Genomic DNA, 40,766 nt, shown 5'->3' with positions numbered 1-40,766 from the left:
ATCACGAAGCATCTGAACCGCCTGATCGAGGTGGTGAAAGTGGTCGACCTTACCGAGGGCGCCCACATCGAGCGCGAGCTGATGCTGATCAAGGTAAGGGCGGTCGGCAAGGAACGTGAGGAGATGAAGCGGATGGCGGATATTTTCCGCGGCCGTATCATCGACGTCACCGAAAAAACCTACACGATCGAACTGACGGGTGCGAGCGACAAGCTCGACGCGTTCATCGAGGCGCTCGACGCGACCGCGATTCTCGAAACCGTCCGTACGGGCGGCTCGGGCATCGGGCGCGGAGAGCGCATTCTGAAGGTGTGACCCCCGGCCCGTCATTTCAGGTCGTCGATTGATCACCGAACCCTGGCCGGATGCGGCGCGCAGCACACGCCCCGTGACGCATCCGGTGCAGCAAGGCTAATAGCAGTACCGAATTTCACCAGACTCTCGCCAAGGAACCAACATGAAAGTTTTCTACGACAAGGACGCCGATCTCTCCCTCATCAAGGGCAAGCAGGTCACGATCATCGGTTACGGCTCGCAAGGCCACGCCCACGCGCTGAACCTCAAGGACAGCGGCGTGAACGTGACGGTCGGCCTGCGCAAGGGTGGTGCTTCGTGGAGCAAGGCTGAGAACGCCGGCCTCGCGGTCAAGGAAGTGGCCGAAGCGGTGAAGAACGCCGACGTCGTCATGATGCTCCTGCCCGACGAGCAGATCGCCGATGTCTACGCGAAGGAAGTGCACGCGAACATCAAGAACGGCGCAGCGCTCGCGTTCGCGCACGGCTTCAACGTCCACTACGGTCAGGTGATCCCGCGTGCCGATCTGGACGTCATCATGATCGCGCCGAAGGCCCCGGGCCACACGGTTCGCGGCACGTACTCGCAAGGCGGCGGCGTTCCGCACCTGATCGCCGTGCACCAGGACAAGTCGGGCGCAGCGCGTGACATCGCCCTGTCGTACGCAGCAGCGAACGGCGGCGGCCGTGCCGGCATCATCGAAACGAACTTCCGCGAAGAAACCGAAACCGACCTGTTCGGCGAGCAGGCCGTGCTGTGCGGCGGTACCGTCGACCTGATCAAGGCTGGTTTCGAAACGCTGGTCGAAGCGGGCTACGCGCCGGAAATGGCGTACTTCGAGTGCCTGCACGAGCTGAAGCTGATCGTCGACCTGATCTACGAAGGCGGCATCGCGAACATGAACTACTCGATCTCGAACAACGCCGAGTACGGCGAGTACGTGACGGGTCCGCGCATCATCACCGAAGAAACGAAGAAGGTGATGAAGGACGTCCTGAAGGACATCCAGACCGGCGAGTACGCGAAGAGCTTCATCCTCGAGAACAAGGCCGGCGCGCCGACGCTGCAATCGCGTCGCCGTCTGGGCGCCGAGCACCAGATCGAAGTGGTCGGTGGCAAGCTGCGCGCGATGATGCCGTGGATCGCGAAGAACAAGCTCGTCGACCAGTCGAAGAACTAATCTGACGTTGTCCTGCTGATTGCGCATGCGGCTTCGCGCTGCCGCGCTTCAGTCGGGTCCGGGTCGGACCTGAGTCAGACCCGAAAAAGCCGCCCAGGTGGGATGAACCCTGGGCGGCTTTTGTTATGCTACGGTTTTCAAAATAACAGCGAAGCCACCATGAATTACCCCCATCCGATCATCGCGCGCGAAGGCTGGCCGTTCATCGCCATTGCGGCTGTCGTGGCGCTCTTGATCCATGCGGTCGCAGGCTTCGGACTCGCGTGGCCGTTCTGGCTGATCCTGATCTTCGTCGTCCAGTTCTTCCGCGACCCGCCGCGCCCGATCCCCACCCAGGCCAACGCCGTGCTGTGCCCCGCCGATGGCCGCATCGTCGCCGTGGAAACCGCGCACGACCCGTATGCGAATCGCGAAGCGCTCAAGATCAGCGTGTTCATGAACGTGTTCAATGTGCACTCGCAACGCTCGCCGGTGGACGGCGCCGTCGCCAAGGTCGAGTATTTCCCGGGCGCGTACCTGAACGCCGCCATCGAGAAGGCTTCGACCGAAAACGAGCGCAACGCCGTGGTGCTGACGATGGCCGACGGCACGACCGTGACCTCGGTGCAGATCGCGGGGCTCATCGCGCGCCGCATTCTGTGCTACGTGCGTGCGGGCGAGCCGCTTTCGCGCGGCCAGCGATACGGCTTCATCCGCTTCGGCTCGCGTGTCGACGTGTACCTGCCGGTGGGCAGCCGCCCGCGCGTGTCGATCGGCGAAAAGGTGTCCGCCTCGTCGACGATCCTCGCCGAATTGCCGACGCAATCGGCATAAAGGAGGGTTGCGATGGCCGGATTCAAACCGCGTCGACCCCGTAACCCGGCCGGCGCGCCGCTGCCGCGGCCGTTTCGCCGTAACAAGTCCGTGCAGGAGCCGGTGGGCGTCGCCGCGAACCGGCGCGCGGCGCGCCAGGAGTTCCTCAAGAAGCGCGGTATCTACCTGCTGCCCAACGCGTTCACGACCGCGGCGCTCTTTTGCGGCTTTTTCGCGGTCGTGCAGGCCATGAACGTGCGCTTCGAGGTGGCGGCCATCGCCATTTTCGTGGCGATGGTGCTCGACGGGATGGACGGCCGCGTTGCGCGCATGACGCACTCGCAAAGTGCGTTCGGCGAGCAGTTCGACAGCCTCTCGGACATGGTGTCGTTTGGCGTGGCGCCCGCGCTCGTGATGTACGAATGGGTGCTCAAGGATCTCGGGCGCTGGGGCTGGCTCGCGGCCTTCGTCTATTGTTCGGGCGCCGCGCTGCGTCTCGCGCGCTTCAACACGAACATCGGCGTGGTGGACAAGCGCTTCTTCCAGGGGCTGCCAAGCCCCGCTGCGGCCGCGCTGATCGCCGGCTTCGTCTGGCTCGCCACCGACAACCGCGTACCGGTGAAGCTCGCGTGGCTGCCGTGGGTGGCCTTCGTGCTGACGATTTACGCGGGCGTGACGATGGTATCGAACGCGCCGTTCTACAGCGGCAAGGCGCTCGACGTGCGCCACCGCGTGCCGTTCGCGGCCACGCTGCTCGTGGTGGTGGCGTTCGTGCTCGTTTCGTCCGATCCGCCGCTCATGCTGTTCGGGCTGTTCGTGCTGTATGGCCTTTCGGGCTACGTATTCTGGGCCTGGCAGGCCGCGCGCGGACGCTCGAATCCGGCGCGCTCGCTGCCGCGAGAGCGCTAGGGCGCTGGTGCTGGGATCAATGAGAAGAGGGCTGTGCGTGAGCACGGCCCTTTTTGCATGGGCCCGTATGCGAGGTGCGCCGCTGTCAGACCATTGCGCGCAGGCCGTCCTCCGCCGGCTGTCCGCGCAGGTCTCCTCCAATTGCGCTATCGGCGGATTCCGGCTATAGTCGGCGGGATGGACACCATCCAGCTCCCCCTCTTTTCTCTTCAAGCCGGCGCGCTACCAGGCACGCTAGCGCTAGCGCGCCTGCCGCGCTGATCCCGCTCGCCCTCCGTCTGCTTCGTTCATTGTCAGCGTCGCCAACGGTGGCGCGAACACCCAAAATCCGTTTTTCGACACTGAACAAGTCCCTCCTGGAGACCCGAAATGGCAGCAGACAAGCTCATCATCTTCGATACGACGTTGCGTGACGGCGAGCAGTCGCCTGGCGCGTCGATGACGAAGGAAGAGAAAATCCGCATCGCGAAGCAGCTCGAGCGCATGAAGGTCGACGTCATCGAGGCGGGCTTCGCGGCCAGCTCGAACGGCGACTTCGACGCGATCCACACGATCGCAGGCCTCGTGAAGGACAGCACGATCTGCTCGCTCGCGCGCGCGAACGACAAGGACATCCAGCGCGCTGCCGACGCGCTCCAGCCCGCCGACCACTTCCGCATCCACACGTTCATCGCCACTTCGGCGCTGCACATGGAGAAGAAGCTGCGCATGTCGCCCGAGCAGGTGCTCGAGCAGGCGAAGCTGGCCGTGCGCTTCGCGCGCAAGTTCACGAACGACGTGGAGTTCTCACCGGAAGACGGCAGCCGCTCGGACATGGACTTCCTGTGCCGTGTGCTCGAAGCGGTCATCAACGAAGGCGCGACGACGATCAACATCGCCGATACGGTTGGCTACGGCGTTCCCGAGCTGTACGGCAATCTCGTCAAGACGCTGCGCGAGCGCATCCCGAACTCGGACAAGGCCGTGTTCTCGGTGCACTGCCACAACGACCTCGGCATGGCCGTGGCGAACTCGCTGGCCGGCGTGCAGATCGGCGGCGCGCGCCAGGTGGAATGCACGATCAACGGTCTTGGCGAACGCGCGGGCAACACCTCGCTCGAAGAGATCGTGATGGCCGTGAAGACGCGCAAGGACTACTTCGGCCTCGATCTCGGCATCGACACCACGCAGATCGTGCCGGCCTCGAAGCTCGTTTCGCAGATCACGGGTTTCGTCGTGCAGCCAAACAAGGCCGTGGTGGGCGCGAACGCCTTTGCTCACGCTTCGGGCATCCACCAGGATGGCGTGCTCAAGGCGCGCGACACCTACGAGATCATGCGCGCGGAAGACGTGGGCTGGAGCGCGAACAAGATCGTGCTCGGCAAGCTCTCGGGCCGCAACGCGTTCAAGCAGCGTCTGCAGGAGCTCGGCATCCAGCTCGACAGCGAAGCCGAACTCAACAATGCGTTCGCGCGCTTCAAGGAACTCGCCGACCGCAAGTCCGAAATCTTCGACGAAGACATCATCGCGATCGTCACCGAAGAGTCGGCCGAGGCGCAGGAGAAGGAGCACTTCAAGTTCATCTCGCTCGCGCAGCACTCGGAAACGGGCGAGCGGCCGCACGCGCGCGTCGTGTTCTCCGCCGACGGCAAGGAAGTGACGGGCGAAGCGGCGGGCAACGGCCCCGTGGACGCCACGCTCAACGCGATCGAAACCGAAGTCGGCAGCGGCTCGGAGCTGTTGCTGTACTCGGTGAACGCGATCACGACCGGTACGCAGGCGCAGGGCGAAGTGACGGTGCGTCTGTCGAAGGCGGGCCGCATCGTCAACGGCGTGGGCACCGATCCCGATATCGTCGCCGCTTCGGCGAAGGCGTATATCTCGGCGCTCAACAAGCTGTACTCGGGCGACAAGCTCAATCCGCAGCGCTCGTAAGCGGTGGCGGGGCGGTTCGCTCCGCTGGTTCGCCCCGTATCTCGCCGCCTCGGCTGGCAAAGTAAAACCCCCGCGCTCGCAAGAGCGCGGGGGTTTCTTCTATCCATACAGCGAAGCGCAGCCGGCGTTGCCCGATCAGAACATGCTGCGCTGGTCCGGGTCGTGCAGCGGGTCGGGCGTCTTTTGCGTGAGCCGCAGAATGCCCTGTTCGTCGAAGTAGAAGCTGTACAGCATGTACCACACGTTGTCTTCCTGATAACGGTAGGTCCACGCTTCCTTTTTCATCAGCGGGAAGTACGCGGTCTCGACCGGGCGGCCGAAGTTCACGAGCACATCGGCGCGGGTCCACTTGCCGATCTCCGCACGATAGAACTCGTTGGGCTGCAGCACCTGGCGCACGTTCACGACCTTGCCGTTGGCGTCGATGTCGGCGGCCGTGGTGGTTTCGCCCATCGGCTGGGTTGGCCACATCAGGCGCTTGCCGCCATCGGGCAGATTGTAGATTTCGGCCGGCGGCCCGAAGCGGGCGAGGACGGCTTGTGCGTCGTCACCCGCATGGAATTGCTGCCACGGCTGCACGCAGCCGGAGAGCGCAAGGGCGAGTGCGCCCGTACCGGCGAGGAGCGCGAGGCGCGCCCGGCGCCTGCCGGAGCGCATACGCATCGCAAGCGAGGTTGAAAAGCGCATGAACATGATGTCCCCCGATGGCAGGTTCCGACGACCGCCGTGAATGTGGATCTCTTATTTTGACATGTCGCGCGGTGCGCGCGGGCCTGGCTTGTCTCGTTGAGCGAGCGCGGCCGGCCTTGCCGTGGCACCGTCTCGCGGCCTATGATCCGCGCTTTCGAATGAATAACCGGTTGGCACAGGAAAAAGGATGAGCGCATGAAGGCACGAATGAGGCTCGCGGCGGCAGTGCTCGCCATGGCAGCGGCGCTGGCGGCCGGGCTCACGGCCGCGGCCGGCGCGCAGGCGGACGACGCGCCGGCGGGCAAGCCGATCCAGCTCGCGTTGATCGAAGGCATGTCCGGCCCGTTCGCGGACGCGGGCGCGGCCGTCGAGCGCAACCTGCGTTTCGGCGTGGAGCGTGTCAATGCGCGCGGCGGCGTCGCGCTGCGCGACGGGCGGCATCCGCTCGAACTCGTCGTGCTCGACAGCAAGGGCAGCGCCGAGGCGGCGCTCGTGCAGTTGCGCGCAGCTCAGGATCGCCACATCGGCTATGTGCTGCAGGGCAACAGCTCGGCGGTGGCGGCCGCGCTGGTGACGGCGATCGACCGGCAGAACACGCGCGAGCCCGAGAACCGCGCGCTCTTCCTCAACTATTCCGCCGACGACCCCGCGCTCACCAATGCGAAGTGCAGTTTCTGGCACTTCCGCTTCGACGCACACGCGGGCATGCGCATGGATGCGCTCGCGGACGTGATCGCCGCGGACAAGTCGGTGAAGAAGGTGTATCTGCTGAACCAGGACTACAGCTTCGGCCACGACGTGAGTGCGCTTGCGCGTGAGACGCTCGCGAAGGATCGCCCCGACATCGCCATCGTCGGCGATGAATTCCACCCGATCGGCCGCGTGAAGGACTTCGCGCCGTACATCGCCAAGATCCGCGCGGCGGGCGCCGACGCCGTCGTCACGGGCAACTGGGGCAACGACCTCACGCTGCTTGTCAAGGCCGCGCGCGAGCAGGGGCTCGACACGAAGTTCTACACGTTCTACGGCAACAGCCTCGGCGCGCCGGCCGCGCTCGGCGAAGCGGGCGTGAAGCGCGTGATCGCCGTGGCCGAGTGGCACCCGAACGCGGGCGGTGCGGCTTCCGACGCTTGGTACGCGGCCTTCCGCGCCCGCTACCCGGCCGCCCAGGACGACTACCCGGTGCTGCGCATGTCGATGATGGTGGAAATGCTCGCGCAGGCCATGACGAAGGCCGGCACGGCCGATCCCGCCGCGGTCGCGACGGCGCTGGAGGGCATGCGTTTGACCAATGGCTTTCACCCGATATGGATGCGCGCCGACGATCATCAGGCGATCCAGCCCCTTTACGTGATGCAGATGGACAAGCAGGGCACACCCGGCGTGCGCTACGACAACGAGGGCTCGGGCTACGGCTTTCGCACGGTGCTGGCGCTGCCCGCGGAGCGCACCGTGCCCGCCACGGTTTGCCGCATGAAGCGGCCATGAACGCCCGCTACAACCCCGGTATAAGCCCACTACACGCCCGGTTCGCGGCAAATGCGGGCTGTGCTACAATACGCCCCTTGTCGTATTTCACGGCAAGGCAGTAGGAACCAAGCCACGGCACGGCCTTTCTTCCGTGACCGCTAGTTTGTTTTAAAGGAAAAGCAAAATGTCCGTAGCAGATATCAAGAAGTCCGAAGTCGTCGCGCAATTCGCGCGCGGCACGAATGACACGGGTTCGCCCGAAGTTCAGGTTGCGCTCCTGACGTCGCGTATCAACGAACTGACCGCGCACTTCAAGTCGCACGCCAAGGATCACCACAGCCGCCGCGGTCTGCTGCGCATGGTGAGCCGCCGCCGCAAGCTGCTCGACTACCTGAAGGGCAAGGACGCTGATCGTTACCGCGCGCTGATCGAAAAGCTGGGTCTGCGCAAGTAACCGGAAGGTCTTTCACAAAGATGCCTGTGTCAGTTCCGCTGATGCAGGCATTTTGTTTTTTGAACGGTGCGCTTCATGCGTTGGGCGCCCTTCGAAAGCACAAGGTAGTAGCAGAAGTTCAAGCAGCAGGGCCGGCCCTCGAGGCAGAGCTTTGTGTCATTCCAGCAGATCGTGCGCGGCGACGTGTCACGGGCGCGACGCAGTCGTGTCGCACCCGCGCGATTCGCTGGAATGGCATAACACTCCTCTACCTGCGCGGTGCCGTAACCTGTCTTGCCGCGTCGCCCGCGTGTGCGGACAACGCATAACAAATGAGTAAGGAGTGAGTGACCATGACCATGTTCAATAAAGTCGTGAAGGAATTCAAATGGGGCCAGCACAACGTGCGCCTCGAAACCGGTGAGATCGCCCGTCAGGCGAGCGGCGCCGTCCTTGTCGACGTCGAAGACACCGTCGTGCTCGCGACCGTCGTCGGCGCGAAGACCGCCAAGCCGGGCCAGGACTTCTTCCCGCTCACCGTCGACTACATCGAAAAGACCTACTCGGCCGGCAAGATCCCGGGTGGCTTCTTCCGTCGCGAAGGCCGTCCGTCGGAAGGCGAGACGCTGATCTCGCGCCTGATCGACCGTCCGCTGCGTCCGCTTTTCCCGGAAGGCTTCTACAACGAAGTGCAGGTCGTGATCCACGTCCTGTCGATCAACCCGGAAGTCCCGGCTGACATTCCCGCGCTCATCGGCGCGTCGGCGGCCCTGGCGGTTTCGGGCCTGCCGTTCAATGGCCCGGTGGGCGCGGCTCGCGTGGCCTACATCAACAACGAGTACGTGCTGAACCCCACTCGCTCGCAAATCAAGGAATCGCGCCTCGACCTCGTCGTGGCCGGTACCGAGCGCGCGGTGCTGATGGTGGAGTCGGAAGCCGACCAGCTGCCGGAAGACGTGATGCTCGGCGCGGTCGTGTTCGGCCACGAGCAGATGCAAACGGCCATCGACGCGATCCACGAACTCGTGCGTGAAGGCGGCAAGCCCGAGTGGGACTGGCAGCCGGCGCCGAAGGACGAAGCGCTCATCGCGCGCGTCACGGACATCGCCTACAACGACCTGCTCGCCGCGTACCAGCTGCGCGACAAGCAGCAGCGTTCGTCCAAGCTGAAGGAAGTCTACTCGGCGACCTCGGCGAAGCTCGAGGCAGAAGCGGCTGCGGCCGGCACGACGGCGGCCGACAAGGCCACGGTCGGCAATATCGTGTTCGACCTCGAAGCGAAGATCGTCCGCTCGCAGATCCTGAACGGCGAGCCGCGCATCGACGGCCGCGACACGCGCACGGTGCGCCCGATCGAGATCCGCACGGGCGTGCTGCCGCGCACCCACGGTTCGGCGCTCTTCACGCGCGGCGAAACGCAGGCGCTGGTTGTGGCGACGCTCGGCACCAAGGGCGACGAGCAGATCATCGACGCGCTCGAAGGCGAGTTCCGTGATCGCTTCATGCTCCACTACAACATGCCCCCGTTCGCGACCGGCGAAACGGGCCGCGTGGGCTCGCCCAAGCGCCGTGAAATTGGCCACGGCCGTCTCGCTAAGCGCGCGCTCGTCGCGTGCCTGCCGAGTGCCGAAGAGTTCGGCTACTCGATCCGCGTGGTCTCGGAAATCACCGAGTCGAACGGTTCGTCGTCGATGGCTTCGGTCTGCGGCGGCTGCCTCGCGCTGATGGACGCCGGCGTGCCGATGAAGGCGCACGTTGCGGGCATCGCCATGGGCCTGATCCTCGAAGGCAACAAGTTCGCCGTCCTGACCGACATCCTCGGCGACGAAGATCACCTCGGCGACATGGACTTCAAGGTCGCGGGCACGGAAGCTGGCGTGACCGCGCTGCAGATGGACATCAAGATCCAGGGCATCACGAAGGAAATCATGCAGGTCGCGCTCGCGCAGGCGAAGGAAGGCCGCATGCACATCCTCGGCAAGATGACCTCGGCGGTTTCGGGCGTGAACACGGAACTGTCGGCGTACGCTCCGCGCATGATCACCATCAAGATCAACCCGGAAAAGATCCGCGACGTGATTGGCAAGGGCGGTTCGGTGATCCGCGCGCTGACCGAAGAAACCGGCACGACCATCGACATCTCCGACGACGGTGTCGTGACCATCGCGAGCACGTCGAGCGAAGGCATGGCCGAAGCGAAGAAGCGCATCGAGAACATCACGGCAGAAGTGGAAGTGGGCCAGGTGTACGAGGGCGCGGTCCTCAAGCTGCTCGATTTCGGCGCGATCGTGAACCTGCTGCCGGGCAAGGACGGCCTGCTGCACATCTCTGAGATCGCCAACGAGCGCATCAAGGACATCAACGACTACCTGAAGGAAGGCCAGATCGTGAAGGTCAAGGTCATCCAGACGGACGAGAAGGGCCGCGTGCGCCTGTCCGCCAAGGCGCTGCTCAATGAGCAGGCGAATGGTGGTAATGCGGGCGGCGCACCGCAGGGCGAACCGCAGCAGTAAAGCGGCAAGCGCGAACGGCCGGCAGCGTGCATAACGCGCCGGCCGTTTTTTATGACAATGAGGGTGGATGGCATTGCGAATGCGCTAGTCCCGGCGCGTGCGCAACGCCATCCAGACGGGGGCTCCAAGCCCTGGGAGAAGCGAGATGAAGGCAGTCGAGATTACCGAATTCGGTGCGCCGGACGTGCTCAAGCTGGCCGAACGGCCGACCCCCGAGCCGAAGGCTGGCGAGGTGCTGATCAAGGTGAGCGCTTCGGGCGTGAACCGTCCCGACGTGTTCCAGCGCAAGGGCTCATATGCGCCGCCGCCCGGCATTACGGACCTGCCGGGCCTCGAAGTGGCGGGCGAGATCGTGGGCGGCTCGATCGACGAGAAGAACAATCCGTTCGGCCTGAAAATCGGTGATCGCGTGTGCGCGCTGATTGCGGGCGGAGGATATGCCGAGTACGCCGTCGCGCCGCTCGGCCAATGCTTGCCGGTGCCGAAGGGCCTCACCGACGTCGAGGCGGCGTCGCTGCCGGAGACCTTCTTTACGGTGTGGAGCAACGTGTTCCAGCGCGCCTACCTCGGCAAGGGCGAGGGCGGCGAGAACGAGACGCTGCTCGTGCAGGGCGGATCGAGCGGCATCGGCGTGACGGCTATCCAGATCGCGCACGCTCTCGGGTTTCGCGTGTTCGCGACCGCCGGCTCCGACGACAAGTGCCGCGCCTGCGAGCAACTTGGCGCCGACCGTGCGATCAACTATCGCACTGCGGATTTCGTCGAGGTCGTGAAGGCGCTCACGAACGATCGCGGTGTGGACGTGATTCTCGACATGGTGGCAGGCGGCTACCTGCCGCGCGAGCTTTCGGCGCTGGCTGACGGTGGACGCGTCGTGCTGATCGCTACGCTCGGCGGCTCGAAGGCCGAGTTGAACGCGCAAGAGATCCTGCGTCGCCGGCTGACGATCACGGGCTCGACCCTGCGCGCGCGCCCGATCGAGTTCAAGGCCCAGATCGCGCAGGAACTGAAAGCGAAGGTCTGGCCGCTCATCGAAGAGGGTCGCATCAAGCCGGTCATATTCCGCGTGTTCCCCGCCGCGCAGGCCGCCGAAGCGCACGCGCTAATGGAAAGCAGCGAGCACATCGGCAAAATCGTGCTCGATTGGGGCGTGGCCGCCTGACGCTCGGGCGGTGCGGGCCGGTTTAAGGCGTTCGCGCCGGCTCGTGCTTGATTTTTCGGGCTTTTTTGCAGGTATTTTTTGCGCGACCCAGGTGGGTGGTTTGACCCGCCTGGATTTCACGCAGTAAAATTACGTGTTTTGCGTCCGCTTTTAACAGCAACCGAAACAATGACGAAACAACGATCGAAGCTCGTAGTCGGTAACTGGAAGATGCATGGCCGCCTCGCGGCCAATGCGGCATTGCTCGAAGGCGTCGCGCGCGGTGCACAAGCGCTGCCGTCGGACGTGCGCGTAGGCGTGTGCGTGCCGTTCCCGTACCTCGCGCAGGCGCAGGCATTACTCGGCGGCAGCCGTGTCCTGTGGGGCGCGCAGGACGTTTCCGCGCATGAACACGGCGCGTACACCGGCGAGGTCGCAGCGGGCATGATCGCCGACTTCGAAGCGGCATTTGCGATCGTCGGTCACTCGGAGCGTCGTGCTTACCACGGCGAAACTTCCGAAGTCGTCGCGGTGAAGGCGCAGCGCGCGCTCGCAGCGGGCCTCACGCCCATCGTCTGTGTGGGCGAGACGCTCGAGGAGCGCGAATCGGGCGCCACCGAACGCGTAGTCGGCGCGCAGCTCGAAGCGGTGCTCGCCGCGCTGTCGGCGCAAGAGGCCACACGCATCGTCGTTGCGTACGAGCCGGTGTGGGCGATCGGCACGGGCAAGAGCGCGAGCTCGGAGCAGGCGCAGCAGGTGCACGCGTTCCTGCGTGCGCGCCTCGCGGCCAAGGGCGCGCAGGTCGCGGACGTGCCGCTGCTCTACGGCGGCAGCGTGAAGCCGGAAAATGCGGCGGAGCTCTTCCGTCAGGCCGATATCGATGGCGGCCTGATCGGCGGTGCGTCGTTGAAAGACGGAGATTTCCTCGCGATCTGTGCGGCCGCTGCGGCGGGTGCGAGCGTCGCGGGCTAAAGGCTTGCGCGCGGGCGAAAATAGCGTCCGTGCGGGCTGCTAATGCGTCTGCTCCAGGGGCGGGCGTTCAACCAGGACTCAGGTGAGTGTGATGCTGTATTTGAAAACGTTGATTATCGTCGTCCAGCTTCTGTCGGCGCTCGGGGTGATCGGCCTCGTGTTGCTGCAGCACGGCAAAGGAGCTGACATGGGCGCCGCGTTCGGCAGCGGCGCGTCGGGCAGCCTGTTCGGTGCAAGTGGTTCCGCGAACTTCCTGTCGCGCACCACTGCGGTGCTTGCAACGGTGTTTTTCGTCTCGACGCTTGCGTTAACTTACTTGGGGTCGTATCATGCGAAGCCTTCGGCGGGCGTGCTGGGCGGTTCCGTTCCAGCCCCGGTCGTAGCCTCGGCTCCCGTTGCTTCGGCACCGGTGGCCTCTGCTCCGGCGGCGGCTTCGCCGGCTGCAGCGGCATCGAACCCGGGCAACGATGTTCCGAAATAATTCTGAAAAACTTGTTTTTGTGCATTGAACAAAGAGCCGAAACAAGTTAGAATTTAAGTCTTGAAGCGATTCGCGGGTTGCAAAGAATTGTTGTCCCGGATTGCATGTAGTGCCGACGTGGTGAAATTGGTAGACACGCTATCTTGAGGGGGTAGTGGCGAAAGCTGTGCGAGTTCGAGTCTCGCCGTCGGCACCAATGTTATCTACAAAATGCCAGCCGCTTGCTTCAGCTTCGGCTGGCATTTTTGCTTCTTACGTCGTGTTCGTTTTCTGTTCGCAGCGCGAAGTACGTGAAGTGATTCCCGCGGAGCGATAGAAGTTCCTGCGGAACCTCGAACCAACCGATATAGAGGATAGCCTTGAACCTCGCTGCCTATTTCCCCGTCCTTCTGTTCCTCCTCGTGGGTATTGGTCTGGGCGTAGCGCTGGTTACAATTGGCAAGATCCTCGGTCCCAACCGGCCAGACAGCGAAAAGAATTCGCCGTACGAGTGCGGCTTCGAAGCGTTCGAAGACGCGCGCATGAAGTTCGACGTACGCTACTACCTGGTGGCCATCCTTTTCATCATCTTCGACCTCGAAACGGCGTTCCTGTTTCCGTGGGGTGTGGCCCTGCGCGACATCGGCTGGCCGGGGTTCCTGGCGATGATGGTGTTTCTGCTCGAATTCCTGCTGGGCTTTGCCTACATCTGGAAGAAAGGTGGTCTCGACTGGGAATAATGGGTTAATCGCCGGATAGCATGGGCGGTCTGCGGGGAGAACTGCGGGCCACCCGTCTGGAGTGGAAAGCACATGAGTATCGAAGGGGTCTTGAAGGAAGGGTTTGTCACCACGACGGCCGACAAACTGATCAACTGGACGCGCACCGGCTCCCTGTGGCCGATGACGTTCGGTCTGGCGTGTTGCGCGGTCGAGATGATGCACGCGGGCGCGGCCCGCTATGACCTCGACCGTTTTGGCGTGGTATTCCGTCCGAGTCCGCGGCAGTCCGACGTCATGATCGTCGCCGGCACGCTGTGCAACAAGATGGCGCCCGCGCTGCGCAAGGTCTACGACCAGATGGCCGAGCCGCGCTGGGTCATCTCGATGGGGTCGTGCGCCAACGGCGGCGGCTACTACCACTATTCGTATTCGGTCGTACGCGGGTGCGACCGCATCGTGCCGGTCGATGTCTACGTGCCGGGTTGCCCGCCGACCGCGGAAGCCCTGGTTTACGGGGTGATCCAGTTGCAGGCGAAGATTCGCCGCACCAGCACCATTGCCCGTCAATAAAGGCCGCGGCCTCCCCACAATATGGCAAGCAAACTCGAGACCCTGAAAGCGAACCTCGAAGCGGCCCTTGGCGCGCGCATCGTCAGCCTCACCGAGGCGCTCGGCGAGCTGACGCTGGTCGTCAAGGCGGGTGAGTACCTCGGCGTGGCCAAGGAGCTGCGCGACAATCCCTCGCTGCGATTCGAGCAACTGATCGACCTGTGCGGCGTCGATTACCAGACCTACGGCGACGGCGCCTGGGAAGGCCCGCGCTTCGCTGCGGTGTCGCAACTGCTCTCCCTCGCAAACAACTGGCGCCTGCGCCTGCGCGCGTTCGCGCCGGACGACGAAGTGCCCATCGTGCCCTCGGTCGTCGAGATCTGGAATTCGGCCAACTGGTACGAGCGCGAGGCATTCGACCTGTTCGGCATCGTCTTCGAAGGTCACCCCGACCTGCGCCGCATCCTGACCGACTATGGCTTCATCGGCCACCCGTTCCGCAAGGACTTCCCGGTTTCCGGCTACGTCGAAATGCGTTACGACCCGGAGCAGAAGCGCGTGGTTTACCAGCCGGTCACGATCGAGCCGCGCGAGATCACGCCGCGCGTGATCCGCGAGGATCACTACGGTGGTCTGAGGAAACACTAAGAGGGTCGCATGTCAGAGATCAAGAACTACACGCTCAACTTCGGCCCGCAGCACCCGGCAGCGCACGGCGTGCTGCGCCTCGTGCTCGAGCTCGACGGCGAAGTGATCCAGCGCGCCGATCCGCACATCGGCCTGCTGCATCGCGCGACGGAAAAGCTTGCCGAGAGCAAAACGTTCATCCAGTCGGTGCCATACATGGACCGTCTCGACTACGTGTCGATGATGGTCAACGAGCACGGCTATGTGCTCGCCATCGAAAAGCTGCTCGGTATCGAGCCGCCGCTGCGCGCGAAGTACATCCGCGTGCTGTTCGACGAAGTCACGCGCGTGCTGAACCACCTGATGTGGATCGGCTCGCACGCGCTCGACGTCGGCGCGATGGCCGTGTTCCTCTACGCGTTCCGTGAGCGCGAAGACCTGATGGACGTCTATGAGGCAGTGTCGGGCGCGCGCATGCACGCGGCCTACTACCGTCCGGGCGGCGTCTACCGCGATCTGCCCGACGCAATGCCGCAATACAAGGCGTCGAAGATCCACAACGAGAAGGCGCTCGCGAGAATGAACGAAGCGCGCCAGGGCTCGGTGCTGGACTTCATCGACGACTTCTTCACGCGCTTCCCGGGCTGCGTCGACGAGTACGAAACGCTCCTCACCGACAACCGCATCTGGAAGCAGCGTCTCGTCGGCATCGGCGTGGTGAGCCCCGAGCGCGCCATGCAGCTCGGCCTGACCGGCGCGATGCTGCGCGGTTCGGGCATCGAGTGGGATCTGCGCAAGAAGCAGCCGTACGAAGTCTACGATCAGATGGACTTCGACATTCCGGTGGGCGTGAACGGCGACTGCTACGACCGCTATCTCGTGCGCGTCGAGGAAATGCGCCAGTCCACCCGTATTGCGAAACAGTGCATTGAGTGGCTGCGCAAGAATCCCGGCCCCGTGATGATCGACAATCACAAGGTTGCGCCGCCGTCGCGCGTGAACATGAAGTCGAACATGGAAGAGCTGATTCACCACTTCAAGCTCTTCACCGAAGGCTTCCACGTGCCCGAAGGCGAAGCGTACGCTGCCGTCGAACATCCGAAGGGTGAATTCGGCATCTACCTGGTGTCAGATGGTGCGAACAAGCCGTATCGTCTGAAGATCCGTGCGCCGGGTTACGCCCACCTGTCCGCGCTCGATGAAATGGCGCGCGGACACATGATCGCCGACGCGGTTACGATCATCGGTACGCAGGACATCGTGTTCGGCGAAATCGACCGCTAAGCAGCAAACTGCCAGCGCGGCCAGGCAGGACTGGCGCGCGGCGAGATACCGGGAACGCCACGTCTGTCGTAGCGAGCAAGAACGCTTTACGCGCGGCAGGATTTTGTCTGGCGGGAATTGCAACGGTAGGAATTGAATGAGTCGTGTCTGAAAAATGATCTCAGCTGAAGGCCTGAAAGAAATCGATCGCGCGTTGACGAAGTACCCCGCCGATCAGAAGCAGTCCGCCGTGATGGCGGCTTTGGCCGTTGCTCAGGAAGAGCATGGCTGGCTGTCGCCTGAACTCATGCAGTTCGTGGCCGACTACCTTGGCATGCCGCCCGTCGCGGTCGAGGAAGTCGCCACCTTCTACACGATGTTCGAGACGAAGCCGGTCGGCAAGCACAAGATCACGCTCTGCACGAACCTGCCGTGCCAGCTCGGCCCGGATGGCGGCTCGGAGAGCGCCGCCGAATACCTGAGGCACAAGCTCGGTATCGACTTCGGCGAAACCACGCCCGACGGCAAGTTCACCTTGAAGGAAGGTGAGTGCATGGGCGCGTGTGGCGATGCACCGGTGCTGCTCGTGAACAACCATCGCATGTGCAGCTTCATGAGCCGCGAGAAGATCGACCAGCTGCTCGAGGAGCTTTCGAAATGACTTCGTTGCACGACCGTCACATCAAGCCGCTGATTCTCGCGGGCCTCAATGGCGAGAACTGGCATCTCGAAGACTACGTCGCGCGCGGCGGCTACAAGCAGCTGCGCCGTATTCTCGAGGAGAAGATTCCGCCCGAGCAGGTGATCGCCGATGTGAAGGCGAGCGGACTGCGCGGCCGCGGCGGTGCGGGCTTCCCGACGGGCCTGAAGTGGAGCTTCATGCCGCGCCAGTTCCCGGGCCAGAAGTATCTCGTCTGCAACTCGGACGAAGGCGAGCCGGGCACGTTCAAGGATCGCGACATCCTGCGCTGGAATCCCCATGCCGTGATCGAAGGCATGGCGATCGGCGCGTACGCGATGGGTATCACCGTGGGCTACAACTACATCCACGGCGAGATCTTCGAGGTATATCGCCGCTTCGAGGCCGCGCTGGAAGAGGCGCGCCAGGCGGGCTTGCTCGGCGACAACATTCTCGGCACGGACTTCTCGTTCCAGCTGCACGCGCACCACGGTTACGGCGCGTACATCTGCGGCGAGGAAACGGCGCTGCTCGAATCGCTCGAAGGCAAGAAGGGCCAGCCGCGCTTCAAGCCGCCGTTCCCGGCGAGCTTCGGCGTGTATGGCAAGCCCACCACGATCAACAACACCGAGACGTTCGCCGCTGTGCCCTTCCTGCTCACTGTCGGCCCACAGGCCTACATGGAGCTCGGCAAGCCGAACAACGGCGGCACGAAGATCTTCTCGATCTCGGGCGACGTGGAGCGTCCCGGTAACTACGAGATCCCGCTCGGCACCCCGTTCGCGAAGCTCATGGAGCTGGCCGGCGGCGTGCGCGGCGGCAAGAAGCTCAAGGCCGTGATTCCGGGCGGCTCGTCGGCGCCGGTCATTCCAGGCGATCTGATGATGCAGACCGACATGGACTATGACTCGATCGCCAAGCAGGGCTCGATGCTCGGCTCTGGCGCGGTCATCGTCATGGACGAAACGCGCTGCATGGTGCGCTCGCTGCTGCGTCTGTCGTACTTCTATTACGAAGAGTCGTGCGGCCAGTGCACGCCGTGCCGCGAAGGCACGGGCTGGCTGTACCGCGTGGTGAACCGCATCGAGCACGGCCAGGGCCGCCAGGAAGACCTGGACCTGCTGAACTCGGTGGCGGGCAACATCATGGGCCGCACGATCTGCGCGCTCGGCGACGCGGCGGCCATGCCGGTGCGGGGCATGCTCAAGCACTACTGGGACGAATTCGAATATCACGTGCACAACAAGCGTTGTCTCGTCGGCGGACATGCCGGCTCGCACGCGGCCTCTGAAACGGTGGCCGCCTGATCGGCGGGCAGGGACGGCGCGTTGTGCGCGAACCGCGTAGCACGACGCAACGTGGAATGCCGCTGTGAACTGGAGCGGTAACAGGTTAGGGACGATTAACCATCATGGTTGAACTTGAAATAGACGGCAAGAAGGTGCAGGTGCCCGAGGGCAGCATGGTGATCCAGGCTGCGCAGCGGGTCGACACGTACATTCCGCACTTCTGCTATCACAAGAAGCTCTCCATCGCGGCCAACTGCCGGATGTGCCTCGTCGATGTCGAGAAGATGCCGAAGGCCGTGCCTGCGTGCGCGACCCCGGTGTCGCAAGGCATGGTCGTGCGCACGATGTCGGACAAGGCCGTGCAGGGTCAGCAAGCCGTGATGGAATTCCTGCTGATCAACCACCCGCTCGACTGCCCGATCTGCGATCAGGGCGGCGAATGCCAGTTGCAGGATCTGGCCGTCGGTTACGGCAAGTCGGCGTCGCGCTACAGCGAAGAAAAGCGCGTCGTGTTCCACAAGAACGTCGGCCCGCTCATCTCGATGGAAGAGATGACGCGCTGCATTCACTGCACGCGCTGCGTGCGCTTCGGCGACGAAATCGCCGGCGTGATGGAACTCGGCATGCTCGGCCGCGGGCAGCATTCGGAGATCAGCACGTTCCTCGGCAAGACGGTCGACTCGGAACTCTCAGGCAACATGATCGACCTGTGCCCGGTCGGTGCGCTCACGAGCAAGCCGTTCCGCTTCTCGGCGCGTACGTGGGAACTCTCGCGCCGCAAGTCGGTGAGCCCGCACGACGGCACGGGTGCGAACCTCGTCGTGCAGGTGAAGAACAACCGTGTGATGCGCGTGCTGCCGTTCGAGAACGAATCCATCAACGAATGCTGGATCTCGGACAAGGACCGCTTCTCGTATGAAGGCCTGAACAGCGAAGACCGTCTCACGCGCCCGATGATCAAGCATGGCGGCGAGTGGGTCGAGACTGACTGGCAGACGGTGCTCGAATACGTCGTGAAGGGCATCAAGGGCATCAGCGATGAACACGGCGAGAACATGCTCGCCGCGCTGGTCAGCCCGCACAGCACGACCGAAGAACTCTACCTCGTGAAGCAGCTCGCGGACGCGATCGGCACGCCGAACGTCGATTTCCGTCTGCGCCAGAGCGACTTCTCGGCGCCGCTGGCAGGCGCGCCGTGGCTCGGCACGAAGATTGCCGACCTCTCGTATGCCGACTCGGCATTCGTGATCGGCTCGTTCCTGCGCCGCGACCACGCGCTCTTCGCCGCGCGTCTGCGCCAGGCTGCGAAGGGCGGCGCGCAGGTGACGTTCCTGCAAGCTACGGCCGACGGGTCGCTGATCCCGAACGCGCAGCGCATCGTCGCAGCGCCTTCGGCGTGGGTCGACGAGCTGGTCTCGGTCGCCGCCGCCGTCGCCGAGGCGAAGGGCGTCGCGCTGCCCGAAGGCTTCGCGGGTGCACAGGCAACCGAAGCCACGAAGCAGGTCGCCGCATCGCTCGCGAGCGGCGAGCGCCGCTTCGTGCTCCTCGGCAACGCCGCGGTCCAGCACCCGGAATTCTCGCATCTGCACGCGGCTGCGCAGTTCATCGCCGAAACGACGGGCGCCACGCTCGGCTTCCTCACGGAAAGCGCCAACACGGTCGGCGCGCACCTCGCGGGTGCGCTGCCGGGCCGCGATGGCCTGAATGCGCGCGAAGCGTTCGAACAGCCGCGCAAGGGCTATCTGCTCTTCAACATCGAGCCGGAATTCGATACGGCGAATCCTGCTGCCGCGCGCGCCGCGCTCGCGCAGGCGGAAATGGTCGCCGTGTTCTCGCCGTACAAGACGGGCCTCGACTACGCCGACGTGCTGTTGCCCATCGCGCCGTTCACGGAAACGTCGGGCACGTTCGTCAACGCCGAAGGCACGATCCAGACGTTCAACGGCGTCGTGCGCGCGCTGGGCGACACGCGTCCGGCCTGGAAGGTCCTGCGCGTGCTCGGCACGTTGCTCGGCGCTCCTGGCTTCGAATACGACACGGCGGAAGAAGTGCGCCGCAAGGCACTCGGCGACGGCAGCATCGAAGGTCGCCTCTCGAACAAGACGGCCGCCACGCCCGCACGCGGCAGCCTCACGAAAGCGGTTGAAGGTCGCTTCGAGCGCATCGCCGACGTGCCGATCTATCACGCGGACCCGATCGTGCGCCGCGGCGAAGCGCTGCAACTCACGACGGCGGCCCGCGTGGCGAACACCATTGGCCTGCCGGCTGCATACTTCGATCAGCTTGGTCTGAAGGAAGGCGACGCGGTTCGTGTGCGCCAGGGCGAGCTCTCGGTGACCGCGCCCGCGACGCGCGATGCGAATCTTGCGCCGACGGTGGTGCGCGTGTCGGCGGCAACGCCGGCCGGTGCGCAACTCGGCAGCCTGTTCGGTGAACTGCTGGTGGAGAAGGCGTAAATGAGCTTGTTCGATACGATCAATGCAGGCGGCAGCCAGCTGCTCGGCGTGGCATGGCCCACGGTGTGGGCGCTGGTGCGAATTCTCGTCGTCGCGGTGGTGATCCTGTTGTGCGTCGCGTACCTGATCCTCTGGGAGCGCAAGCTGATCGGCTGGATGCACGTGCGTCTGGGCCCGAATCGCGTGGGGCCTGCGGGTCTCCTGCAGCCAATCGCCGACGTGCTGAAGCTGCTCCTGAAGGAAGTCATTCAGCCCGCGCAGGCGAGCCGCTGGATCTACATGGTCGCGCCGATCATGGTGGTGGTGCCGGCGTTCGCGGTCTGGGCGGTGATTCCGTTCCAGGCGGGCGCGGTGCTCGGCGACATCAACGCGGGCCTGCTGTACGTGATGGCGATCTCGTCGATTGGCGTCTACGGCGTGATTCTCGCGGGCTGGGCTTCGAACTCGAAGTACGCGTTCCTTGGCGCGATGCGCGCCGCGGCGCAGATGGTGTCGTACGAAATCGCAATGGGCTTCGCGCTCGTCGTCGTGCTGATGGTGTCGGGCAGCCTGAATCTCTCGGACATCGTGGGCGGCCAGATGCGCGGCATATTCGCGAGCTGGGGCATCACGTTCCTCTCGTGGAACTGGCTGCCGCTCCTGCCGATGTTCGTTGTCTACTTCATCTCGGGCATTGCCGAAACGAACCGCCATCCGTTCGACGTGGTGGAAGGCGAGTCGGAAATCGTCGCGGGTCACATGATCGTTTACTCGGGTATGGCGTTCGCGCTGTTCTTCCTCGCCGAGTACATCAACATGATCGTGATCTCCGCGCTCGCCTCGGTGCTGTTCCTTGGCGGCTGGAGCGCGCCGTTCGCTTTCCTCGAGTTCATCCCCGGCGTGTTCTGGCTGGTGCTGAAGGTCTTCTGCCTGCTGTCGATCTTCATCTGGGCCCGCGCAACGTTTCCGCGTTACCGCTATGACCAGATCATGCGTCTCGGCTGGAAGGTGTTCATTCCGGTCTGCGTCGTGTGGCTGATCGTGGTCGGCTTCTGGTACATGTCGCCGTTGAGCATCTGGAAATAAGGGGGCGACGAAATGAACGCTATCCAAAACTTCTTCAAGACGTTCTTCCTGACCGAGTTGCTCAAGGGCCTCGCGCTGACAGGCCGTTATGCCTTCAAGCGCAAGTTCACCGTGCAGTTTCCGGAAGAAAAGACGCCGATTTCCCCGCGTTTTCGCGGTCTGCACGCGCTGCGTCGCTATGAAAATGGCGAAGAGCGCTGCATCGCGTGCAAGCTGTGCGAGGCCGTGTGCCCCGCGCTCGCCATCACGATCGAATCGGAAGTGCGCGAGGACAACACGCGCCGCACGACGCGTTACGACATCGACCTGACCAAGTGCATCTTCTGCGGCTTCTGCGAAGAGAGCTGCCCGGTCGATTCGATCGTCGAAACGCACATTCTCGAGTATCACGGCGAGAAGCGCGGCGATCTGTATTTCACGAAGGAAATGCTGCTGGCCGTCGGCGATCGCTACGAAGCGCAGATCGCAGCGAACAAGGCAGCGGATGCACCGTACCGTTGATCTCAGTTTGACGCTGCATCGGCCCGCGGTTCGGGCCGGCTGCGGGGAACGCGTGTGCTGTAAAAGTACCGCGAAGCCGCAGCCTGACCGCCGCGGCGCGACACTCACAGGTCTGGCCGCCAGTCTGCGTCGCGCAATTCGCTTCACGATGGCCTCAACGATGAACCAGTAATCATGGAATTCACGACCGTTCTGTTCTACATCTTCGCGCTGTTGCTCACGCTATCAGGGCTGAAGGTGATCACCTCGCGCAATCCTGTCTCGTCGGCGCTCTTTCTCGTGCTCGCGTTCTTCAACGCGGCCGCGATCTGGATGCTGCTCGAGGCGGAATTCCTCGCGATCCTGCTGGTTCTCGTCTACGTGGGCGCGGTGATGGTGCTGTTCCTGTTCGTCGTGATGATGCTGGACATCAACATCGACGTGCTGAGCCGCGACTTCAAGCGCTTCATCCCGGTGGCGACCATCGTGGGCGCGATCATCGTGGTCGAAACCGCGCTGATCCTGTGGCACGGCTACGGCGCGACGAGCACGCCGGTGCCCGACACCTCGGCAGCGGCTGCTTCGGCGGTATCGAACACGCACCTGATCGGCAAGATCATCTACACCGACTACATCTTCGCCTTCGAAGTCGCCGGCCTCGTGCTGCTGGTGGCGATCGTCGCGGCCATCGCGCTCACCGTGCGCGAGCCGAAGGACGCCAAACGCCAGAACGTTTCGAGGCAGATCAACGTGCGTCGCCAGGACCGCGTGCGCCTCGTGAAGATGAAACCCGTGAAGGAAGTTCCGGAAGTCGCGCAGGCAACCGATGCCGATGCCGCGGCGGCAACCCCGCCCGCAGCCGGCGCGAAGAGCTAAGCAGAGAGGAGCGAATCATGTTGACCCTGGCCCATTATCTCGTCCTCGGCGCGATCCTCTTTGCGATCTCGATCGTTGGCATTTTTCTCAATCGGCGCAACGTCATCATCATCCTGATGGCGATTGAGCTGATGCTGTTGGCGGTGAACACGAATTTCGTCGCGTTCTCGCATTATCTCGGTGACGTTCACGGACAGATTTTCGTGTTCTTCGTGCTAACTGTTGCGGCAGCGGAAGCCGCGATTGGTCTGGCTATTCTTGTGACCCTGTTCCGCAGCCTCGACACGATCAACGTCGAGGACCTCGATCAGCTCAAAGGCTAAGGCAGGCTGCTATGGCAACAACACTCAACGAAACCTTATTGCTGGCGATCCCGCTAGCGCCACTCGCCGGTTCTCTCATTGCCGGTTTGTTCGGCAAGACGGTGGGGCGCGCGGGCGCGCATACGGTCACCATTCTCGGCGTGGCGATAGCCTTCGTGCTTTCGTGCATCACGCTGCTCGACGTGATGGGCGGCGCGAGCTTCAACGCGACCGTCTACGAATGGATGTCGGTGGGGGGCTTGAAGTTCGAAGTCGGCTTCCTCATCGACTCGTTGACGGCGCTCATGATGGTCATTGTGACCTTTGTGTCGCTGATGGTGCACATCTACACGATCGGCTACATGGCGGACGAAGAGGGCTACCAGCGCTTCTTCTCGTACATCGCGCTCTTCACGTTCTCGATGCTGATGCTCGTCATGAGCAACAACTTCCTGCAGCTGTTCTTCGGCTGGGAAGCGGTGGGTCTCGTCTCGTACCTGCTGATCGGCTTCTACTTCAAGCGTGAGAGCGCCATCTACGCGAACCTGAAGGCGTTCCTCGTGAATCGCGTGGGCGACTTCGGCTTCCTGCTGGGCGTTGGTCTTCTGCTCGCGTACGGCGGCTCGCTGAACTACAACGACGTGTTCGCGAAGGGCCACGAAATCGCCGCGCTGACGTTCCCGGGCACCTCGTGGAATCTGCTCACGGTCGCGTGTATCTGTCTGTTCATCGGTGCAATGGGCAAGTCGGCGCAGTTCCCGCTGCACGTGTGGCTGCCCGACTCGATGGAAGGCCCGACGCCGATCTCCGCGCTGATTCACGCGGCAACCATGGTCACGGCCGGTATCTTCATGGTCGCGCGCATGTCGCCGCTGTTCGAACTCTCGGAGGCCGCGCTCTCGTTCATCGTCGTGATCGGCGCCATCACCGCGCTCTTCATGGGCTTCCTTGGCGTGGTCCAGAACGACATCAAGCGCGTGGTCGCGTACTCGACGCTCTCGCAGCTCGGCTACATGACGGTCGCACTTGGCGTTTCGGCTTACCCGGTCGCGATCTTCCACCTGATGACGCACGCGTTCTTCAAGGCGCTGCTGTTCCTCGGCGCGGGCTCGGTCATCATCGGCATGCACCACGATCAGGACATGCGCAACATGGGCGGCCTGCGCAAGTACATGCCCATCACGTGGATCACGTCGCTCATCGGTTCGCTCGCGCTGATCGGTACGCCGTTCTTCTCGGGCTTCTACTCGAAGGATTCGATCATCGACGCCGTGAAGCTCTCGCACCTGCCGGGTTCGGGCTTCGCGTACTTCGCGGTGGTCGCGAGCGTGTTCGTCACGGCGCTGTACTCGTTCCGTATGTACTTCCTCGTGTTCCACGGTGAAGAGCGCTTCCGCGGTCCGAAGCACCCCGAATCGCCGATGGCGATCGAAGCGGCCCATGCCGCTCACGACGGTCATGGCCACGGCCACGACGATCACCACGTCCACGTGCCGCACGAGTCGCCGTGGGTGATCTGGGTGCCGCTCGTGCTGCTCGCAATTCCTTCGGTGATCGCCGGCGCGTTCGCGATCCAGCCGTTGCTCTATGGCGGTTTCTTCTCGCATGGCGTGGCGTTCCAGGACGTCATCTTCGTTGGGCAGAACCACGAAGCGCTCGCTGAGATGGGTCAGGAATTCCAGGGCTGGGCCGCGATGGGCGCGCATGCGTTCTCGGGTCTGCCGGTGTGGCTCGCGCTCGCGGGTGTGGTGGTGGCGTGGTTCTTCTACATGAAGCGCCCGGATCTGCCGGCTGTCGTGTCGCGCACGTTCTCGCCGGTCTACAAGCTGCTGGAAAACGCGTATTACCTCGACAAGATCAACGAAATCGTCTTCGCTCGCGGAGCGGTCGCTATCGGTCGCGGTCTGTGGAAGGAGGGCGATGTCGTCGTGATCGACGGCGTCGTAAACGGGAGCGCCAAGTTTATCGGCTGGTTTGCAACTGTCATTCGTTTCCTGCAATCCGGCTATATCTATCACTACGCATTCGCCATGATCATTGGCATGCTTGGCCTCCTTACCCTGTTTGTAACGCTCGGCGGCAAATAAGGCGAGGAAACGCATGCACGCAACCCCGATTCTCAGTATTGCGATATGGATGCCGATCATTTTCGGCATCATCGTTCTTGTAGTGGGTTCTCGCAGGAACCCGAGCGCGGACCGCTGGCTCGCGCTCATCGGTTCGGTGCTTAGTTTCCTCGTTACCATTCCGCTCGTTACGGGCTTCGACACGACTACGGCTGCCCTGCAGTTCGAGGAGAAGTCGGTCTGGATCGAGCGGTTCAATATTACGTATCACCTGGGCATCGACGGCATCGCAATGTGGTTCGTCGTGCTCACGGCGCTCATCACCGTGATCGTCGTGATCGCGGGCTGGCAGGTCATCGAGAGGAACGTCGCGCAGTACTACTCGGCGTTCCTCATCCTGTCGGGCCTGATGATCGGCGTGTTCTGCGCCGCCGACGGTCTGCTGTTCTACGTGTTCTTCGAAGCCACGCTCATTCCGATGTACATCATCATCGGCGTGTGGGGCGGACCGAACCGCGTGTACGCAGCGTTCAAGTTCTTTCTCTATACGCTGGCCGGCTCGCTGCTCATGCTGGTCGCGTTGCTGTACCTCTATCGCGAAACAGGAACCTTCGACCTTGCCACCTGGCAGGCCGCGAAGCTTTCGATGACGCCGCAGATCCTGCTATTCATCGCGTTCTTCTTCGCGTTTGCCGTCAAGGTGCCGATGTGGCCGGTCCACACGTGGTTGCCGGACGCGCACGTCGAAGCGCCGACGGGTGGCTCGGTCGTGCTGGCCGCCATCATGCTCAAGCTCGGCGCATACGGTTTCCTGCGTTTCTCGCTGCCGATCACGCCGGATGCGAGTCACTACCTGGCGCCGGTCATCATCACGCTGTCGTTGATCGCTGTGATCTACATCGGCCTCGTGGCGATGGTGCAGGCGGACATGAAGAAGCTGGTCGCGTACTCGTCGATTGCCCACATGGGCTTCGTCACGCTCGGCTTCTTTATGTTCGGCCCGTCGAGCCAGCTTGCGATGGAAGGCGGCATCATCCAGATGATCTCGCACGGCTTCGTCTCGGGCGCCATGTTCCTGTGTATCGGCGTGCTGTACGACCGCATGCACACGCGCGACATCGCCGACTACGGCGGCGTCGTCAACACCATGCCGAAGTTCTCCGCGCTGGTCATGCTGTTCGCGATGGCTAATTGCGGCCTGCCGGGCACTTCGGGATTCGTTGGCGAATTCATGGTGATTCTGGCGGCAGTGCAGTTCAACTTCTGGATCGCTTTCGGGGCGGCGTTCACGCTGATCCTCGGTGCAGCCTATACGTTGTGGATGTACAAGCGCGTGTACTTCGGCGCGGTCACGAACGATCACGTTCGTGAGCTGAAGGACATCAACGGTCGCGAATACTTCATGCTTGCGGTGCTCGCGCTGTTTACGCTTTTCATGGGCATCTACCCGAAGCCCTTTACCGATGTGATGCACGTTTCCGTGGAAAACCTCCTCTCCCACGTCGCAGTGTCGAAACTGCCGCTGTCACAGTAATACCGAGCGGAGGACTCAAAGATCATGCCAAACGCCCCTATGAACGCTCTGCTGCCCGACGCACTGGTTATGACCGGTCTCGTCGTTGCGTGGCTCAACGACACGTTTACCGGTCCCTCGGGCCGGCGCACGACCTATTTCATCGCGCTGCTCACAAGTGTCGTAGCCGGTATCTGGTTTGCGGTCCTCGCGTTCGATCCGCGCGTGAGCTACTTCTTTACGCGAATGTACGTGGTCGACCCGTTCGCGAGCGCGATGAAAGCGGTGGTTACGCTCGGCTATGCCGTGTCGATCGTGTACTCGCGCAAGTACCTCGAAGACCGCGACATGTTCCGGGGCGAGTTCTTCCTGCTTGGCATGTTCTCGCTGCTCGGGCAGATCGTGATGATCTCGGGCAACAACTTCCTCACGCTGTATCTCGGCCTCGAGTTGATGTCGCTTTCGCTCTATGCGGTCATCGCACTGCGTCGTAACGCGACGCAGTCGAACGAAGCGGCCATGAAGTACTACGTGCTGGGTGCGCTCGCATCGGGTTTCCTGCTCTACGGCATCTCGATGCTGTACGGCGCGACCGGCTCGCTCGAGCTGAACGAAGTGTTCAAGGCCGTCGCCTCCGGCCACATCAACGACATCGTCCTGCTGTTCGGCGTGGTGTTCATCGTGGCGGGCGTGGCGTTCAAGATGGGCGCGGTGCCGTTCCACATGTGGGTTCCCGATGTCTATCAGGGCGCGCCCACAGCCATGACGCTGCTCACCGGCGGCGGTCCGAAGGTCGCGGCATTCGCGTGGGCCGTGCGCTTCCTCGTGATGGGCCTGCTGCCGCTCGCCGTCGACTGGCAGCAAATGCTCATCATCCTCGCCGCGCTCTCGATGATCGTCGGCAACATCACGGGTATCGTGCAGCGCAACGTCAAGCGCATGCTCGCGTACTCGGCCATCTCGAATATGGGCTTCGTGCTGCTCGGCCTGCTCGCCGGCATTGTCGACAACAAGGCGACGGGTGCTGCCAGCGCGTACAGTTCGGCAATGTTCTACAGCATCATCTACCTGATCACGACGCTCGGCGCGTTCGGCATTGTCATGCTGCTCGCACGCCGCGACTTCGAGGCGGAAACGCTCGACGACTTCAAGGGCCTGAACCAGCGCAGCCCCGTGTTCGCGTTCGTCATGATGCTCATGATGTTCTCGCTCGCCGGCATTCCGCCGACGGTTGGCTTCTACGCGAAGCTCGCCGTGCTCGAAGCGACGATGAACGCGGGCCTCACGTGGCTCGCCGTGCTCGCGGTGATCACGTCGCTGTTCGGCGCGTTCTACTACCTGCGCATCGTCAAGCTGATGTACTTCGACGCGCCGCAGGACACCGCGCCGATCGAGGGCCATGCGTTCAACCGCGCGCTGCTTACGCTCAACGGCGTGGCCGTGCTCGTGCTCGGCATCATCCCGGGTCCGCTGATGTCGCTCTGTCTGCAGGCCGTTTCGCATACGCTGCCGCTCTAATGTCGGCAGCGGGCTGGTTCATCGTGCTGTTGGCGCTCGCGGGCGCCAACGTGCCGTTTCTCAACCAACGATTGTTCGGCGTGGTGCCGCTTCGCGCACCGAAGAAGAGCGCGTGGATTCGCATCGCTGAAGTGATCGTGCTGTATTTTGTGGTCGGTGCGTTCGGCTTCCTTCTGGAGGCGCGCGCCGGTAACCGCTTCGACCAGGGCTGGCAGTTTTACGCGATCACCTTCAGTCTTTTTGTCGTGTTCGCGTTCCCCGGCTTCGCCTGGCAATATCTCGTCAAACGCCGCCCGGCGTGATGCGCGCTCCGGCTTGCAGCCGGTTCGCGCAGTTCGACCCGCCGTTCGACCTGCATTTGAGAGATCCCAATTCAAGCGGCGCGCCCGCGTTTTTCCCGACTTTTTGAGCATCCCCGAGGCTGAACATGGCTGAACATCATCAACACGACCTGGCGCTCGCCGAGACGTGCGTGGAAAGCACGACGCTGTACGCGGGCAATTTTCTGACCCTCAAGCGCGACGTCGTGGCGCTGCCGGACGGCAAGCACGCGACGCGTGAGTTCGTCCAGCATCCCGGCGCGGTGATGGTGATTCCGCTCTTCGACGACGGGCGTGTGCTGATGGAGCGCCAATACCGCTATCCGCTTGCGCGCGTGATGACCGAGTTCCCGGCCGGCAAGCTCGATCCGCAGGAGGGTGCGCTTGCGTGTGCCATTCGCGAGCTCAAGGAAGAGACGGGCTATACGGCGCGCGAGTACGTCTACCTCACGCAGATCCACCCCGTGATCTCGTACTCGACCGAATTCATCGATATCTATCTCGCTCGCGGCCTGACGGCGGGCACGGCGCAACTCGACGACGGCGAGTTTCTCGAGACCTTCACGGCGACGGTTCCCGAACTGCTCGAATGGGTGCGCACCGGCAGGATCACCGATGTGAAGACGATCATCGGCACGTTCTGGCTCGAAAAGGCGCTCTCGGGTGCGTGGCCGCTGGCGAAGCCGGAGCAGGGCTGAGGCGTTTGACGCGCTTCGCAGTTCGATCGACGGCGGCCCGCATGGCCGCCGTCGTCGTTTCTGCGCTTGTGCGCCGACGAGCCCCGCAGCGAAGCGCCTTCAGCGCGCACGCTCCGGTGGCGCTACAATCGAGACCCCGGGAAAATCCCGGGTGGTTGGCACCAGGATTTTTTTCGAACGATCGTTCACAAATTTACGATTTGCGCTAAACTCACCGCAAGCCTCGATTCCCCATGAAGGTCCTCGATTTACAGTGTCCAGACGGCCATCGGTTTGAAGGCTGGTTTGCATCGGTTGACGACTTCGAGTCGCAACTCTCTCGCAAGCTGGTTGAATGTCCGATGTGCGGCGCCACGAGTGTGAGCCGCTTGCCGTCCGCGCCCCGGCTGAACCTGTCTGGCGCGAGTGAGACGCCGCACGCGTCGCCTCGCGAGCAGGCAACTCAGTGGCAGGCGCACGCGATGCGTGTGATGCGTGAGGTCCTCGAGAAGACGGAGAACGTGGGCGACCGTTTCGCCGAGGAGGCGCGGCGCATTCACTACAACGAAGCGCCGTCGCGCAGCATCCGTGGAGTCGCTTCCGCGGAAGATGCGCAAGCTCTCGTCGAAGAAGGCATCGATGTGATGCCGCTGCCGGTTCCGGCCGCGCTGAAGGGTCCGCTGCAATAAAGCCATGCGGGTCTTCGCCGCGGCGCGGGGTTCACTCCGCACCGGCCGCGGCCAGGAGACACTGCGCATGGATCTGGACTACACCCCCGCCGACGACGCATTTCGCGCCGAAATCCGCGCCTGGCTCGAGGCAAACCTGCCTCAAGCGCTGCGCGACAAGGTTCTCAACCACAAACGCCTCTCCCGCGACGATATCGCCAGCTGGCACAAGCTGCTAGGCCAGCGCGGCTGGTCCGCGCCCGCGTGGCCCGTCGAATGGGGCGGTCCAGGCTGGACGGAAACGCAGCGCCACATCTGGGATGCCGAGTGCGGCCGCATCGGTGCGCCGATGGTCCTGCCGTTCGGCGTTTCGATGGTCGCGCCCGTGCTCATGAAGTACGGCAACGAGGCGCAAAAGCGCCGCTATCTCCCGCGTATCCTCTCCGGCGAAGACTGGTGGTGTCAGGGCTACTCGGAGCCAGGTTCTGGCTCCGATCTCGCCTCGCTGCGCACGCGCGCCGTCCTGGCCCACGGCGCCGAGGGCGATCACTATGTTGTGAACGGCCAGAAGACCTGGACGACGCTGGGCCAGCACGCCGACATGATGTTCTGCCTCGTGCGCACCGACCCCGCCGCGAAGAAGCAGGAGGGCATCTCGTTCCTGCTGATCGACATGAAGACGCCCGGCATCACCGTGCGCCCGATCATCACGCTCGACGAAGATCATGAGGTCAACGAAGTGTTCTTCGAGGACGTGAAGGTGCCGGTGGAAAACCTCGTCGGCGAGGAGAATCGCGGCTGGACCTACGCGAAGTATCTGCTCGGCCATGAGCGCACGGGCATCGCGCGCGTGGGCGCATCGAACCGCGAGCTCGCGTTCCTCAAGGGTGTCGCGCTCAAGCAGAAGAAGAACGGCAAGCCGTTGCTCGAAGATCCCGTGTTCGCGGCGCGTGTGGCGGCCGTCGAAATCGAGCTGATGGCGCTCGAAGTCACCGCCGAGCGCGTGATCGCGAGCGCATCGAACGGACGCGGCCCCGGCCCCGAGGCGTCGATGCTCAAGATCAAGGGAACCGAGATCCAGCAGGCGCTGACCGAACTGATGGTCGATGCGGTCGGCCCGCTTGCGGCGCCGTTCGATCCGGCCTTCCTCGAGGGCGAGCGCGCGCACGCGGCAGGTGGCGACGACGACGCGGCTCCGCTCGCGGCTTACTACTTCAACTATCGCAAGACGTCGATTTACGGCGGGTCGAACGAAATCCAGAAGAACATCATCGCGCAGATGATTCTGGGGATTTGAGGAGCGGCGCAATGAACTTCAATTTCACCGAAGAGCAACAGCAACTCGCCGACGCGCTGCGTCGCTATCTCGACAAGAACTACGGCTTCGAAGCGCGCCAGGCGATCGTGAAGACACCTGCGGGCGTCTCGAGCGAGCACTGGAAGGCTTTCGTCGAGCTCGGCCTCACGGCGCTGCCGGTGCCAGGCGAGCAGGGCGGCTTCGACGGCGCGCCGTTCGACATGCTGGTGGTCATGCAGGAATTGGGTCGCTCGCTCGTGATCGAGCCGTACTGGGCGACTGTGGTGGGCGTCGAGGCGATCAAGCTCGCGGGCTCATCGACGGCCGAAAATGCGGGGCTGCTCGAGCGCGTGGCTTCAGGCGAGGTCAAGCTCGCCGTGGCGTTTCATGAACCCGAGGCGCGTTACGACCTGTTTTCGCTCGAAACGCAGGCGAAGGAAACTGGCGACGGCTTCGCACTCACGGGTGTGAAGTCCGTCGTGCAGCATGGCGCGCAGGCCGACTACTGGATCGTGGCCGCGCGGCTTGCGGGCGAGGTGGCGCTTTTCGTCGTCGCGCGTGATGCGAAGGGCGTCGAGGTGAGCGACTACCGCACGATCGACGGCCAGCGCGCCGCGACGCTCACGTTCAAGGACGCCAGGGCGCGCCGCCTCGGCGACGCCCACACCGGCGCGGCGACGTGGGAGCGGGTTGCGGACTACGCCACGTTCCTGCTGTGCGCGGAAGCGGTGGGCGCGATGGACGCGCTCAATCACGCGAGCGTCGAATACACGAAGACGCGCCAGCAGTTTGGCGTGCCGATCGCGCGCTTCCAGGCGCTGCAGCACCGCATGGCCGAGATGCTGATCCATGCCGAGCAGGCTCGTTCGCTGACGTACCTTGCCGCTGCGCGCTACAGTAGCGAGTCGCCCGACGAGCGGCGTCGAGCAATTTCGGCGGCGAAGGCGCGCGTGGGTCAAGCGGCGCGTTTCATCGGCCAGCAGGCGGTGCAACTGCACGGGGGCATGGGCGTTACTAATGAAGTCGCGGCGGCGCACCTGTTCAAGCGCCTTGCGATCATCGAAACGACGCTCGGCGACGTCGATCATCATCTTGCGCGCTTTGCCTCGCTGCCGGGTTTTGCGCATGCTGCGTGAGGCGCGGCGCAGGCGAGGCAGACAAGCGGAGAGCATGGGATGGGTTTGAGTTACGAAGATCTCGAAGTGGGCAAGCGCTATGGGGTCGGCTCGCACACTTTCGAGCGCGACGAGGTGGTGCACTTCGCGGAGCAGTTCGATCCGCAGCCGTTCCACCTGAGCGAGGCGGGCGGCGAGGCGTCGATGTTCGGCGGCCTCGTGGCCAGCGGTTGGCACACCTGTTCGGTCATGATGGGCATGCTCGTGCGCAACTTCCTGAAGGATTCGACCTCGATGGGCTCGCCCGGTGTCGACGAGATTCGCTGGCTCAAGCCCACGCGCGTCGGCGACACGCTCACGATGACGAACACGATCCTCAGCAAGCGCGTTTCGGCAAGCAAGCCCGATCGCGGCATCGTCGAGACGCAGTGGGAGGGGCACAACCAGCACGGCGAACTGATCGTCACAGTGCGCTCGAAGGCGTTGTTCGGCTTGCGTGATCCGGCAGATTCGCGGGCAAATTCGCTGGAAAACTCGAAGGGGGGCGCATCGTGAGCGAAAGCGACATCATGCAGATCGCCGACGCCGCCGCGCTGCGTGCGCTCATCGGCGCATCGCCGCTCGTGAGCGGCTGGCGCGAGGTGAGCGAAGCCGACGTACACGGCTTTGCCGATGCGACGGGCGACCATCAGTGGATCCATGTCGACGCCGAGCGCGCGCGCCGCGAGTCGCCATTCGGCGGCCCGATCGCGCATGGCTTCCTCACGCTTTCGCTGATTCCCGCACTGCTCGGCGCCACGCTGCAGATGCGCCAGCGCATGGGCGTGAACTACGGCCTGAACCGCGTGCGCTTCACGCAGCCGGTGCCGGTGGGCGCGAAGGTGCGCGCGCGCATCGCGGTAAAGGAAGCGAGCGACTTGGAAGGCGGTGGCGTGCAGGTCGTCTGGGACGTGTGCGTCGAGCGCGAGGGCAGCGAGCGGCCCGCCTGCGTGGCCGAGTTCATCACGCGGCACTATTTCTAGGTCTGCGGGCTCGATAAAAAGGGGCGCTCTGCCGCGAGGCGGGCGCCCCTTGCTCGTTTTGCAGCAGCGAACGGAGCTTCAGTGTTTGGCGTACTGTGTCGCGCCGAACAGCATTTCCTTCGCCTTCTCGTCCATCAGCGGCTTGCGCACGTTCGCGAGCACCTCGACGCCGCGCTTGACCGCCGGCCGCGCCGCGATCGCTTCGTGCCAGCGCTTCACGTTGGGCAGCGCATCGAGGTCGATGCCCTGGTTCTGCCACGAGCGCGTCCACGGGAAGGCGGCGATATCCGCGATGGTGTACTCGTCGCCGGCCAGATATTCGGTCTTCCCGAGCTGCGTCTCCATCACGTTGTAGAGGCGCTTCGCCTCATTCGTATAGCGATTGACGGCGTAGTCGATCTTCTCGGGCGCGTAGATGCGGAAGTGGTGCGCCTGGCCGAGCATGGGGCCGAGGCCGCCCATCTGGAACATCACCCATTGCAGCACGTCGTAGCGCGCGGCGAGGTCTTCGGGCATGAAGCGGCCCGTCTTCGCGGCGAGATAGATCAGGATCGCACCCGACTCGAACAGCGAAAACGGCTTGCCGTCGGCGCGGCGCGGACCTTCGGAATCGGTAATCGCCGGAATCTTGTTGTTCGGGCTGATGGCGAGGAATTCGGGCTTGAACTGGTCGCCCGCGCCGATATCGACCGGATGCACCCGGTACTCGAGGCCGGTTTCCTCGAGCATGATATGGACTTTGTGACCGTTCGGCGTGGCCCAGCTGTAGACATCGATCATCGTGGCTCCTTGGCACCCTATGAAAAGGCGCCGCAAACCCTGCCACGACGCCAGATCTGGCGCAAATTAGCATAGATCGGCGCCACTCGCAGAGGGCGCATGAGCGCCCCTGCTGCGCTTGTGGGCTTACGACCGGGTGACGGGCATTTCCACCCGCGAGGCTGCCCCGGCGTCCAGGTAGCGCGCGAGTTCGAGCTTGGCGATGGCATTGCGATGCACTTCGTCGGGGCCGTCCGCGAAGCGCAGCGTGCGCGCCGAGGCATAGGCATAGGCGAGCGGGAAGTCGCCGCTCACGCCGGCCGCGCCGTGCACCTGCATCGCCCAGTCGATGACCTGGCAGGCCATGTTCGGCGCGACCACCTTGATCATGGCGATCTCGCCGCGCGCGCCCTTGTTGCCCACGGTGTCCATCATGTACGCGGTCTTGAGCGTGAGCAGGCGCGCCTGCTCGATCATGCAGCGCGCCTCGGCAATGCGCTCCTGCGTGACCGTCTGCGAGGCGACCGGCTTGCCGAACGCCACGCGCGAGAGGGCGCGCCTCGCCATGAATTCGAGCGCGCGCTCCGCGAGGCCGATCAGGCGCATACAGTGGTGGATGCGGCCCGGCCCGAGGCGGCCCTGCGCGATCTCGAAGCCGCGGCCCTCGCCGAGCAGAATGTTCGATGCGGGCACGCGCACGTTTTCGAGCGTGATCTCCATGTGCCCGTGCGGTGCGTCGTCGTAGCCGAACACGGTGAGCGGGCGGCGCACGGTGATGCCGGCCGTGTCCGAGGGCACGAGGATCATCGATTGCTGGGCATGGCGCGGCGCGTCGGGCTCGGTCTTGCCCATCAGGATGTAGATCGCGCAACGCGGGTCGCCCGCGCCCGACGACCACCACTTCGTGCCGTTGATCACGTAGTCATCGCCATCGCGCTCGATGCGAGTCTGGATGTTCGTCGCGTCGGAGGACGCGACGTCGGGCTCAGTCATCAGGAAGGCCGAGCGGATCTGGCCTTGCAGCAGCGGCTCGAGCCATTGCTGCTTGTGCGCCTCGGTGCCGTAGCGCTCGATCGTCTCCATGTTGCCGGTATCCGGCGCGCTGCAGTTGAACACTTCGGGTGCGAAGTGCACGCGGCCCATGATCTCGCACAACGGCGCGTATTCGAGATTCGTGAGTCCAGCGCCACGAGTGGAGGCGGGCAGGAAGAGGTTCCACAGCCCCGCCTCGCGTGCCTTCTCTTTCAACTGTTCGACGATCGCCGTGGGCACCCACGCGTTGCCGTTCGCGCGATTGCGCTCGACTTCCTCGTGGAAGATGGCCTCGTTCGGATAGATGTGTTCGTCGAAGAACGCGAGCAGCCTCTCGCGCAGCGCCTGCACTTTCGGGGAGTAATCGAAGTTCATCAGTGACCTCGCAAAGCGATGCAGTGACCAGGAAAAAAGGGAGTCCCGTTAAGGACCGGATACCGACAATTCGTAAGTATGACTAAGGTCAGCGAACCTTCTGCGCGTAGCGCCAGGCGAGCTCGGCCATCGGCCTCGCGCGGCGGCCCGCGTCGAGCGCCTGCGCGCTCGCGGCCGTGCCGTCCACCACGCGCTTCATGATGCCCTGCAGAATCGCCGCGATCCGGAACATGTTGTACGCAAGGTAGAAGTTCCAGTCGCCGCGAATCTCGAGGCCGGTGCGCTCGCAATAACGTTGCACGTAGTGGGCCTCGTCGGGAATGCCGAGCGCCTGCCAGTCCAGCCCTGCAATACCGCGGAACTGTGCGGGATCGACGTGCCACGCCATGCAGTGATACGAAAAGTCGGCGAGCGGATCGCCGAGCGTGGAGAGCTCCCAGTCGAGCACGGCCAGCACGCGCGGCTCGCTCGGGTGGAAGATCAGGTTGTCGAGCCGGTAGTCGCCGTGCACGACCGACACGCGCGAGCCGCCGTTGCCGGACTCATCGGGCAAGTGCTGCGGCAGCCATTCGATGAGGCGATGCATCGCGTCGAGAGGCTCCGTTTCGGAGGCCTGATACTGGCGGCTCCAGCGATCGATCTGGCGTGCGAAATAATTGCCGGGCTTGCCATAGTCGGCAAGGCCCACGGTTTCGGGCTTCACGTTGTGGAGCGCCGCGATCACTCGGTTCATTTCGTCGTAGAGCGCGCCGCGCTCCTCGCGGGTCATGCCGGGCAGCGACTGATCCCACAGCACACGGCCCTCGACGTACTGCATCACGTAGAACGCGCGGCCGATCACCGCTTCGTCATCGCAGAGCGCGAGCATTTTCGCCACCGGCACGTCGGTCGCAGCGAGTGCGTGCATGACGCGATATTCGCGTTCGATCGCATGCGCCGAAGGCAGCAGCTTCGCCTTCGGCCCCGGCTTCGCGCGCATCACGTAGGTGCGGCCGGGCGTGACGAGCTTGAACGTTGGGTTCGACTGGCCGCCGGCGAATTGCTCGACTGTGAGCGGACCCTCGAAGCCTTCCACGTGGGCGGTGAGCCAGGCGGCCAGCGCCTCGGTGTCGAAGCGCTGGCGCTCGGCGACCGGGCGCGTGCCTTCGAAGGCCGAGTAGTCGGTGCGCGTTTGCGCTGCTTTTTGAGTGTCTCCATCCGGGGTGGCTTGCGCCATGTGCGTCTCCCTTCTCTTATGGTGTGTCGCTCGCTATGGGACCGGAGCAAGCGCCCTGCATGGGTCCGGAGTCAATGCCAAAGCACTGACTCCGGCCAACAGCCGAAACGCTAACTCCGGTCGACCTGCGGGCGATAGCGCAGGTATTGCGCGTAAAGCATCTCCATCGTGGTGTTGCGAACGTCGCGGTGCAGCGGCGAGGGCGGCGCGTAGTTGAGCGTGCGCACGACCCAGTCCTCTGGCTTGATCCCGACATCGAGCGCATTGATACAGCCGGTGGCCTGCGCGAGATGTCCGAAGAACGCGCGGCCGCCTGCCGTGATGGCATGCGAGAGAATCGCGCGGTTCACGCCGCCGTGCAGCACGAGCAGCGCCGTGTCCCACGACGGATCCGCGCGCAGCGCAGCCAGCGCCGGGAGCACGCGGTCGAGCAGTTCGCCGATGGTCTCGCCGCCCAGAAAGCGCGTGTGCTCGGGCACGAGGCCGTCGAACACGCGCAGGAACGCGTCTTCGATTTCGGCGGGGGGAATCGCGACGAGGCGGCCGCCGCGAATCTCTTGCCATGCCGGCTGCACTTCGAGCTCGATCGGCTGGCCGGTTGCCGCGAGCACGCGTTGCGCGGTTTCGACCGTGCGACGCAGCCCGCTCACGATCACGCGATCGAAGTGCACGCCCTGTGCGGCGAACGACTCGCCAGCAGCCGTTGCCTGGGCGCAGCCGTGCTCGTTGAGGGGGACGGTGTCCGGGTCGATTGCGCGACCCGTGTCGTCGAAGTAGGTGACGTCTCCGTGCCGCATCAGGTAGAGGCGGCGGCGCTCGGGCAACTGGTATTCGCTCATGGGGTTATGGCTTATCTGTAGACGGGCGCGCGCTTCTCGAGGAACGCCGTGATGCCTTCGAGCCCGTCGCGGTGATGCAGCGAGGCGACGAAGCTTTCACGTTCGGAGGCGAGCTGTGCTTCGAGCGGTTGCGTGTCGGCGACGTTCGTGAGGCCCTTGATGCGCGCCACCGAGTTCGGCGAGATTTTCGCGAGTTCGTCGCCCCAGGCGAGCGCCGTGTCGAGCGCCGATTGCGGCTTCGCGAGCCGGTTCACGACACCGAGTTCCGCGAGGCGCGGCGCGGCGATCGGCTTGCCTTCGACCATCAGCTCGAACGCGAGCGCGCGCGGGAGCACGCGCGAGAGAAACCACGAGCCGCCGCCGTCGGGCGTGAGGCCCACGCGCGAATAGGCCATGACGAACTTCGCGTCTTCGGCGGCGACGAGCAGATCGGCGGCGAGCGCGAGCGAGAAGCCCGCACCCGCGGCCGCCCCTTCGACTGCCGCGATCACGGGCTTGCTCGACTGGCGCATGGCGGTGACCCATGCGGCCAGCATGTCGATGCTGGCGGCTTGCACCGAGGGGTCCTTCGCGCGATTTTCGAGCAGGCGGTTCAGGTTGCCACCCGCGCAGAAGAAGTTGTCCGCGCCCGTGAGGACGATCGCGCGCAGCGACGTGTCGCGCTCGGCGGCGTCGAAGGCCTCGATGGCTGCGGCGTACATGTCGGGGTGCAGCGCGTTGCGGGCGCCGGGGTTCGACAGCGTCAGGACGAGTGTCGATTCATGGCCTTCGGGGCGGGTGCTGCGGAGTTCGGCGCTCATTGCGGTGCCTCGTTCGATGCGTTGACGTCTGCTGCGTCGGGTTGTGTCAGGGAAAGGCCGAGTTGTGCGCGGCGCGCGAGCCACGGTGACGGGCGATAGCGCGGATCGCCGAGCACGGAGTGGATGTTGCGCAGGATCGTGAGGATCGTGCGCGCGCCGAGCGCGTCGCCGAGTGCGAGCGGACCGCGCGGGTAGCCGAGGCCGAGCGTGACCGCGAGGTCGATGTCGCCTGGCGTGGCAATGCCCTTTTGCGCGATGTCGCAGCCGATGTTGACGATCGTCGCAACGATGCGCTGCGCGACGAAACCCGTCGAGTCTCGGATCACCGTGACGGGCACGCCATCGGCGGCGAAGAGCGCGTGACCGGCGTCGCGCGCGGCGCGCGTGGTGGCGGGCGTCGTCATCAGCGTGCGGCGCTTCGCGGTATCGAGCGGGAAAAGCGTGTCGATGGCGACCACTCGGCTCGCGTCGAGTTGCTCGTCGAGCGCGGCGGTCGTGGCGTCGAGGCCGAGTGGCGCGACCACGATCAGCGCGTCGGCGGAGGGCGTGTCGCTTTCGTCGACCGGTACGCTGGCCTTCGCGGCGAGCGCGAGAATGGCGCCGCGCGCGACGGTGTTGCCGCGGCTCACCCAGACGCGCGCCGGCAGCGCAGTGGGCGCGGCCGGTTCGTCGGGCACTTGTTGCTTGCCGTCGACATAACGATAGAAACCTTCGCCCACTTTGCGGCCGACGAGTCCGCCCGCGAGCCGCACGCCCGTGATGGGCGAGGGCGTGAAGCGCGGCTCCTCATAGAACTGGTGATAGATCGACTCCATCACGGGATGCGAGACGTCGAGCGCGGTCAGGTCCAGCAGCTCGAAAGGTCCGAGCCTGAAGCCCGCCTGCTCGCGCATGATGCGATCGATCTCGACGAAGCTCGCCACGCCTTCGCCCGCCACGCGCAGGCCTTCGGTATTCATGCCGCGGCCCGCGTGATTGACGATGAAGCCTGGCATGTCCTTCGCGCGCACCGGCGTGTGGCCCATGCGGCGCGCGAGGCTCATCAGCGCGTCGCCGGCCGCCGGGTCGCTGCGCAGGCCGTCGATCACTTCGACCACCTTCATGAGCGGCACGGGGTTGAAGAAGTGATAGCCCGCGACGCGCGACGGGTCGCTGCACGCGGCGGCGATGGCGGTGATGGACAGCGAGGAGGTATTCGAGACGAGCAGGCAGTTGCCGCTCACGACGGTTTCCAGTTCGCGAAAGAGCGTGCGCTTCGCTTCGAGATTCTCGACGATCGCCTCGATCACGAGATCGCAGCCCGCGAGGTCGTCGAGCGTATGCGCGCCGGCGACGCGTTCGAGTGCGGCCTTCGCGGCGTGCTCGTCGAGCTTGCCTTTTGCCGCGAGTTTCGCGAAGGTGTCGGCGAGATAGTCGCGCGCGGCGGCGGTTGCTTGCGGATTCGTATCGTAGAGGCGCACTGCGAGCCCCGCCTGTGCGGCGATCTGGGCGATGCCCCGGCCCATTGCGCCGGTGCCGACGATGCCGATTGTCTCAATGTTGAAATGATGGGAAGTCATTGGAAGCCTGGCTCCATGATTGGCCTAGAATAGCACGGTCGTACAATTTCATGAAAAAGGTTCGGCGCGGGTCTGCAAATTCGTTGCGGGCTGCGAGCCGCTCTCAAGGAGGTCATACGGATGATCAAGCTCCATGGTTTTGCGCTCTCGAACTACTACAACAAGGTCAAGCTCGTGCTGCTCGAGCACGGCATCCCGTTCGAGGAGGTGACGACGAAGCTGCCCCTTGGCGAGGCGCAACTCGCCCATTCTCCCGCCGGCAAGGTGCCCTATATCGAAACGGAGCAGGGTTTTCTGTGCGAATCGCAAGTGATCGTCGAATATCTGGCTGCGCGCTTCCCGGACAAGCCCATTTTCGCGTCGGATCCGTGGCAGGCGGCGAAGGAGCGTGAGCTCATCACGTTCATCGAGACGCATCTCGAACTCACCACGCGTGAGCTTTATGGCGAGGCGTTCTTCGGCGGGAAGGCGAGTGACGAGGTCAAGGCGACGATGGAAAAGCGTCTGCGCCGCTATGTGGCGAGCTTCAAGCGGCTCGCGAAGTTCGCGCCTTACGTGGCGGGCGATCAGTTTGGCGTGGCCGATGCGGCGGCGTTCGTGAGCCTGCCGCTCGTGGGCCGCGCGACGCAGACGATCTACGGCAGCGATTTCCTCGCCGACGCGGGCATCGACTGGAAGTCGTATATCAAGCGGATCGGCGAGCGCCCGGCGGCGCAGCGCGTGAACGCCGATCGCAAGGCGTACATCGAGGCGAACTCGTAAGCGTGACGGGGCCTTGCGCGCCCCGTTGCCTCGCCTCGCGCGCGATGATCGGGAACGCACTGCCGTTCGCGGATTCATCGCGCGAGAGGGGGCTCAGAGCCGTGCGAGCCGCTCGAGCGCGGTCGCGAGCGTGCTCTCCTGCTTGGCGAAGC

At 64.0% G+C, this 40,766-nt stretch carries 40 protein-coding genes and 1 tRNA gene; 34 read left to right on the top strand and 7 right to left on the bottom strand.

Annotation, left to right across the window (positions count from 1 at the left end; all coding sequences use genetic code 11):
• The 5 genes from ilvN to VMJ11_RS03390 all read left to right on the top strand — a co-directional run.
• A partial coding sequence (gene ilvN / locus VMJ11_RS03410; protein ID WP_325616902.1) for an acetolactate synthase small subunit occupies positions 1 to 315 on the top strand: 315 nt, incomplete at its 5' end.
• Positions 316 to 457: 142 nt separating this feature from the next.
• Complete coding sequence (gene ilvC, locus VMJ11_RS03405) at positions 458 to 1,474, top strand: ketol-acid reductoisomerase (RefSeq protein ID WP_325616900.1); 1,017 nt, start codon at positions 458 to 460, stop codon at positions 1,472 to 1,474.
• Between the two features lie 159 nt (positions 1,475 to 1,633).
• Positions 1,634 to 2,287, top strand: coding sequence for a phosphatidylserine decarboxylase (locus VMJ11_RS03400; protein WP_325616898.1), 654 nt, complete (start codon positions 1,634 to 1,636; stop codon positions 2,285 to 2,287).
• A gap of 12 nt (positions 2,288 to 2,299) precedes the next feature.
• Positions 2,300 to 3,175: a CDP-diacylglycerol--serine O-phosphatidyltransferase gene (pssA, locus tag VMJ11_RS03395; RefSeq protein WP_325616896.1), complete on the top strand. Its 876-nt coding sequence runs from the start codon at positions 2,300 to 2,302 to the stop codon at positions 3,173 to 3,175.
• Positions 3,176 to 3,544: 369 nt separating this feature from the next.
• Positions 3,545 to 5,089 carry a 2-isopropylmalate synthase gene (locus tag VMJ11_RS03390; protein ID WP_325616894.1) on the top strand — a complete coding sequence of 515 codons (1,545 nt, stop codon included), beginning with the start codon at positions 3,545 to 3,547 and terminating at the stop codon, positions 5,087 to 5,089.
• Between the two features lie 135 nt (positions 5,090 to 5,224).
• Here VMJ11_RS03390 and VMJ11_RS03385 read toward each other — a convergent pair whose 3' ends face one another.
• Positions 5,225 to 5,782, bottom strand: coding sequence for a hypothetical protein (locus VMJ11_RS03385; RefSeq protein WP_414694287.1), 558 nt, complete (start codon positions 5,780 to 5,782; stop codon positions 5,225 to 5,227).
• A 192-nt stretch (positions 5,783 to 5,974) separates the two neighbouring features.
• Here VMJ11_RS03385 and VMJ11_RS03380 point away from each other — a divergent pair, with 192 nt between their 5' ends.
• The 28 genes from VMJ11_RS03380 (at position 5,975) to VMJ11_RS03245 (ending at position 33,272) form a co-directional block, all read left to right on the top strand.
• A complete protein-coding gene (locus VMJ11_RS03380; protein ID WP_325616892.1) occupies positions 5,975 to 7,267 on the top strand; it encodes a branched-chain amino acid ABC transporter substrate-binding protein in 1,293 nt (430 codons plus the stop codon).
• A 166-nt stretch (positions 7,268 to 7,433) separates the two neighbouring features.
• Entirely contained in the window at positions 7,434 to 7,703 is a 270-nt protein-coding gene (rpsO, locus tag VMJ11_RS03375; RefSeq protein ID WP_028226251.1) for a 30S ribosomal protein S15, read from the top strand.
• A gap of 332 nt (positions 7,704 to 8,035) precedes the next feature.
• On the top strand, positions 8,036 to 10,195 hold the full coding sequence (gene pnp, locus VMJ11_RS03370) for a polyribonucleotide nucleotidyltransferase (RefSeq protein WP_325616888.1): 2,160 nt from the start codon (positions 8,036 to 8,038) through the stop codon (positions 10,193 to 10,195).
• Between the two features lie 145 nt (positions 10,196 to 10,340).
• Complete coding sequence (locus tag VMJ11_RS03365; RefSeq protein WP_325616886.1) at positions 10,341 to 11,357, top strand: NAD(P)H-quinone oxidoreductase; 1,017 nt, start codon at positions 10,341 to 10,343, stop codon at positions 11,355 to 11,357.
• Between the two features lie 168 nt (positions 11,358 to 11,525).
• Positions 11,526 to 12,308, top strand: coding sequence for a triose-phosphate isomerase (gene tpiA, locus VMJ11_RS03360; protein ID WP_325616884.1), 783 nt, complete (start codon positions 11,526 to 11,528; stop codon positions 12,306 to 12,308).
• Positions 12,309 to 12,399: 91 nt separating this feature from the next.
• Positions 12,400 to 12,789 (top strand): preprotein translocase subunit SecG, encoded by a 390-nt coding sequence (gene secG / locus VMJ11_RS03355; RefSeq protein WP_325616882.1) that lies wholly within the window; start codon positions 12,400 to 12,402, stop codon positions 12,787 to 12,789.
• 111 nt (positions 12,790 to 12,900) lie between these two features.
• Positions 12,901 to 12,985, top strand: a tRNA-Leu gene (locus VMJ11_RS03350).
• 163 nt (positions 12,986 to 13,148) lie between these two features.
• Positions 13,149 to 13,508, top strand: a complete 360-nt coding sequence (locus VMJ11_RS03345) for an NADH-quinone oxidoreductase subunit A (protein WP_325616880.1) — start codon at positions 13,149 to 13,151, stop codon at positions 13,506 to 13,508.
• Positions 13,509 to 13,580: 72 nt separating this feature from the next.
• A complete protein-coding gene (locus tag VMJ11_RS03340; RefSeq protein WP_027819582.1) occupies positions 13,581 to 14,060 on the top strand; it encodes a NuoB/complex I 20 kDa subunit family protein in 480 nt (159 codons plus the stop codon).
• Between the two features lie 21 nt (positions 14,061 to 14,081).
• The gene (locus VMJ11_RS03335) at positions 14,082 to 14,687 is read left to right on the top strand and encodes an NADH-quinone oxidoreductase subunit C (protein ID WP_325616878.1); all 606 of its coding nucleotides are present in this window, start codon (positions 14,082 to 14,084) and stop codon (positions 14,685 to 14,687) included.
• Positions 14,688 to 14,696: 9 nt separating this feature from the next.
• Positions 14,697 to 15,950, top strand: coding sequence for an NADH-quinone oxidoreductase subunit D (locus tag VMJ11_RS03330; RefSeq protein WP_325616876.1), 1,254 nt, complete (start codon positions 14,697 to 14,699; stop codon positions 15,948 to 15,950).
• Between the two features lie 154 nt (positions 15,951 to 16,104).
• The gene (gene nuoE / locus VMJ11_RS03325; RefSeq protein WP_325616874.1) at positions 16,105 to 16,590 is read left to right on the top strand and encodes an NADH-quinone oxidoreductase subunit NuoE; all 486 of its coding nucleotides are present in this window, start codon (positions 16,105 to 16,107) and stop codon (positions 16,588 to 16,590) included.
• Complete coding sequence (gene nuoF, locus VMJ11_RS03320) at positions 16,587 to 17,915, top strand: NADH-quinone oxidoreductase subunit NuoF (protein ID WP_325616872.1); 1,329 nt, start codon at positions 16,587 to 16,589, stop codon at positions 17,913 to 17,915. The genes nuoE and nuoF overlap by 4 nt, the downstream gene beginning before the upstream one ends.
• Positions 17,916 to 18,019: 104 nt before the next feature.
• A complete protein-coding gene (nuoG, locus tag VMJ11_RS03315; protein WP_325616870.1) occupies positions 18,020 to 20,353 on the top strand; it encodes an NADH-quinone oxidoreductase subunit NuoG in 2,334 nt (777 codons plus the stop codon).
• Positions 20,354 to 21,418, top strand: a complete 1,065-nt coding sequence (gene nuoH / locus VMJ11_RS03310) for an NADH-quinone oxidoreductase subunit NuoH (protein ID WP_325616868.1) — start codon at positions 20,354 to 20,356, stop codon at positions 21,416 to 21,418. It begins immediately after the preceding gene.
• Positions 21,419 to 21,430: 12 nt separating this feature from the next.
• A complete protein-coding gene (gene nuoI / locus VMJ11_RS03305) occupies positions 21,431 to 21,919 on the top strand; it encodes an NADH-quinone oxidoreductase subunit NuoI (protein ID WP_325616866.1) in 489 nt (162 codons plus the stop codon).
• A gap of 174 nt (positions 21,920 to 22,093) precedes the next feature.
• Positions 22,094 to 22,774 carry an NADH-quinone oxidoreductase subunit J gene (locus VMJ11_RS03300; RefSeq protein WP_325616864.1) on the top strand — a complete coding sequence of 227 codons (681 nt, stop codon included), beginning with the start codon at positions 22,094 to 22,096 and terminating at the stop codon, positions 22,772 to 22,774.
• A gap of 17 nt (positions 22,775 to 22,791) precedes the next feature.
• Positions 22,792 to 23,097, top strand: coding sequence for an NADH-quinone oxidoreductase subunit NuoK (gene nuoK / locus VMJ11_RS03295; RefSeq protein ID WP_006052894.1), 306 nt, complete (start codon positions 22,792 to 22,794; stop codon positions 23,095 to 23,097).
• A gap of 11 nt (positions 23,098 to 23,108) precedes the next feature.
• On the top strand, positions 23,109 to 25,163 hold the full coding sequence (gene nuoL, locus VMJ11_RS03290) for an NADH-quinone oxidoreductase subunit L (RefSeq protein WP_325616861.1): 2,055 nt from the start codon (positions 23,109 to 23,111) through the stop codon (positions 25,161 to 25,163).
• A gap of 13 nt (positions 25,164 to 25,176) precedes the next feature.
• On the top strand, positions 25,177 to 26,676 hold the full coding sequence (locus VMJ11_RS03285) for an NADH-quinone oxidoreductase subunit M (protein ID WP_325616859.1): 1,500 nt from the start codon (positions 25,177 to 25,179) through the stop codon (positions 26,674 to 26,676).
• 24 nt (positions 26,677 to 26,700) lie between these two features.
• Positions 26,701 to 28,173 (top strand): NADH-quinone oxidoreductase subunit NuoN, encoded by a 1,473-nt coding sequence (nuoN, locus tag VMJ11_RS03280; protein WP_325616857.1) that lies wholly within the window; start codon positions 26,701 to 26,703, stop codon positions 28,171 to 28,173.
• Complete coding sequence (locus tag VMJ11_RS03275; protein WP_325616855.1) at positions 28,173 to 28,475, top strand: DUF2818 family protein; 303 nt, start codon at positions 28,173 to 28,175, stop codon at positions 28,473 to 28,475. Before nuoN ends, VMJ11_RS03275 begins: the two co-directional genes overlap by 1 nt.
• A 125-nt stretch (positions 28,476 to 28,600) precedes the next feature.
• Positions 28,601 to 29,191 (top strand): NUDIX hydrolase, encoded by a 591-nt coding sequence (locus VMJ11_RS03270; RefSeq protein WP_325616853.1) that lies wholly within the window; start codon positions 28,601 to 28,603, stop codon positions 29,189 to 29,191.
• A 233-nt stretch (positions 29,192 to 29,424) separates the two neighbouring features.
• Positions 29,425 to 29,859 carry a DUF1178 family protein gene (locus VMJ11_RS03265; protein ID WP_325616851.1) on the top strand — a complete coding sequence of 145 codons (435 nt, stop codon included), beginning with the start codon at positions 29,425 to 29,427 and terminating at the stop codon, positions 29,857 to 29,859.
• A gap of 67 nt (positions 29,860 to 29,926) precedes the next feature.
• Positions 29,927 to 31,135 (top strand): acyl-CoA dehydrogenase family protein, encoded by a 1,209-nt coding sequence (locus VMJ11_RS03260; protein WP_325616849.1) that lies wholly within the window; start codon positions 29,927 to 29,929, stop codon positions 31,133 to 31,135.
• An 11-nt stretch (positions 31,136 to 31,146) separates the two neighbouring features.
• The gene (locus VMJ11_RS03255; protein WP_325616847.1) at positions 31,147 to 32,271 is read left to right on the top strand and encodes an acyl-CoA dehydrogenase; all 1,125 of its coding nucleotides are present in this window, start codon (positions 31,147 to 31,149) and stop codon (positions 32,269 to 32,271) included.
• Positions 32,272 to 32,310: 39 nt separating this feature from the next.
• Positions 32,311 to 32,805, top strand: a complete 495-nt coding sequence (locus VMJ11_RS03250) for a MaoC family dehydratase (RefSeq protein WP_325616845.1) — start codon at positions 32,311 to 32,313, stop codon at positions 32,803 to 32,805.
• Between the two features lie 14 nt (positions 32,806 to 32,819).
• Positions 32,820 to 33,272: a MaoC family dehydratase gene (locus tag VMJ11_RS03245; protein WP_325616904.1), complete on the top strand. Its 453-nt coding sequence runs from the start codon at positions 32,820 to 32,822 to the stop codon at positions 33,270 to 33,272.
• Between the two features lie 78 nt (positions 33,273 to 33,350).
• Here the strand turns inward: VMJ11_RS03245 and VMJ11_RS03240 are convergent, their stop codons facing one another.
• The 6 genes from VMJ11_RS03240 to VMJ11_RS03215 form a co-directional block, all read right to left on the bottom strand.
• On the bottom strand, positions 33,351 to 34,052 hold the full coding sequence (locus VMJ11_RS03240; protein ID WP_325616843.1) for a glutathione binding-like protein: 702 nt from the start codon (positions 34,050 to 34,052) through the stop codon (positions 33,351 to 33,353).
• 126 nt (positions 34,053 to 34,178) lie between these two features.
• Positions 34,179 to 35,438 (bottom strand): acyl-CoA dehydrogenase family protein, encoded by a 1,260-nt coding sequence (locus VMJ11_RS03235; protein ID WP_325616841.1) that lies wholly within the window; start codon positions 35,436 to 35,438, stop codon positions 34,179 to 34,181.
• 88 nt (positions 35,439 to 35,526) lie between these two features.
• Entirely contained in the window at positions 35,527 to 36,654 is a 1,128-nt protein-coding gene (locus VMJ11_RS03230) for a phosphotransferase (RefSeq protein WP_325616840.1), read from the bottom strand.
• 110 nt (positions 36,655 to 36,764) lie between these two features.
• Positions 36,765 to 37,493 (bottom strand): histidine phosphatase family protein, encoded by a 729-nt coding sequence (locus tag VMJ11_RS03225; protein WP_325616838.1) that lies wholly within the window; start codon positions 37,491 to 37,493, stop codon positions 36,765 to 36,767.
• 11 nt (positions 37,494 to 37,504) lie between these two features.
• Positions 37,505 to 38,293, bottom strand: a complete 789-nt coding sequence (locus VMJ11_RS03220) for an oxepin-CoA hydrolase, alternative type (protein WP_325616836.1) — start codon at positions 38,291 to 38,293, stop codon at positions 37,505 to 37,507.
• Positions 38,290 to 39,852, bottom strand: coding sequence for a 3-hydroxyacyl-CoA dehydrogenase (locus VMJ11_RS03215; RefSeq protein ID WP_325616834.1), 1,563 nt, complete (start codon positions 39,850 to 39,852; stop codon positions 38,290 to 38,292). The genes VMJ11_RS03220 and VMJ11_RS03215 overlap by 4 nt, the downstream gene beginning before the upstream one ends.
• 120 nt (positions 39,853 to 39,972) lie before the next feature.
• On the opposite strand from VMJ11_RS03215, the gene VMJ11_RS03210 reads away from it, so the two are divergent.
• On the top strand, positions 39,973 to 40,614 hold the full coding sequence (locus tag VMJ11_RS03210; protein WP_325616832.1) for a glutathione S-transferase: 642 nt from the start codon (positions 39,973 to 39,975) through the stop codon (positions 40,612 to 40,614).
• Positions 40,615 to 40,766 lie beyond the last annotated feature (152 nt).

It is taken from the genome of Paraburkholderia sp. (assembly GCF_035501035.1).
Lineage (GTDB): Bacteria > Pseudomonadota > Gammaproteobacteria > Burkholderiales > Burkholderiaceae > Paraburkholderia.
Note: the sequence above shows the minus strand (reverse complement) of the source record. Positions and strands in the feature narration are given on the sequence as shown.

Excerpts from the sequence above, each read along its gene's own strand:
- VMJ11_RS03340 (WP_027819582.1), top strand. The coding sequence starts at position 13,581 with ATGAGTATCGAAGGGGTCTTGAAGGAAGGGTTTGTCACCACGACGGCC.
- nuoH (WP_325616868.1), top strand. The coding sequence starts at position 20,354 with ATGAGCTTGTTCGATACGATCAATGCAGGCGGCAGCCAGCTGCTCGGC.
- VMJ11_RS03235 (WP_325616841.1), bottom strand. The coding sequence starts at position 35,438 with ATGAACTTCGATTACTCCCCGAAAGTGCAGGCGCTGCGCGAGAGGCTG.
- VMJ11_RS03260 (WP_325616849.1), top strand. The coding sequence starts at position 29,927 with ATGGATCTGGACTACACCCCCGCCGACGACGCATTTCGCGCCGAAATC.
- VMJ11_RS03330 (WP_325616876.1), top strand. The coding sequence starts at position 14,697 with ATGTCAGAGATCAAGAACTACACGCTCAACTTCGGCCCGCAGCACCCG.
- nuoG (WP_325616870.1), top strand. The coding sequence starts at position 18,020 with ATGGTTGAACTTGAAATAGACGGCAAGAAGGTGCAGGTGCCCGAGGGC.
- nuoL (WP_325616861.1), top strand. The coding sequence starts at position 23,109 with ATGGCAACAACACTCAACGAAACCTTATTGCTGGCGATCCCGCTAGCG.
- VMJ11_RS03335 (WP_325616878.1), top strand. The coding sequence starts at position 14,082 with ATGGCAAGCAAACTCGAGACCCTGAAAGCGAACCTCGAAGCGGCCCTT.
- VMJ11_RS03365 (WP_325616886.1), top strand. The coding sequence starts at position 10,341 with ATGAAGGCAGTCGAGATTACCGAATTCGGTGCGCCGGACGTGCTCAAG.
- VMJ11_RS03385 (WP_414694287.1), bottom strand. The coding sequence starts at position 5,782 with ATGTTCATGCGCTTTTCAACCTCGCTTGCGATGCGTATGCGCTCCGGC.
- nuoN (WP_325616857.1), top strand. The coding sequence starts at position 26,701 with ATGCCAAACGCCCCTATGAACGCTCTGCTGCCCGACGCACTGGTTATG.
- nuoK (WP_006052894.1), top strand. The coding sequence starts at position 22,792 with ATGTTGACCCTGGCCCATTATCTCGTCCTCGGCGCGATCCTCTTTGCG.
- VMJ11_RS03250 (WP_325616845.1), top strand. The coding sequence starts at position 32,311 with ATGGGTTTGAGTTACGAAGATCTCGAAGTGGGCAAGCGCTATGGGGTC.
- VMJ11_RS03215 (WP_325616834.1), bottom strand. The coding sequence starts at position 39,852 with ATGACTTCCCATCATTTCAACATTGAGACAATCGGCATCGTCGGCACC.
- VMJ11_RS03210 (WP_325616832.1), top strand. The coding sequence starts at position 39,973 with ATGATCAAGCTCCATGGTTTTGCGCTCTCGAACTACTACAACAAGGTC.
- VMJ11_RS03220 (WP_325616836.1), bottom strand. The coding sequence starts at position 38,293 with ATGAGCGCCGAACTCCGCAGCACCCGCCCCGAAGGCCATGAATCGACA.
- VMJ11_RS03380 (WP_325616892.1), top strand. The coding sequence starts at position 5,975 with ATGAAGGCACGAATGAGGCTCGCGGCGGCAGTGCTCGCCATGGCAGCG.
- VMJ11_RS03240 (WP_325616843.1), bottom strand. The coding sequence starts at position 34,052 with ATGATCGATGTCTACAGCTGGGCCACGCCGAACGGTCACAAAGTCCAT.
- VMJ11_RS03300 (WP_325616864.1), top strand. The coding sequence starts at position 22,094 with ATGGAATTCACGACCGTTCTGTTCTACATCTTCGCGCTGTTGCTCACG.
- pssA (WP_325616896.1), top strand. The coding sequence starts at position 2,300 with ATGGCCGGATTCAAACCGCGTCGACCCCGTAACCCGGCCGGCGCGCCG.
- VMJ11_RS03275 (WP_325616855.1), top strand. The coding sequence starts at position 28,173 with ATGTCGGCAGCGGGCTGGTTCATCGTGCTGTTGGCGCTCGCGGGCGCC.
- nuoF (WP_325616872.1), top strand. The coding sequence starts at position 16,587 with ATGACTTCGTTGCACGACCGTCACATCAAGCCGCTGATTCTCGCGGGC.
- VMJ11_RS03255 (WP_325616847.1), top strand. The coding sequence starts at position 31,147 with ATGAACTTCAATTTCACCGAAGAGCAACAGCAACTCGCCGACGCGCTG.
- nuoI (WP_325616866.1), top strand. The coding sequence starts at position 21,431 with ATGAACGCTATCCAAAACTTCTTCAAGACGTTCTTCCTGACCGAGTTG.
- VMJ11_RS03270 (WP_325616853.1), top strand. The coding sequence starts at position 28,601 with ATGGCTGAACATCATCAACACGACCTGGCGCTCGCCGAGACGTGCGTG.
- VMJ11_RS03225 (WP_325616838.1), bottom strand. The coding sequence starts at position 37,493 with ATGAGCGAATACCAGTTGCCCGAGCGCCGCCGCCTCTACCTGATGCGG.
- VMJ11_RS03390 (WP_325616894.1), top strand. The coding sequence starts at position 3,545 with ATGGCAGCAGACAAGCTCATCATCTTCGATACGACGTTGCGTGACGGC.
- nuoE (WP_325616874.1), top strand. The coding sequence starts at position 16,105 with ATGATCTCAGCTGAAGGCCTGAAAGAAATCGATCGCGCGTTGACGAAG.
- tpiA (WP_325616884.1), top strand. The coding sequence starts at position 11,526 with ATGACGAAACAACGATCGAAGCTCGTAGTCGGTAACTGGAAGATGCAT.
- ilvC (WP_325616900.1), top strand. The coding sequence starts at position 458 with ATGAAAGTTTTCTACGACAAGGACGCCGATCTCTCCCTCATCAAGGGC.
- VMJ11_RS03245 (WP_325616904.1), top strand. The coding sequence starts at position 32,820 with ATGCAGATCGCCGACGCCGCCGCGCTGCGTGCGCTCATCGGCGCATCG.
- VMJ11_RS03265 (WP_325616851.1), top strand. The coding sequence starts at position 29,425 with ATGAAGGTCCTCGATTTACAGTGTCCAGACGGCCATCGGTTTGAAGGC.
- VMJ11_RS03400 (WP_325616898.1), top strand. The coding sequence starts at position 1,634 with ATGAATTACCCCCATCCGATCATCGCGCGCGAAGGCTGGCCGTTCATC.
- VMJ11_RS03230 (WP_325616840.1), bottom strand. The coding sequence starts at position 36,654 with ATGGCGCAAGCCACCCCGGATGGAGACACTCAAAAAGCAGCGCAAACG.
- secG (WP_325616882.1), top strand. The coding sequence starts at position 12,400 with ATGCTGTATTTGAAAACGTTGATTATCGTCGTCCAGCTTCTGTCGGCG.
- pnp (WP_325616888.1), top strand. The coding sequence starts at position 8,036 with ATGACCATGTTCAATAAAGTCGTGAAGGAATTCAAATGGGGCCAGCAC.
- rpsO (WP_028226251.1), top strand. The coding sequence starts at position 7,434 with ATGTCCGTAGCAGATATCAAGAAGTCCGAAGTCGTCGCGCAATTCGCG.
- VMJ11_RS03285 (WP_325616859.1), top strand. The coding sequence starts at position 25,177 with ATGCACGCAACCCCGATTCTCAGTATTGCGATATGGATGCCGATCATT.